This is a genomic window from Nocardia sp. NPDC003963, from assembly GCF_053605105.1.
Map to the genome: position 1 here is coordinate 1 of NZ_JBSGIP010000021.1, position 56,498 is coordinate 56,498.

Annotated in this window: 54 protein-coding genes and 1 tRNA gene (1 of these 55 running past the window's edge); 26 read left to right on the forward strand and 29 right to left on the reverse strand. The window is 67.8% G+C overall.

Annotated features, from left to right (window positions below; translation table 11 throughout):
- Positions 1–98: 98 nt before the first annotated feature.
- Both ACWEWT_RS25460 and ACWEWT_RS25465 read right to left on the reverse strand, forming a co-directional pair.
- Complete coding sequence (locus ACWEWT_RS25460; RefSeq protein ID WP_452562576.1) at positions 99–746, reverse strand: TetR family transcriptional regulator; 648 nt, start codon at positions 744–746, stop codon at positions 99–101.
- Positions 747–908: 162 nt separating this feature from the next.
- Entirely contained in the window at positions 909–1,571 is a 663-nt protein-coding gene (locus ACWEWT_RS25465) for a TetR/AcrR family transcriptional regulator (protein ID WP_452562708.1), read from the reverse strand.
- 357 nt (positions 1,572–1,928) lie between these two features.
- Between ACWEWT_RS25465 and ACWEWT_RS25470 the strand changes: the two genes are divergently transcribed.
- From ACWEWT_RS25470 to ACWEWT_RS25500, 7 genes are all read left to right on the forward strand, one after another.
- Positions 1,929–1,999 (forward strand) — tRNA-Gln (locus tag ACWEWT_RS25470).
- Positions 2,000–2,042: 43 nt separating this feature from the next.
- Positions 2,043–3,515 carry a bifunctional UDP-N-acetylglucosamine diphosphorylase/glucosamine-1-phosphate N-acetyltransferase GlmU gene (gene glmU, locus ACWEWT_RS25475; protein ID WP_452562578.1) on the forward strand — a complete coding sequence of 491 codons (1,473 nt, stop codon included), beginning with the start codon at positions 2,043–2,045 and terminating at the stop codon, positions 3,513–3,515.
- A gap of 15 nt (positions 3,516–3,530) precedes the next feature.
- Entirely contained in the window at positions 3,531–4,511 is a 981-nt protein-coding gene (locus tag ACWEWT_RS25480) for a ribose-phosphate diphosphokinase (RefSeq protein ID WP_452562580.1), read from the forward strand.
- A gap of 119 nt (positions 4,512–4,630) precedes the next feature.
- Positions 4,631–4,879 (forward strand): hypothetical protein, encoded by a 249-nt coding sequence (locus tag ACWEWT_RS25485; RefSeq protein ID WP_452562582.1) that lies wholly within the window; start codon positions 4,631–4,633, stop codon positions 4,877–4,879.
- Between the two features lie 61 nt (positions 4,880–4,940).
- Complete coding sequence (locus tag ACWEWT_RS25490) at positions 4,941–6,101, forward strand: hypothetical protein (protein ID WP_452562583.1); 1,161 nt, start codon at positions 4,941–4,943, stop codon at positions 6,099–6,101.
- Between the two features lie 106 nt (positions 6,102–6,207).
- Positions 6,208–7,131 carry a DAPG hydrolase family protein gene (locus ACWEWT_RS25495; RefSeq protein WP_452562584.1) on the forward strand — a complete coding sequence of 308 codons (924 nt, stop codon included), beginning with the start codon at positions 6,208–6,210 and terminating at the stop codon, positions 7,129–7,131.
- 146 nt (positions 7,132–7,277) lie between these two features.
- A complete protein-coding gene (locus ACWEWT_RS25500; RefSeq protein ID WP_452562585.1) occupies positions 7,278–8,195 on the forward strand; it encodes a ribonuclease Z in 918 nt (305 codons plus the stop codon).
- 22 nt (positions 8,196–8,217) lie between these two features.
- On the opposite strand, the gene ACWEWT_RS25505 is transcribed toward ACWEWT_RS25500, so the two are convergent.
- Positions 8,218–8,685 carry a winged helix-turn-helix transcriptional regulator gene (locus ACWEWT_RS25505; protein WP_452562586.1) on the reverse strand — a complete coding sequence of 156 codons (468 nt, stop codon included), beginning with the start codon at positions 8,683–8,685 and terminating at the stop codon, positions 8,218–8,220.
- A 114-nt stretch (positions 8,686–8,799) separates the two neighbouring features.
- Between ACWEWT_RS25505 and ACWEWT_RS25510 the strand changes: the two genes are divergently transcribed.
- A complete protein-coding gene (locus ACWEWT_RS25510) occupies positions 8,800–9,708 on the forward strand; it encodes an NADP-dependent oxidoreductase (protein ID WP_452562587.1) in 909 nt (302 codons plus the stop codon).
- A 511-nt stretch (positions 9,709–10,219) separates the two neighbouring features.
- Here the strand turns inward: ACWEWT_RS25510 and ACWEWT_RS25515 are convergent.
- From ACWEWT_RS25515 to ACWEWT_RS25530, 4 genes are all read right to left on the reverse strand, one after another.
- The gene (locus ACWEWT_RS25515; protein ID WP_452562588.1) at positions 10,220–11,476 is read right to left on the reverse strand and encodes a CHAT domain-containing protein; all 1,257 of its coding nucleotides are present in this window, start codon (positions 11,474–11,476) and stop codon (positions 10,220–10,222) included.
- A gap of 100 nt (positions 11,477–11,576) precedes the next feature.
- Complete coding sequence (locus ACWEWT_RS25520) at positions 11,577–13,088, reverse strand: tetratricopeptide repeat protein (protein WP_452562589.1); 1,512 nt, start codon at positions 13,086–13,088, stop codon at positions 11,577–11,579.
- A 1-nt stretch (position 13,089) separates the two neighbouring features.
- Positions 13,090–14,199 carry a hypothetical protein gene (locus tag ACWEWT_RS25525; protein ID WP_452562590.1) on the reverse strand — a complete coding sequence of 370 codons (1,110 nt, stop codon included), beginning with the start codon at positions 14,197–14,199 and terminating at the stop codon, positions 13,090–13,092.
- Complete coding sequence (locus tag ACWEWT_RS25530) at positions 14,199–15,554, reverse strand: hypothetical protein (protein ID WP_452562710.1); 1,356 nt, start codon at positions 15,552–15,554, stop codon at positions 14,199–14,201. The genes ACWEWT_RS25525 and ACWEWT_RS25530 overlap by 1 nt, the downstream gene beginning before the upstream one ends.
- Positions 15,555–15,703: 149 nt before the next feature.
- Between ACWEWT_RS25530 and ACWEWT_RS25535 the strand changes: the two genes are divergently transcribed.
- Both ACWEWT_RS25535 and ACWEWT_RS25540 read left to right on the forward strand, forming a co-directional pair.
- Positions 15,704–16,240, forward strand: coding sequence for a lipoprotein LpqH (locus tag ACWEWT_RS25535; protein WP_452562591.1), 537 nt, complete (start codon positions 15,704–15,706; stop codon positions 16,238–16,240).
- A gap of 68 nt (positions 16,241–16,308) precedes the next feature.
- Positions 16,309–17,154, forward strand: coding sequence for a hypothetical protein (locus tag ACWEWT_RS25540; RefSeq protein WP_452562592.1), 846 nt, complete (start codon positions 16,309–16,311; stop codon positions 17,152–17,154).
- A 365-nt stretch (positions 17,155–17,519) separates the two neighbouring features.
- Here the strand turns inward: ACWEWT_RS25540 and ACWEWT_RS25545 are convergent, their stop codons facing one another.
- From ACWEWT_RS25545 to ACWEWT_RS25560, 4 genes are read right to left on the reverse strand one after another with little or no spacing between them, the layout of a single operon-like run.
- A complete protein-coding gene (locus tag ACWEWT_RS25545; protein WP_452562594.1) occupies positions 17,520–18,287 on the reverse strand; it encodes an ESX secretion-associated protein EspG in 768 nt (255 codons plus the stop codon).
- The gene (locus ACWEWT_RS25550) at positions 18,284–19,627 is read right to left on the reverse strand and encodes a hypothetical protein (protein WP_452562596.1); all 1,344 of its coding nucleotides are present in this window, start codon (positions 19,625–19,627) and stop codon (positions 18,284–18,286) included. The genes ACWEWT_RS25545 and ACWEWT_RS25550 overlap by 4 nt, the downstream gene beginning before the upstream one ends.
- On the reverse strand, positions 19,627–20,010 hold the full coding sequence (locus tag ACWEWT_RS25555; RefSeq protein ID WP_452562597.1) for a hypothetical protein: 384 nt from the start codon (positions 20,008–20,010) through the stop codon (positions 19,627–19,629). Before ACWEWT_RS25555 ends, ACWEWT_RS25550 begins: the two co-directional genes overlap by 1 nt.
- Before the next feature lie 37 nt (positions 20,011–20,047).
- Positions 20,048–20,599, reverse strand: a complete 552-nt coding sequence (locus ACWEWT_RS25560) for a DUF3558 domain-containing protein (RefSeq protein ID WP_452562599.1) — start codon at positions 20,597–20,599, stop codon at positions 20,048–20,050.
- A gap of 393 nt (positions 20,600–20,992) precedes the next feature.
- On the opposite strand from ACWEWT_RS25560, the gene ACWEWT_RS25565 reads away from it, so the two are divergent.
- Together ACWEWT_RS25565 and ACWEWT_RS25570 are read left to right on the forward strand one after the other, a co-directional pair.
- Entirely contained in the window at positions 20,993–21,313 is a 321-nt protein-coding gene (locus ACWEWT_RS25565) for a hypothetical protein (protein ID WP_452562600.1), read from the forward strand.
- A complete protein-coding gene (locus ACWEWT_RS25570) occupies positions 21,310–22,035 on the forward strand; it encodes a hypothetical protein (protein ID WP_452562602.1) in 726 nt (241 codons plus the stop codon). Before ACWEWT_RS25565 ends, ACWEWT_RS25570 begins: the two co-directional genes overlap by 4 nt.
- 261 nt (positions 22,036–22,296) lie before the next feature.
- Here ACWEWT_RS25570 and ACWEWT_RS25575 read toward each other — a convergent pair whose 3' ends face one another.
- Together ACWEWT_RS25575 and ACWEWT_RS25580 are read right to left on the reverse strand one after the other, a co-directional pair.
- Positions 22,297–22,503, reverse strand: coding sequence for a DUF397 domain-containing protein (locus ACWEWT_RS25575; protein ID WP_452562604.1), 207 nt, complete (start codon positions 22,501–22,503; stop codon positions 22,297–22,299).
- Entirely contained in the window at positions 22,503–23,387 is an 885-nt protein-coding gene (locus tag ACWEWT_RS25580) for a helix-turn-helix domain-containing protein (protein WP_452562605.1), read from the reverse strand. The genes ACWEWT_RS25575 and ACWEWT_RS25580 overlap by 1 nt, the downstream gene beginning before the upstream one ends.
- A gap of 305 nt (positions 23,388–23,692) precedes the next feature.
- Here ACWEWT_RS25580 and ACWEWT_RS25585 point away from each other — a divergent pair, with 305 nt between their 5' ends.
- A complete protein-coding gene (locus tag ACWEWT_RS25585) occupies positions 23,693–24,022 on the forward strand; it encodes a hypothetical protein (protein ID WP_452562607.1) in 330 nt (109 codons plus the stop codon).
- A complete protein-coding gene (locus ACWEWT_RS25590; RefSeq protein WP_452562608.1) occupies positions 24,019–24,474 on the forward strand; it encodes a hypothetical protein in 456 nt (151 codons plus the stop codon). The genes ACWEWT_RS25585 and ACWEWT_RS25590 overlap by 4 nt, the downstream gene beginning before the upstream one ends.
- On the opposite strand, the gene ACWEWT_RS25595 is transcribed toward ACWEWT_RS25590, so the two are convergent.
- On the reverse strand, positions 24,406–25,581 hold the full coding sequence (locus ACWEWT_RS25595; protein WP_452562610.1) for an aminotransferase class V-fold PLP-dependent enzyme: 1,176 nt from the start codon (positions 25,579–25,581) through the stop codon (positions 24,406–24,408). The genes ACWEWT_RS25590 and ACWEWT_RS25595 overlap by 69 nt on opposite strands.
- A gap of 151 nt (positions 25,582–25,732) precedes the next feature.
- Here ACWEWT_RS25595 and egtA point away from each other — a divergent pair, with 151 nt between their 5' ends.
- The 4 genes from egtA to egtD all read left to right on the forward strand — a co-directional run bounded on the left by egtA (position 25,733) and on the right by egtD (position 30,263).
- Positions 25,733–27,058, forward strand: a complete 1,326-nt coding sequence (egtA, locus tag ACWEWT_RS25600; RefSeq protein ID WP_452562611.1) for an ergothioneine biosynthesis glutamate--cysteine ligase EgtA — start codon at positions 25,733–25,735, stop codon at positions 27,056–27,058.
- A gap of 90 nt (positions 27,059–27,148) precedes the next feature.
- Positions 27,149–28,459, forward strand: coding sequence for an ergothioneine biosynthesis protein EgtB (gene egtB, locus ACWEWT_RS25605; protein WP_452562712.1), 1,311 nt, complete (start codon positions 27,149–27,151; stop codon positions 28,457–28,459).
- Positions 28,459–29,295 (forward strand): ergothioneine biosynthesis protein EgtC, encoded by an 837-nt coding sequence (gene egtC, locus ACWEWT_RS25610; protein ID WP_452562612.1) that lies wholly within the window; start codon positions 28,459–28,461, stop codon positions 29,293–29,295. The genes egtB and egtC overlap by 1 nt, the downstream gene beginning before the upstream one ends.
- A complete protein-coding gene (gene egtD / locus ACWEWT_RS25615) occupies positions 29,292–30,263 on the forward strand; it encodes an L-histidine N(alpha)-methyltransferase (protein ID WP_452562614.1) in 972 nt (323 codons plus the stop codon). The genes egtC and egtD overlap by 4 nt, the downstream gene beginning before the upstream one ends.
- 23 nt (positions 30,264–30,286) lie before the next feature.
- Here the strand turns inward: egtD and ACWEWT_RS25620 are convergent, their stop codons facing one another.
- From ACWEWT_RS25620 to ACWEWT_RS25630, 3 genes are read right to left on the reverse strand one after another with little or no spacing between them, the layout of a single operon-like run.
- A complete protein-coding gene (locus ACWEWT_RS25620) occupies positions 30,287–30,979 on the reverse strand; it encodes a TetR/AcrR family transcriptional regulator (RefSeq protein WP_452562615.1) in 693 nt (230 codons plus the stop codon).
- Between the two features lie 18 nt (positions 30,980–30,997).
- Positions 30,998–31,573, reverse strand: coding sequence for an aminoacyl-tRNA hydrolase (gene pth, locus ACWEWT_RS25625; protein ID WP_452562617.1), 576 nt, complete (start codon positions 31,571–31,573; stop codon positions 30,998–31,000).
- 20 nt (positions 31,574–31,593) lie between these two features.
- Positions 31,594–32,190 (reverse strand): 50S ribosomal protein L25/general stress protein Ctc, encoded by a 597-nt coding sequence (locus ACWEWT_RS25630; protein WP_452562619.1) that lies wholly within the window; start codon positions 32,188–32,190, stop codon positions 31,594–31,596.
- 848 nt (positions 32,191–33,038) lie between these two features.
- Here ACWEWT_RS25630 and ACWEWT_RS25635 point away from each other — a divergent pair.
- Positions 33,039–34,682, forward strand: a complete 1,644-nt coding sequence (locus ACWEWT_RS25635) for a peptide chain release factor 3 (RefSeq protein WP_452562621.1) — start codon at positions 33,039–33,041, stop codon at positions 34,680–34,682.
- Between the two features lie 6 nt (positions 34,683–34,688).
- On the opposite strand, the gene ACWEWT_RS25640 is transcribed toward ACWEWT_RS25635, so the two are convergent.
- Entirely contained in the window at positions 34,689–35,309 is a 621-nt protein-coding gene (locus ACWEWT_RS25640) for a nuclear transport factor 2 family protein (RefSeq protein ID WP_452562714.1), read from the reverse strand.
- A 349-nt stretch (positions 35,310–35,658) separates the two neighbouring features.
- Entirely contained in the window at positions 35,659–36,666 is a 1,008-nt protein-coding gene (locus ACWEWT_RS25645; RefSeq protein WP_452562622.1) for an Abi-alpha family protein, read from the reverse strand.
- A 283-nt stretch (positions 36,667–36,949) separates the two neighbouring features.
- On the opposite strand from ACWEWT_RS25645, the gene ACWEWT_RS25650 reads away from it, so the two are divergent.
- Together ACWEWT_RS25650 and ACWEWT_RS25655 are read left to right on the forward strand one after the other, a co-directional pair.
- Entirely contained in the window at positions 36,950–38,272 is a 1,323-nt protein-coding gene (locus ACWEWT_RS25650) for a hypothetical protein (protein ID WP_452562623.1), read from the forward strand.
- Positions 38,263–39,081 (forward strand): Abi-alpha family protein, encoded by an 819-nt coding sequence (locus ACWEWT_RS25655; protein ID WP_452562625.1) that lies wholly within the window; start codon positions 38,263–38,265, stop codon positions 39,079–39,081. Before ACWEWT_RS25650 ends, ACWEWT_RS25655 begins: the two co-directional genes overlap by 10 nt.
- A gap of 75 nt (positions 39,082–39,156) precedes the next feature.
- On the opposite strand, the gene ACWEWT_RS25660 is transcribed toward ACWEWT_RS25655, so the two are convergent.
- Positions 39,157–40,962, reverse strand: a complete 1,806-nt coding sequence (locus ACWEWT_RS25660) for an ABC-F family ATP-binding cassette domain-containing protein (protein WP_452562626.1) — start codon at positions 40,960–40,962, stop codon at positions 39,157–39,159.
- 249 nt (positions 40,963–41,211) lie between these two features.
- Positions 41,212–42,180 (reverse strand): 4-(cytidine 5'-diphospho)-2-C-methyl-D-erythritol kinase, encoded by a 969-nt coding sequence (locus tag ACWEWT_RS25665; protein WP_452562627.1) that lies wholly within the window; start codon positions 42,178–42,180, stop codon positions 41,212–41,214.
- Positions 42,181–42,421: 241 nt separating this feature from the next.
- On the opposite strand from ACWEWT_RS25665, the gene ACWEWT_RS25670 reads away from it, so the two are divergent.
- Entirely contained in the window at positions 42,422–42,631 is a 210-nt protein-coding gene (locus ACWEWT_RS25670; protein ID WP_452562629.1) for a heavy-metal-associated domain-containing protein, read from the forward strand.
- Positions 42,632–43,005: 374 nt separating this feature from the next.
- On the opposite strand, the gene rsmA is transcribed toward ACWEWT_RS25670, so the two are convergent.
- The 3 genes from rsmA to ACWEWT_RS25685 form a co-directional block, all read right to left on the reverse strand.
- Positions 43,006–43,872 carry a 16S rRNA (adenine(1518)-N(6)/adenine(1519)-N(6))-dimethyltransferase RsmA gene (rsmA, locus tag ACWEWT_RS25675; protein ID WP_452562716.1) on the reverse strand — a complete coding sequence of 289 codons (867 nt, stop codon included), beginning with the start codon at positions 43,870–43,872 and terminating at the stop codon, positions 43,006–43,008.
- Between the two features lie 50 nt (positions 43,873–43,922).
- Positions 43,923–44,105 carry a hypothetical protein gene (locus ACWEWT_RS25680; RefSeq protein WP_452562723.1) on the reverse strand — a complete coding sequence of 61 codons (183 nt, stop codon included), beginning with the start codon at positions 44,103–44,105 and terminating at the stop codon, positions 43,923–43,925.
- Between the two features lie 152 nt (positions 44,106–44,257).
- Entirely contained in the window at positions 44,258–45,094 is an 837-nt protein-coding gene (locus ACWEWT_RS25685; RefSeq protein WP_452562630.1) for a TatD family hydrolase, read from the reverse strand.
- Between the two features lie 278 nt (positions 45,095–45,372).
- Between ACWEWT_RS25685 and metG the strand changes: the two genes are divergently transcribed.
- Positions 45,373–46,938, forward strand: a complete 1,566-nt coding sequence (gene metG / locus ACWEWT_RS25690; RefSeq protein ID WP_452562631.1) for a methionine--tRNA ligase — start codon at positions 45,373–45,375, stop codon at positions 46,936–46,938.
- A 12-nt stretch (positions 46,939–46,950) separates the two neighbouring features.
- Here metG and rsmI read toward each other — a convergent pair whose 3' ends face one another.
- A complete protein-coding gene (rsmI, locus tag ACWEWT_RS25695) occupies positions 46,951–47,796 on the reverse strand; it encodes a 16S rRNA (cytidine(1402)-2'-O)-methyltransferase (RefSeq protein WP_452562633.1) in 846 nt (281 codons plus the stop codon).
- A 611-nt stretch (positions 47,797–48,407) separates the two neighbouring features.
- Between rsmI and ACWEWT_RS25700 the strand changes: the two genes are divergently transcribed.
- Positions 48,408–50,027 (forward strand): dolichyl-phosphate-mannose--protein mannosyltransferase, encoded by a 1,620-nt coding sequence (locus ACWEWT_RS25700; protein ID WP_452562635.1) that lies wholly within the window; start codon positions 48,408–48,410, stop codon positions 50,025–50,027.
- Positions 50,028–50,231: 204 nt separating this feature from the next.
- Here ACWEWT_RS25700 and ACWEWT_RS25705 read toward each other — a convergent pair whose 3' ends face one another.
- Both ACWEWT_RS25705 and ACWEWT_RS25710 read right to left on the reverse strand, forming a co-directional pair.
- Positions 50,232–50,591, reverse strand: coding sequence for a GntR family transcriptional regulator (locus ACWEWT_RS25705; RefSeq protein WP_452562636.1), 360 nt, complete (start codon positions 50,589–50,591; stop codon positions 50,232–50,234).
- 29 nt (positions 50,592–50,620) lie between these two features.
- Entirely contained in the window at positions 50,621–51,895 is a 1,275-nt protein-coding gene (locus ACWEWT_RS25710; RefSeq protein ID WP_452562638.1) for an arginine deiminase, read from the reverse strand.
- Positions 51,896–52,022: 127 nt separating this feature from the next.
- Here ACWEWT_RS25710 and soxR point away from each other — a divergent pair, with 127 nt between their 5' ends.
- Positions 52,023–52,598: a redox-sensitive transcriptional activator SoxR gene (gene soxR, locus ACWEWT_RS25715; RefSeq protein ID WP_452562640.1), complete on the forward strand. Its 576-nt coding sequence runs from the start codon at positions 52,023–52,025 to the stop codon at positions 52,596–52,598.
- Here the strand turns inward: soxR and ACWEWT_RS25720 are convergent.
- Positions 52,519–53,433: an SDR family oxidoreductase gene (locus ACWEWT_RS25720; RefSeq protein WP_452562641.1), complete on the reverse strand. Its 915-nt coding sequence runs from the start codon at positions 53,431–53,433 to the stop codon at positions 52,519–52,521. The two genes, soxR and ACWEWT_RS25720, sit on opposite strands and share 80 nt — an antisense overlap.
- Positions 53,434–53,669: 236 nt before the next feature.
- Between ACWEWT_RS25720 and ACWEWT_RS25725 the strand changes: the two genes are divergently transcribed.
- Entirely contained in the window at positions 53,670–54,485 is an 816-nt protein-coding gene (locus ACWEWT_RS25725; RefSeq protein WP_452562643.1) for an SGNH/GDSL hydrolase family protein, read from the forward strand.
- A gap of 60 nt (positions 54,486–54,545) precedes the next feature.
- Here the strand turns inward: ACWEWT_RS25725 and ACWEWT_RS25730 are convergent, their stop codons facing one another.
- On the reverse strand, positions 54,546–56,498 hold the 3' portion of the coding sequence (locus ACWEWT_RS25730; RefSeq protein ID WP_452562645.1) for a hypothetical protein. 240 nt of this gene lie beyond the right edge of the window; only the last 1,953 of its 2,193 coding nucleotides appear in the window; the start codon falls outside the window, past its right edge; its stop codon occupies positions 54,546–54,548.

Here is a 56,498-nt window from a genome sequence, read left to right on the forward strand (position 1 = left end):
GGAGCGACCAGAGGGAGGGAGCGCAGCGACCGACCGGCGGGAGTGAAGAACCGGGGTTAATAGGGCCCCACCCCGCGGCGCCGGAGGCGACGCCAAAACTACGGCACGTAGCGGCGGAGTCTGCGGGCCGCGAATTCGCGGAAGTACGACACCTTGTCGTCAGGGACCACCGAGGGCAGCAGGAAGTACCAGGCTCGTTCCATGCGCGATGCCATCTGGTCGATCGATTCCGTGCCCACCGCCACGATGTGGATTCCCGTGGTGAGGCCGTAGAGCAGCAGGCCGATGGTCTCCGGGTCGAGGTCGGGGAGGAGGTCGCCCTGGGTGATCGCCCGTTCGGCGAGGATGCGGTAGGTATCGCCCCAGTTCTTGGCGATATTGTCGCCGTTGGCGCCGCGGTAGTCGCCGATCTGGTGGGTGAGTTTGAGCATGGCGCCGACCATCGGATCGTTCATCGACAGGTCGGCGACCACGTAGGTGATCCCGATCGCCGCCTCGAGTGCCGGGACGCGGGAGTCGAAGAATCCTTTGCAGGATGCGACGAGACGCTCGTTGCCCTGGTCGACCACGGCGCGGGCCAGTTCCTCCTTGGACCCGAAGTGAAAGTACAAGGCGCCCTTGGTCACGTTGGACTGCGCGATGATCTCGCTGAGGCTCGCATTGGCGTAGCCCAAGCGCAGAAAGACGTCGGCAGCGCCCGCCAGCACGGAATCGCGAGTGATCTCCGCGCGCGCTTGCCTAGCCATCAGCTCCGCCTGTCATCCCAATAACCAGCCATCCTGAAGTAGACCGACATTGTCGAAGTAGACCGACTTACCGCCCGAACAGCACCCAAAGGATGGGTGAACCGTACCATCCGTGTTCGCTACGTCTCACGATTCACCGGCCGGTCCGAGTTCGCCGGTAGTTCAGTCCGGGTTACCCGAACTGCGCTGCCCGCCCGGGGAGTTCGCCGGATGCGGCCCGGTCGTCGCGGGCCATTCCGAGCTGAGCTGGGGGTCGACCTCGAGATGGCTCAATCCGTTCCAGCACAGGTTGACCAGGTGCGTCGCAACGACTTCCTTGGAGGGGCTGCGCACATCCAGCCACCAGGTGGCGGTGGTGGCGACCATGCCGACCAGGGCCTGCGCGTAGAGCGTCGCGAGGCTGGTGTCGAGGTCGCGCCGTTCGAAATCACCGGCGAGCAGATGCGCCACTTGATTGACCGCTTCGTTGAGCAGGCTCGAGTAGCGGCCGTCGGTGGAGGACACCGGCTGGTCGCGTACCAGGATGCGGAATCCGTCGGTGCGCTGCTCGATATAGGTGAGCAGCGCGAGCGCCACCTGTTCGAGCCGGACCCGGGACCTGTTGTTGGTGAGCGAGGAAGTGATCATATCGAGCAACATCGACATCTCACGGTCGACGACGACGGCGTATAGCCCCTCTTTACCACCGAAGTGCTCGTAGACGACGGGCTTGGATACCAGGGCGCGTTGCGCGATCTCCTCGATGGAGGTGGCGTCGTAGCCGCGTTCGGCGAACAGCGCGCGGCCGATCTCGATCAACTGCTGGCGGCGCTGGGTGCCGGTCATCCGCTGACGTGCCGCGCGGACGTGTTCGGTGGCCTCTTTGGAGTCACCGGTGATCGGCGACTCCTCGGATGTTCTCGGTTCTCCCGACGACACGTTCCCGCCTCCCTGGTTATCGGGGTCACGCGGCGCGGCCGGAGCCGGACCTGCGACCAGAACCATCGAGATCAACTGTCTCAGACCCGCGGCGGGTGGAATCACCCGGGCATTGCCCGGACCCGCCGGTCACAAAGGGGAACGTGTCGGGCTCCCCCTGGCGTGTCGCCACCACCACGGTTCGACGTATCCCGGGGTGGCATGCGAGTATCGTTCCCGTGCCGGGACACAGCGGCGGGTTTCGGGTACCTGCCGGTGTGACAGTCCGCCGTAGTGTAATGGCAGCACCTCTGATTTTGGTTCAGATAGTTCAGGTTCGAGTCCTGGCGGCGGAGCAGCTCGCGTGCACGATGACCATCGTCGGCCCGAGGGAGATTCATGCAGGAGCAGACCGCCGTCATCGTGCTAGCCGCAGGTGCCGGTACGAGAATGCGGTCGAAGACCCCCAAGGTGCTGCATCCCCTGGCCGGGCGCAGCATGCTGGCGCATGCGCTGTACGCGGCCCATTCCATCGATCCACACCATCTGGTGACGGTGGTGGGTCATGACCGTGAGCAGGTCGGGGCGGCCGCGGCCGCGGTGGCCGGCGAACTCGACCGGGAGATCGTGCCGGTCGTCCAGGAACAGCAGCTCGGGACCGGGCACGCCGTCCAGGTCGGGCTCACCGGACTGTCCGCGGATTTCGCCGGTGACGTCATCGTCACCTCGGGAGATGTCCCGCTGCTGGACGGGCACACCCTGTCCGCCCTGCTCGACGAGCACCGGAGTTATCCCGAACGGCCCGCCGTCACGGTCCTCACCTTCGTGCCCGACGATCCGAACGGTTACGGCCGGATCGTGCGTGACGCCGACGGCGAGGTGGCCGAGATCGTCGAGCATGCCGACGCGACTCCCGAACAGGCCGCCATACGCGAGGTCAACTCCGGTGTGTACGCCTTCGACGCCGCGGTGCTGCGCACCATGCTCGGCCGGCTGTCCACCGCCAACGCCCAGCACGAGCTCTATCTGACCGATGTCCTGAAGCTCGCCCGCGAGGCGGGGTACCCGGTGCAGGGCGCCCGGCTGGTCGATTCGGCCAAGGTCACCGGGGTGAACGACCGGGTCCAGCTGGCCGCGGCGGCCCACACCCTCAACCGCTACATCCTGGAACGGCATATGCGCGCCGGGGTGACCATCATGGATCCCGCCACCACCTGGATCGATACCGATGTCCGGATCGGCCGCGACACCGTAGTGCGCCCGGGAGTGCAGTTGCTGGGTACCACGGTGGTCGGCGAGGACGCCGAGATCGGCCCGGACTCGACCCTCACCAATATGGTGATCGGCGACGGCGCCCGGGTGATCCGCACGCACGGTGAGGCGGCGACGATCGCGGCGCAGGCGACGATCGGACCGTTCAGTTATCTGCGGCCGGGGACGGTATTGGGCGAGTCCGGCAAGATCGGCGCTTTCGTGGAGACCAAGAACGTCGAAATCGGCCGGCACACCAAGATCCCGCATCTGACCTATATCGGCGACGCCACTATCGGCGAGCACAGCAACATCGGAGCATCCAGTGTGTTCGTGAACTACGACGGGGTGCGCAAGCACCGCACTGTGGTGGGCTCCCACGTGCGCACCGGCAGCGATACGATGTTCATCGCCCCGGTGACCGTGGGTGACGGCGCCTATACCGGGGCAGGTACTGTACTGCGGGAAGACGTTCCGCCGGGCGCGTTGGCAGTGTCCGGAGGCGCGCAGCGCAATATCGAGAACTGGGTGCAGCGGAAACGTCCAGGAACCGCTGCAGCAGACGCGGCGGCGAAAGCGCTCGCGGCCGATGACAACACCGGATCGGGCAACAAAGCTTAAGGATGGCAACCAGCAGTGACCGCGTCATGGATCGACAACCAGAAGAACCTGATGCTCTTCGCCGGACGGTCGCACCCCGAACTAGCCGAGCAGGTGGCCAAGGAGCTCGACGTCCATGTCACCCCGCAGACCGCGCGTGAGTTCGCGAACGGGGAGATCTTCGTTCGCTTCGAGGAGTCGGTCCGTGGTTCCGACGCTTTCGTCCTGCAGAGTTTCCCGGCGCCGCTGAACCAGTGGTTGATGGAACAGCTGATCATGATCGACGCGCTCAAGCGCGGTTCGGCCAAGCGGATCACCGCCATCCTGCCGTTCTACCCCTACGCCCGCCAGGACAAGAAGCACCGCGGCCGCGAACCCATCTCCGCCCGGCTGGTGGCCGATCTGCTCAAGACCGCCGGTGCCGACCGTATCGTCACCGTCGATCTGCACACCGACCAGATCCAGGGCTTCTTCGACGGCCCGGTCGACCATATGCACGCCCAGTTGCAGCTCGCCGAGTACGTCCGCACCAACTACAGCCTGGACAACATCACTGTGGTCTCCCCCGATTCCGGCCGGGTCCGGGTCGCGGAGAAGTGGGCGGATTCGCTGGACGGCGCCCCGCTGGCCTTCATCCACAAGACTCGTGATCCGCTGGTCCCGAACCAGGTGAAGTCGAACCGGGTGGTCGGCAGCGTCGAGGGCCGCACCTGCATCCTCATCGACGATATGATCGATACCGGTGGCACCATCGCCGGCGCGGTGAACGTGCTGCGCGAGGCCGGTGCCGGCGATGTGGTGATCGCGGCGACCCACGGTGTGCTCAGCGCTCCCGCCGCCGAGCGGCTCGCGTCCTGCGGCGCCCGGGAGGTCGTGGTGACCAACACCCTGCCGATCACCGAGGAGAAGAAGTTCCCGCAGCTCACCGTGCTGTCCATCGCGCCGCTGCTGGCCCGCACCATTCGTGAGGTGTTCGAGAACGGTTCGGTGACCGGACTGTTCAACGGTAACGCCTGATTCCTGCTCCGAACGGCCCCGGACCGACTGGTCCGGGGCCGTTCTGCGTTCCGGCCGGAAGCCGACACCGCTGGTCACGGTCCCGCGGCACGCCCGCGGGGCAGCGCATACTGGTTGGTATGGATCGCGAACCACGAGAACCCGATATGGGTGACGACGAGCAGGAGGACGAGGTCCGCGCCTACGAACGCTATATCGAGGACCCGCCCGCCGATCTGCGCATTCGCAACCGCGAAGGCGATGACGACGGCCGGCTCGGCATAGCCGAGGAACTGCGGCAGGAACCGGACCGCCGCGACCACGCCGACGACGACGATCGCCCCGCCGAGGCGGCCGCCATCCATATAGAGGACGAACCCGACAGCTGACGCTGCGCCCGCACCGCGGTACCGGCCTACGAGCCCTCGACGATACGAACGAGGAGACGTGATGAGCACACCGCAGGACCCGCGCGACTCCGGCGAGACACCGGAGGACAAGAGCACAGACCGCCCGGAACCCGATTCCGGTGCGACCGGGGGACCGTCCGCCGACCGTCCGCGGGAATCTCCGGACGAACCGTTGCGTCCCCCTGGCGTGCCGCAACCACCCGACCGCACGCAGACCCCGGCCGGGGCGCCGGAGCCGCCCGGCGCCGGGGCTTCGTCCGGTACCGCGCAGCCGCCGGAGGCGACCGGGGCATCCGATACGGCCGGTTCACACGATCCCCCCACCGAGTACCTCCCGAAACTGCTCGGCCGCGAATCCCGTCCGACCCGGGGCGCCGCGGACCAGGACCAGCCCGGTCCCGCACCCGATGCGGGCGCCGCGGCGTACGAGTACGGCCGGCAGCCCGGGACGCAACCGGCCGGTGGCGAGGTGCCACCGCAGGCGTGGTCGGCCCGGCCCGAGGAGCAGTCACCGGGGCAGGCCTGGCAGCAGCAGTCACCGGGGCAGGCCTGGCAGCAGCAGTCACCCGGCGGGCAGCAGGGGCCGGGACAGCCCCCGGGCGGATATCCCCCGGAAGGCGGGCGGTACCCGCCGCAGGGCGGGTACGGCGCGCAGGGCGGGTACAGCGGACAGCACGAGGCCGGATACGGCGGCGGGCAGGGTTGGAACGCGCCGGAGCAGCAGGGCTCGGGCGGACCGGAGCAGCAGGGCTGGGGTGCGCCCGAACAGCAGGGCTGGAGTGGGTCACAACAGCAGGGGTGGGGCGGCGTGCCCGGCGGGCAGCAGGGGTGGCCGGGCACCGGCGCACCCGGCGGACAGCAGGCGCCGGGTGGATGGCCCGGTGCCATGCCGGGGCCCGGTGGTTATCCGGCCTATCCGGAACAGCAGCAGTACCAGCCCTACGGCGCCACTCAGCAACCGGAACGTTCCGGACCTCAGGTCCTGTCCATCATCGGCTTCGTCTGCGCCGCGGTATCCCTGCTGTTCTGCCCGATCGTATTCGGCGCCGCAGGGATAATACTGGGAGTGGTCGGGCATATTCGGGGTGAGCCGCTGGGTAAGTGGGCGGCCGTCGCGGCCGCGGTATGTCTCGTCGTCGGGGTGGTCATCGGGTTGCTCCTCACCGGGACCGAGATAGTGCCCAACGAATCGTTCGGCTGAATCGAGGATCCCGGAACGGCACCCGTACACCGGGTGCCGTTGTGGGGCGTCACAGCATCCGGTCGATCACCGGTGGCGGAGTCGGCACGCACCCTATTTTCTCCCTATGCCGAGCGATGGGCGGCTCGACCGCCGCAGCGTGTTCACCCTGGCCGCGGCCGCCACCGCGACGCTGGTCACGAGCCGTGCCGCGGCCGACTCCGGGAGCCCGGCGCCCGACTCCCGGTACCGCGGATACAGCGCCCAGGACCAGACGAAGCCGTTCGCGGGGTTCATGACCGAGCACACCGGCCCGCCCGCCGATTCGGTCGCCGCCGCCTGCGCGGGCCCACCCGTCCCGGCGGCGCGGATACCGGATTTCGCCGCGTTGACCGACGATCTCGGCCCCACCGGATATTCCGCCGTGGAAACCGGATACGGGCAGACCACCGCGGGCGTGTTGTGGGTCGCGGCGTGGACCGAGATGCCCGGGGTGAACTCGGCGATGTGGGATTGGTGGTTCGGCTGGCATTCGGTCGATTCGGCCCGCTACAAACTCTGGCATCCCGACGCGCATCTGTTCGCGAGCGCGGCCGCCGACCGCAGCGCCGAGGCGATCCCCGACCGGGCGAAGTACATCGGCAACATCTCCTATGTCGACGAATACGTGGGCCCGAAACTCCAGCAGCTCGCGATAGCGTTCCATGATCCGGTCGGGCACGGCTTCGAGATACCCGCCGAGCAGACGGTGATCTTCGCCCGGGTGGGGAGCGCGGTCGCCCCGGTGGATCTGGGCTGGCTCGCCCACCAGGTACGCCCGACCCGCACCGGGTGCGAGATGCGCAGCCGGTTCTATCTCAACCTGCACGGCCTGCACATCCCCGATCCGGCACAGGCGGCTCGCGCGGTCGAGCGGGGTGCCGCCGTGGACCCGGCCGACCTGATCCTGCGCCTGGACCCGGCGCGCGATCTGCTCTTCCACTGCGGCCAGGAAATGCGCCACCTGGCCGGTTTCCTACCCGATCTGTACCGCGAATTCCGGGGCCGATAAAGGCCCGCCGCGCGAGATCCGCACTTTTCGCCCATGCCCGGCGCGGCACCGCGACGGCGGATATCGTCTGGCCTATGCCCGACGAACGAAACGCCGGCGGATTCACTACGCCGGCAGGGGCGGCGCGGCCGCCGTGGTGCGAATAGATGTCACAGCGGGAACTGGTGGTCCTGGGCACCGCGAGCCAGGTGCCGACCGCCCGGCGCAACCACAACGGTTATGTGCTGCGCTGGGGTGGCGAAGCTGTACTGTTCGACCCCGGCGAGGGTACCCAGCGGCAGATGATCCGCGCCGGTATCTCCGCCACCGATCTCACCCGGATCGCGATAACCCATTTCCACGGAGACCACAGCCTGGGCCTGGCGGGGGTGGTCCAGCGGATCAATCTGGACCGGGTCCCGCATCCGATCGATACCTACTATCCGGCCTCGGGTCAGCGGTTCTTCGACAACCTGTGCGATGCCACCGCCTATCACCGTGCGGTGGAACTCCGGCAGCGACCGATCACCGCACCGGGTGTACTCCCGGCTCCCGGCGCCCCGTTCGAAGTGACCACCGCCCGCCTCGACCATCCGGTGGAGGCGTTCGGTTACCGGCTCACCGAACCGGACTATCGCACCATCCGGCCGGAGCGGCTCGACGAGCTCGGCCTGCACGGCCCGATCGTGGGCCGGTTGCAGCGGGAGGGCGAAATCGACTGGCGGGGCCGGACCGTGACCCTGGACGAAGTGAGCACGCTCCGGCGCGGACAGAGCTTCGCGTTCGTCATGGACACCCGGATCTGCCCGGGCGCGCGGGAACTCGCGTCCGGCGTGGACATGCTGGTGATCGAAGCGACCTTCCTCGATGCCGACGCGCATCTGGCGGCCGAGCACGGCCACCTCACCGCCGGGCAGGCGGCCCGGATCGCCGCCGAGGCCGGAGCCCGGACACTGGTCCTGACCCATTTCTCCCAGCGCTATCCCGACCTGGACCAGCATCTCGCGGAGGCGCGGGGGATTTTCGGCGGGGATATCGTGATCGCGGCGGATCTGGATCACGTTCCGTTCCCGTCGCGCCGATGAACCGGGCCGGCCGGGCGTCATCTCAGGCGGTGCCGCCGCCCGCTTCGCGCGCGGGTACCGCCCGATCGAACTCCACGCGGCGGGACTGCACCTCGTCCATATGCGCTTCCGCCCACGTCTTGATCCCGCGCATGATCTCGTGCAGCGATAAGCCGAGTTCGGTCAGCTCGTAGGTGACGGTGACCGGCACGGTCGGCGTCACCGTCCGGACGACCAGACCGTCCCGCTCCAGGGTGCGCAGGGTCTGGGTGAGCATCTTCTGGCTGACCCCGGCCAGCCGCCGGGCCAGCTCGGAATAGCGCAGCCGCTGGGGACCACCGCCGCATTCCGCGCCGGGATTCGGTCCGTCGCTTCCCAGGGCGGCCAGGACCAGCGCCACCCATTTCCCGGAGATCCGCTCCAGCAGTTGACGACTGGGGCATTCCGCGAAGAACGCGTCGTAGTCGGTCTTCTCCCGAGCCCGTTTCTGGGCCGCTGTCATCGTCGCCACGACCGCTCCTTCCTACCGCGCGGTGGGATACGCACCTAGAGGTGCCTACTTCCCAATAGAGAGTTACCACTCCATTGTGGAGCTACAGCACGAAAATCTCTACAGGAGGCGTCCATGTCCAGCACATTCCGCAGCGCAGTCGTCCGGACCCCGGCCGGCCCCGATTCCATCGAGATCATCGAGGTACCCGTCGCCGAGCCCGGACCGGGCCAGGTGCGGGTCGAGATCGCCGGTGCGGCCGTCAACCCGGTCGATCTGGCGCTCACCGCCGGTGTCTTCCACCAGCTCGGACTGATCACCCGGTCCGCCTACACCGGTATCGGTACCGATTTCGCCGGTACCGTCACCGCGAGCGGCCCGGGTGTCGATCTTCCGGTCGGCAGCCGGGTCGCGGGTCTGGTCGGTGGATTCGACCGCGATTTCGGCACCTACGCCGAACAGCTGATCGTCCCGGTCACCGATATCGCCCGCGTACCGGACGAACTCGATCTGGCCACCGCGGCCACCGTCCCGCTCAACAGTCTCACCGCTGCCCAGCTGGTGGATCTGCTCGGCGCCGGCGACGGCCGGGAGCTCCTGGTGACGGGTGCCGCGGGCGCGGTCGGCGGCTATGTGATCCGGTTCGCCCGGGAGCGCGGCTGGCGAGTCACGGGGCTGGCCCGGAGTACCGACGAGGAGTTCGTCCGCGGACTCGGCGCCGATTTCACCACCACGGCCGAACCCGGCTGGGATGCGGTGGCCGATGCCGCGACACTGCAGGAACAGGGTCTGGCGCTGGTCCGCGACGGCGGTCTGTTCGTCGGCGTCCGGCCGGGTGCCGAACCACCCGCCGAGCGCGATATCACCGTCCGCGCCGTATCCGTGGTGGCCGACGGTGCGCGCCTGGCCGGATTCCTCGCCGATACCGCGAGCGGTCGTCTTCCGGCCCGGGTACACGCCGTACTACCGCTCGACCGGGCCGCCGACGCCCACCGGGAACTGGCCCGGGGCGGGGTGCGGGGCAAGTATGTCCTCCGGCCCTGAAACCGTACGCGGCCAGGGCTGTTGGATGGCCCGGTCGCGGTACCTCGGGTCGGGCCCCGTATGGATTCGCCCGGTGACCGGTCATATCGACCCGGTGCCGGTCGGCAGCCTGATCCAGCACTGAGGAACGAGCCGGGGGTACACCACAGGTACCGTCCGATCACCCGCCCGGCGCAGGGAGGCCCCCGGACCCTTCGGGGACACCGGTGGAACCGCCGAAACCGCGCCACCGGTGGTCCGATCACGGCCGCCACAGCACATCGGACCCTGCGTCGGGCTTCCATCCCCCGCTCCCGGAGAAGCGGTGGATCTCCACCCGCTGTGATCGTATACCGGAACAGAAACCTCTGCGGCGCAACGTGAGAGCGTCCGCCGTAGGCGGGCGGACCGGCCGGTCTACTGCCGAAGCCTCGTCACCGCTCGCGAAGTGGCGGAATCCGGGCCGGATGTACCACCGCGGACATCGCACTGCATCGCGGCGACTCGAGTGCGTCACCGACCCCGATAGCCGTCAGGTCGTGAAGGTCGCGAAGGCCGACCACAGCAGCGGCGAATTCTCGACGGCTCCCGTCGCGCGCCAGGCACGCAGCCGGTCACGTTGCCATTCCGACAGCGCCGCCACCGGATCGGTCGTCTCGTGCGCCGCGTCGACCGCGCAGACGACCTCCTGCAACGGAGTAGTGCCGGCCACACCGCCGAAACGCTGGAAAGCGAGATCGGTGGGTAACGTCCAGCGGGTGGCGGTGACCAGTTCGGCGCCCCCGGTGATCATGGCGGCGATCAGGCCCAACGCCTCGGTGAACCGCAGATCACCACCGCTTTCACAGGCGATGAGAGCGACCCGGCTGGGGACGGGCCACAGATCACGGCCCGCGACCGGTTCGGAGTCGAGCGTATGAGTGCCGAGGAGCAGATCCTTGGCCGACAGTGGACGGTGGGTGCGCTGCGGTTCGGCGAACCCGACCGTATCGGTGGTGCAGGCCAGATGGAGTTCGGTGTTCTCGCTCTGTCCGGATTCCGGCCGCGCGGCGGTGACATGGCCGACGTACAGCAGCCGGGCGGCCCCGGCACCCAAGGTGCGCGACAACCATTCCCGGTCGAGGTCGGTGCGGCGGAAGATCTCGGTGGGCTCGGTGACCTCCGGCCGGATCCGGCCCGCGGCGATATGCTCCGCGATACGTTCGGTCAGCGGCGCCGGACCGGTCATCCGCCCGAGTACCGAACCGAGTTCGGAGTCGGCCCGGAATCCGGGCACCCGGGGGTCGATGACGGCCACCACCGGCAACTCGCGGGTATCGGCCCACGAACGGGCAATACGCGTGGGCGCGTGCACGATACCGGCCGGTGCCAGCAGTCCGATATCGGCGATATCGATCATCCGCACGTCCGGTGCGGGGGCCAGGATCTCCCACGGCACCTGGGCGACCCGGGGCGAGGGCTGGAGCCGGATCAGCGGGCGGATCCCCCGCTGGTGGAGCGTATGCAGCTGACCGGCCAGATCATAGGGCAGCAGGGCGCGGGAGAGGTCGCGCGCCAGCAGATATTCGGTATCGGGCGCAGCGAAGGCGGCGCCGGTCAGCGTATGTTCCAGACCGCCGGGCATATTCGGATCCGGCAGGGCGGCGGTCAACTCCCGCACCACCGCGTCGATATCGGCCCCGGGTAGTGCCGTCACGCCGGATGCCGCGTCGTATCCGAGCCAACGCCAGGACACGTACACATCGCCCGCGTCGGCCATCCGCACCAGCACGGTCGGCCGGTCGTTCATCGCGACTCCCCCGCACCCCGGCCGTTCATGCTGTATCCACAGGGCATGAGCGAGGGCCCTCCATGGTCACGCTCCGCTACCGCCTCCGGGCCTGACTCACTCATGCCGGAATCACCCGGTCCTCGCGGACACGCTGCCCGTAGCGCTGCTCGGCGGCCGCGATGTACTCGCCGAGTGCGATACGCGCCCCGGGGCCCAGGGCAAGCCGCGGCGGCGGTGACACCGGTAGCCCGGCGGACGCGGCGACCCGTGCCAGTGCGGCGCCGAGATGCAGTGGACCCGAACGCGGTTCGCCGTCGGCGGGCCGGGTGGGCCCGTCCAGTGGGAACTGGGGGCGGTCCACTCGCTCGCCGGGATCCATATCCAGTGTCGTGCCCGCGCATTGCGTCTCGATCAGATCGGCCAGCAGCAGACCGTCGCGGCACAGATAGGCGAACCGGAAGGCCAGCTGGACAGCGGGGTCGGCCACCTCCCGGTTCCACTGATCGCGCTGATGGCCACCCGGCAGCGTGTAGCGCACCGCGTCGATGGCGATCGCGGCGGGCACCGCGAGCGCGCGGCCCAGCGCCAGCAGTTCGTCGGGTGGGGAATCCATATCGTCGACCACCATCTGCACCAGCACCGCGTGCCAGTAGTCGAGCTGGGCGCACTGCAGGCCGAGCCCGCGTTCCGCATACACCGTGAACGCCGCGTCCAGCAGTTCCTGTCCCTCCCCGACCAGCCCCCGGGCGTAGGCCACGGTGGCGAGCCGGCACTGCACCGCGGCCGAGTCCAGGACCGCACCGGAATCCCGGAAACAGTCGAGACTGCGCCGGTACCAATCGTCGGCCAGGTCGACCTCCCCACGGCATTCGGCGAGGTAGCCGCGCAGTTTCCAGCCGATCCCCGCCCGGTACCCGAGTCCGGCCCGCTCGTAGTAGTCCTGGCTGGCCACGACCAGCTGTTCGGCCTCGTCGAGCCGGTCGAGCCGGCTGTAGAGCTGGGCCAGATTCTGCTGGGTGTCGGCGACGGCGTTACGGTCTCCGGCCGCGGTGAACGCCGCCAGCGCCTGCTGCGCGAAATCCACGCCGAGTTCCCGCCGACCGGTCTCGAAATACGCACCGGCCAGAGTCATCAGCGGATGTCCGGCCAGCTGCGGGGCGAAACGCAGTGCCGCGTCCAGGGATTCGGTCGCGATCTCGACGACCCGGCTCCACTGGCTACGATGTGACGCCACGGCGCTCAACGAGAGCAGACACGACACCCGCAGCACACCGAGATCCTCGGCGTCGGCGAGTAGATCCCGCGCCTGTTCCAGGGCCGATTGCGCGTCGTCGAGGGCGCCGAGATGCTGGAGAGCCTGCGAATAGTTGATCAGTGTGGAAGCCAGTTTCTCGGTGGCGTCCGCCGGGATCTGCCCGAGCGCCGACCGGTAGCGGGCCGCCGCGCCTTCGTGGTCGCCGAGTTCGTCGTACATACTCGCCGCGTTGATCAACGCGCTGGTGCGGACACCGTCGGTGGTCGTCGCCACCGCGTGCTCGAAGATCCGCAGCGCCTCGGCGATGTCACCGCGCTGGTAGGCCGCCGCACCCTCGTACAGCAGTTCCAGCCCGGGTGGTTCCTGTTCACTCATCTCAGAAGTCCGAATCCGTGACGGCGGCCGCGATCTCGGCACGCAGAGGTTCGATATCCGGGAGCCCCGCGACAGGCTTCCCGGGGACATCCGCGAGGGTCGGCGCGGTCTGTCCGGCGCGACGCAACCGGGCGTGCGCGAGTTCCCTGATCCGGTCACGCTCCCGGGCGCCGGTCGCGGGGTCGGCCGGGGACGGTTGTTCCGGACCGCCGGAATCGGACAACGCTGCCGGCGCCGATCGTCCGACCCCCGGCACATAGATCTCGACACCCGATACGGTCTCGCCGGGATCGGCCATGGTGGCGGTCCAGGTGTCCCCGTTCAGCACCAGCGCCGCGACGCGGGTCCCGGCCGGGGTGCGGACCAGCGCGCGGGGTCGCAGATGTTCGGGCGGTTCCCCGTGGAGATCCGGCGCGGCCACCGCCCGCACCCGGAGGGTGTTACCACCCGCGAGCCGTTCGAGTTCCCAGGAGACCGCGCGTTCGGAAGCGTCGACGATACCGGCCGGACAATACCGCCAATCCCATCCGGCGCTGCCCCTTTCGAGGATCAGTGCCGCCCCGGAGCCGCGCGGCTGCCCACCCGCGGCCAGCGCGTAATCGGAGGCGCGGCCGGGCGCCGGGACAGTGTCGGATCCGATAGCCGGAGCAGCGGGTGCGTCGGCGCCCGCGACGAGGCTGTCGCAGAACTCGCTCAATTCCGCGATCTCGCGGTCGAGTTCGACCGGGTCCAGGCCGGGAATTCCGTCCACCGTCGAAGCGGGCCACCAGCGGGCCGCCCACTGCGCGTAGCCGAGGCGGCGTACCGCGGCCGCCAGCTCGGGCCGCTCCGGGCGGGTGGGCAGATCCACCGGTTCGGTGTATTCATCGGCCGCCACCGCGATCTCGGCGCCGTAGAGGGCCCACAACCACTCCTGGGCGGTATCGAGATCGTCCAGGGTCGCGGCCGGAACCCGCTGGTCTGCGAGCAGACTCCAGCTCAGATGCCCGCCCCCGACCTCCAGCACGGCGGTGTCCAGGCCCGGATCCGCGTCCGCCGGTGTGGGTGAACCCGGTGGCGCGATACCCCACAGGCCCGGACGGATCAGCCGGATACGCACGATATCGACCATCAGACCGCCCTCGGTTCGGCCGTATCCGGCTCCCGCACCGTATGCGCGCTCAACGCTTTGCGGACCCGGGTTCGGTGATCGAGTACCACCGAACGCGCCACCCCGTCCAGCAGATCCCACAGCTCATCGAGTTCGGTGACCGGCATCTCCCGGACATCGCGGCCGTGCAACCGCACCCACAGCCGGCGCAGGTAGGGGCGCCACGGCGTCTGCAGTTCGGCGGCGATCACGGCGAGCGGGCTCTGTTCCCCCGGCACCGGATGGATCGCCAACCGGCGTGCCTGCAGCACATAGGCCTCGCGCTGCCATCGGCTGTTCACCAGCTGATGCGCGGCCGATTCCACGGCTGTCCCGGCCGCGGGCCGCGGGTTCGGCGGGGTGATCGGGGCGAGCCCGAGCGCCAGCTCCACCCCGGCCGCCGCGGTGACCCGTAGCGATTCGCCGAGCAGTGCCCACGGCGCGCAACTGCGGGCGATCTCGGTGGTGACCAGATCCGGGATCGGGGGCAGTTCGGCACGTTCGGTGGAGACCTGCAGCACCGTGAAGACTCGTTCGTGGACGGTACGGTCGAACGGCAGTCCGAGGGTGGCGGTCGACGCCGATACCCCCACCTCCGGACGGCACGGCACCACGTGGACCGTCAGTCCCAGACCGTGCGCGTTGTGCCGTACGAGATCTGTAGCCGCAATACCGGTTCCGAACCGCCACAGCTCGATTCCCGTATGTGTACCCACCGTCCGGGCGACCAGCTCCGTGAGCAGCCGCCGTCCGGGGCGGGTATCGGCCTCGGTGCGGGTCGCGACCGCGTATTCCAGCAGTTGCCCCAATGCGGCGGTGTGCTCGGCCCGTACCGCGGGCGGCGCCGGGCGGCGGCCCCAGGCCGTGCTCAGCAGATCGTCGAGCAGCGCGGCCCGCGCGGGGTCGGTGAGATGGTCCTTCAGTGCCTGGGTGGTGCGCCCGGCCGCGAAGCCGTGGATCTCGCGCAGTACCGCCTCGGCGCGGACACGGTCCCGGTCCGGATCGGGATGGCCCCGGGTGGCGGCCAATTCGAAACAACGCTGGAAGTAGAGATCCTGCGCGGTGCCCTCGGTGATCCGCAGCCGGCGGCGGACCTGTTTGAGGAGCGTGAACCAGGCCGCGGTCGCGCGCAACGCGTCGGCGTGGGCGTACACCCGGGCGGCCAGCAGCGTCGCGCCGTCGGCGGTCAGTACCGCGCCTCCGCAGCTCGGATACTGCACCGGCCGGATGACCAGCGGATCGAGGATCAGTTTCACCGTGCGGCGCAACGGCCCGCCCGCGGAGCCGCTGAGCGCCTCGACACCTTCGAGACCGCGCCACACCTCATCGAGCACCATGGCCCGCGGTCGTCGCATGAGCCCAGGTTATCGGAGTTCCGGCCGCGTGGCGGTGCCGAAAGTTGGGATCGGTAGGCGGGCGCCGATTCCTACTTTTCTCGTAACGGCCCCGGACACCGGGCCGGACCACCGAGAGAACAGGAACCACCATGAACACCACACTCTTCCGCCTCGGCGCCGTCGCCCTCGCCGCCTCCGCCACCCTGCTGCTGTCCGCCTGCGGCGACGACGCGAGCACCACCGCCGCCCCGGCGGACCCGAGCTCGCCGGCCGCGGCGCCCGCCGGTGCCGCCGGAGGCGAATCGGCCGCCCTGGTCGACGGCAAGGCGCTGGCGGGGAATTTCGAGACCACCTGCGCGAAACAGGGCAACACCTTGGCCCTGGCCCTGACCGATACCGCCAACGAGCGGTACGGCCAGCTGAGTGTCAGCGCCAGCATCGTCGACGACAAGACCGTGCAGGCGGTGGCCATCGCCGGCAGCCAGGGCGGGGCCGACGGGATGCCGTACGCGGTCGGCTACGGCAACGGCCAGCCCGGCGGTTCGGCACAGCTGGCCAAGGACGGCGACACCTTCACCGTGACCGGCGAGGGTATCAGCGCGCCCGATATGACCAACCCGCTCGCCGGGCCCGCCACCGCGGCCTTCGAGATCACCTTCGCCTGCTCGACCATCGTCGGCGGCTGAGAGGTCCGGACATCCGGCTCCTCGTCGCCCCGCGCGAACGGCTTTCGCCGGACGCCCGGAGCGACGAGGTGGCCAGGTATCCGGACCACAACGACCCTCAGGAGAACACCATGATCCGCACCCTGCGTACCGTCGCCCTCGCCGGCGCCGCCCTCGCCGTCGGTTTCTACCTCTGGCACGGCCTCACCTACGAACCCGGCAGCGTCTACGAGCCCGCCGCCCTGGCCTGGCTGAACGGCTTCCTGGCCCTGCCGATCATCGCGCTCAGCCTGGTGGTCACGGTTTTCGCCTTCACCGGCACGGGTATCGTCACCGCCCTCACCGGTCGCAACACCGGCGATTTCCGGCACGCTCCACTGGGTTTGGGGACCATCCGGTCGTTCGCGCACACCGGGGTCACCCTGAACGACCAGCCGCAGATCCGGATCGAGTTCAGCGTCGAGGGCGCGCAGGGCGAACGATTCGACGCCACCGCGAAATCGGTGGTACCGCTCACCGAACTCGCACTGCTGGCACCCGGGGTGGTGCTGCCGGTGCGCTACCGACCGGACCGTCCCGGCATCGTCGAACTGGATCTGTCCGGGGACAGCGCGGCGGCACAGCGGATGATGAACGAATCGATGATCCGCAAGGGGTTCACCACGAAGGCGAAGGTGGATATCGCCGCCCGCGGTATCGCGGCCCAGGCCGTGGTCCAGTCGCTCACCGTCCCGGGCGAGATCCGCGACGGATACTCGAAGGTCGCGGTGGGACTGGCGGTCACCCGGCCCGACGGCAGCACTTTCACCACCGTCTCGGAGAAGTTCCTGCCGCCGACCGCGATCGGGAATGTGCAGGTGGGCCGGATCGTGACGGCACACTATCTGCCCGGGAACGAACAGGAGATCGTGCTGTCGATCCCGGTCAACGCGTGAGCCACGGCCCGGCTGTGCCCGTCCCGATGGGACGGGCACACCGGCGTTCACGGACCGGAACGGCGTACAGGCATGGGTGGCCGGATAGTTCGCCATCACACCGACCGGCCGCGCTCACGGAAACAGCGGTCGTCCTCGCCCGGTTCGCCGGGGACGACGGACCTCTTCTCGAGAGGTCCTGCGATGTACTGCCGGCGGAGATACCGGAGGTCGTGGATCAGCGACGACCCGCTCGGAGACCGCCGGGGTGGCGGGAGTCGCCGGCACGTTCTCTCCTGACTCGGTCATTTCCGACCCGCCGTTCGACCACGTACTCCTGGCACCCTCGGCAGCCCGTATCAACGCCGCTCCGGCAGCCCTGTACTTCACTGCCGAGCGCGGGAGCGGACTCGGTGGGCGGCTTCCAGGCGGCTGCGGAGTTGGTGCAGGATTTCATCGGGTGGGCCGGGGGTGAGAGTGAAATCGTCGGTGTTGTGGTTGTGCAGCAGATAGCGGCCGTCGTCCGGGTAGTCGAGCCAGAGGAAGGCGTACCCGTCGCCGGTGGGGCGCGTGTCGACGGTGTAGCCCGGGTAGACGGTGATCTCGCCGGTGCCGGTGCGGCGGCGGCGGAAGAATCGCTGCAGTTCCTCCACCGGGGACAGCCGCGTCGGGTGCCGGGAGTAGACGGGCGCGTTCAGGTCGCTGCGCCGGGCGCGGATGGGTTGGTGGCGGCCGGTTGTGACCTGTGGCAGGCCCGCCACCAGCTGAGCAGCCAGCTGGTCGGTACGGAGCTGGGTGAGGACGATATCGCCGCCGGATTTCCGTGCCCGTCCGGGTAACTGCGTGGCCAGCACAGCGACTCGCCCGACGACGCCGGCGTGGATCCGCACCGCCGTGTTCTGCTCGGGACCGTGGACGCCGTGGACCTCGACGCGGATCTCCGGTTCCAGGAGCACGGTGAGCGCCCGGTAGAGCCGCTCGTCGAACACTGTCTGCAATCGGCGTGCGACCCGCTGCCGGTAATGCCGGAAATCGTCGTCGTGCGCCATCCGATGCGGCTGGTATTCCAGCGGATACGGTAACCGGTCGCGTCCCATGGCCTCGAGTGCCAGCGTGAAACCGTAACCGTCCAGCTGCCAGCGAGATCCGTTCATGCGCCGATGACCCCGCCCGGCGGAAGCACCCGCGGCTGTTCGCCGAGCAGTTCGCTGGCGCGGTCCTGGACGAGATAGTCGGGTGTCTTGTGTTCGTCGTCGTCCTCCCCGCGACCGCGTTGGCCACCGGCACCCATCGCGCCTGGCATCCCGGACATGCCACGGGTAGCGGCCGGGCTACCGGAACGGGTCGCGGGCCCGGGGGTCTGATTCGGGCTGCCGGGCGCTCCGCTGACGGTGCGGCCCGGGGTGCCCGCGGGCTGTTGTCCACCCGGAGTGGTGACCATCGGTGCCCCACTCGGCGATCCGGGTGTGGTGGTGTTCGGCCGGCCCACCGGTTCCTCGAGCGGGACGGTGTTCGCCGGTGTCGTTGTTGTCGCCGGGGTGGTCGACGCCGGAGTTTCGGTGCCGGCGGGGGTGGTCGCCGAATCCTGCGGTGTCTCCTGGCCGGGAGTGGCCGTGTCCTGCGGGGTTGTGCCGGCCGGGTTCGTCCCGGTCGGGTCGGTGCTACTCGGGTCGGTACCGACGGGGTTCCGAGTCCCGCCGGGTCCTACCGGCGGCTGTGTTCCGGGGCCCTCCTGGACCGGACTTTTCGTGACGGGCAGCACCGGGGTTTTGGTATCGACGGCCGTGACTCCGGGCTGGTAGAACTCGATCATCAGATCCTGCGCCTGCGCCTGCGCTTCGTTGGCGCGATGCTTGGCGGCCTTGACGACACCGTTACCGGGTATATGGCCGACGAAGTCGTCGAACCCGGACACCTCGACCGGCGGCACGATAGACATTTTCGCCTGGGCCAGGTAGCCCTGCATGAGATCGATACCGTTGGCGACCATTTCGAAGCTCTTGACCAGCTTCCGGGCCTCGGTGGTGAAGGTGCGGGTGCCCTCGACCGCCGCGTTCGCGGACTGACCGCCCCATTTCTCGTTGATCACCGTATCGACGTTCTTGCCGAAGGTGTCGAGCGCGGCGGAGAGATCCCCGGTGAGCCGCCGCCAGCCGTCCGCACCGGCATTAATATCGGCGGACGCCACGGCCGGATGCTCGGAATTACCGTTGAGTGCTTCCCAGATCTGCTGGTGCGTCCAGGTTTTGAACGCTTCCTTGGTCGCGGTGGCGGGGGCGTACTCGCCGTCGAAATCCTCGCTGACCCGGGCCAGTTCGCTGTTGATATGACTCCGGTCGCCACTCCACTCCTGCTCGGCGGTGCCGGCGGCATCGGAGGCACGATTCCGGTTGTCGTCGGATTCGTCGTAGTTGCCGGTGACTTCGTCGACCGCGGCATCGACGGTGGCGACGGCGGCGACGATCGCGGCGGCGACCAGCAAAGGTGCGGGCATCAGCGGAGTCCTTCCCCGGCAGTGGTGGTCTGGGAGGAGTTCTGCTGATCGGTCTCCTGGAGTTCGCCGATCATCGCAGCGTAGGTGTCGCGCATGAGCTTGACGATCTCGATCAATCCATCGATGCGATCCACGGCCGAATCGCCGCTCTCGCCTCCTGTCGCCTTCAGCTCGAACTTCCTCTTTATATCCTGCGCGGAGGGCAGACCTCCATATCCCGCGAGACGGCCGAGGATCCCCGCCTGGTTGCGGCGTTTGCGAAGGTCGCCCAGGAGATTCTCGCACTCTTGGCGGAGGAGAGTGCCCACCTCGTGCTCGACGTGCAGTTCACCATCGATGGCTTGCTGTTTGAGAGTCTGCCAGTGCTTCAGCTGGTCAGTCATATCTTCGCGCCTGTCCGGAGCCGATGTGCGGTGATCATTACTTCGGAAGATGCGGTTCAAGAGCGGTGGCGAACTCACCAGTGATCTCGCAGATATCGCGAGTCCAACCCTCTTCTTCGAACCACGCAGCCTTGATCTCGAACATTCCCTGATTGGCCGCGAAGGACATGTAGCAGGATTTGCCGTCTGTTTCGGCCTTGTCGTAGGACCGGAGCGCGGGCCGTGAACCGACGGTAGTTTCGACCGGCTGGGCGAGGTTCTCATTCGTACGCGCTTCGTCCAGAGTGTGTGATGTCGACAAGATGCTTACAAGGACCAGGTCATCAGGTGTCAGCCAGGCACACACCCGCCAGGAGGATTCTCCCTCTGGCGCATCGGTCACGACGTCTTTACTGGCCGGGTTCAGCCCGACCTCCGTCAAGACGTTGTCCGGAAGTTCTGTACAGGGATTGAAAACCTCGACGGACCCAGTAGTCGTCGGTGCCGCTGTCCCGGTCGCGGATCCCCCGGTATTCGATGTGCACCCGGTAACCAGGGCTGCTGCGGCCGCCGTGGCGAGCGTGGCGCGGACGAAGTCGGCGGTTCGCATGGATCTCCCCTGTGTCGGTGCGGCGGATTACCCCGCTATCACTATAGGGCGCTCCCTCCGGGCCCCATGGCTCCATCGGATCCCGGCGACCGGACTCTGTCCGTGCCAGACCTCCGCTGTGGGACGAGCTTCGCGCCGGAGTGAACGCCGATAGCTTCCCGGACAGCAGTACAGCCCAGGCCGCCCACGTCCCGGTTGGGAAAAGCGAAGTGGGCATATAAATTATCGTGGAGAACCAGATGCGCCTCGGCTGCGCTTCCGAACCCACGAAACACTTCCACCTTGACCAATTACGTTGCGGCAGTGGTACAGTCACCTCCAGCCGGAAGCTGGGGGTTGTGGGGCGGAGATAGCGGCGTCACGTCCGCCGAATTGTGCACGGCAGGATTTGGGATGACATACGAATTCAAGGTAACACCAACCGATCTCGGCACCGCGGCGGGCAAGCTACACGAACTCGCCGATACCGGTATGAAAGCAGTCGAGTACACAAAGAACAACTTCGATCTCGACGCGAATGCCGACCTGGCGCCGAAACCGCTACTGGACCAGGTGACCGAAATGTGCAGTAGGTTCTACGATAATTACTCGCAGATGAGTCCGATCACCACTGATACGGCGACAGAGTTGCCGAAAGCTACAAGACTTTATTATTCGGAGAACGAGGACGACCGATATTTCCGTGAGCGGAATCAGAGCGGCTGGCTCCAATGAGAAGAATTACCCCGGCGCCCGAGTTCTATCGTCCGAACAGTGATCCCGAAATAGTCAGCGATACGTCCACGCCGGCCCCGATGACCCACCAGCGTCGGTGGACACATGAGAACGATGTGAATGTTCGCTTACGCCGGCCGCTGAAGCCACTTGCCAATACAGGCCCGCTCTGGCGGAATTCGAACCGGCCACTGCGAGTGGCACCTCTCGAACTGGAAGTCGCACAGCCACTGCCGAAGGTCTGTGCCGCGCACGGCAGACCGGCGACGGGAACGGAAACGGTGCGAACCTTGTTCTACGAGACCGACGTCCACCCACGTTTCCACAACGGACGCAGCCTACAAGAGATATCGAAACATCTGGTGAGTACCAGGAGATCTTTCGCACCTATTTCGACGATTGTCGACGGCGAGTGGCCGATATGTCACCGGTGCATCAGGAAGGTTCGGATCCACCGCAACACGGCAAAGGGAATCCTCGCCATGATGGCCGCGAACTTCGTGGCTTTTCTGGTGGCGAGTTTCGCGCATATCGAATGGCTGAAGCCCTGGCTGGGTTCCGCTTTCTGTCCTGGTTCGATAATCGGTATCATTGTTGTCGTGCAATTGTTCGACAAGTCCGGCAGCCACGTGAAACTCCGTCCTCTCTACGACGAACGTTTCGCCTTCGTCCAAGCCCACCCCGAATTCCGTCGAGCGTTACAGGACAATTCACGTCAGTGAGCTATTCCATCATCGGCGCGGCTAGGTGAAACATGCTCTGGTGCAACACATTCGGATGAGGCATGCTTCTACCGCCACGGGTAGGTCCCTGGTGGATCAGCTGTCGACGAAACCGCCGCAAACGAGGCCTCGGCGATACGACTGCGACCGCGCCTCGGTTGGATCGATCATCACCCTGATGTTCCCGCGCAAACCCGAGATTCGCGGAAGCATCGCACGATCGTGGTCCCGGCCGCCGAACCCCGGCCGGGATCACGCATGTCATGACCGAATGGTCGCACCTCGCTGCGCGGCGTTCAAGAACGCGTCCCAAACCTCTGAACCGAACGCAAGGACAGAACGGGATCGATTCTTACTGTCACGAACCCCTACCGAACCTCCCCCAAGGTGAGCAACCTCGACACATTCTCGATCCGGACCTCCATGCGAGCTCTTGAACCGTAGAGCGCCTGGGGGATTGCCGGTCATCAGCGGTACTCCTTCGCGATACGCGCGACCAGATCCCTGGTCTCCTGCTCGCCCGCCGCGACACGGGCGATACGCCGTATGGCTTCCGTGTACTGAGAGATCTCTCCTGCGCGCTCGAGATGGAGGTCTCCGGTGTAGCCCTCGACATAAGCGATGGGTGGCTCCGCGATCCTTGTGTTCGACGGCACAGGAAACTCGAGGAACACGAAGGAACGGACAACCAGCCCGATCGCGCTTCGCGCGTCGAACGGCACGACACGCAGGGATACATTCGGCCAGGCACTCGCTTCGATCAGATGCAGCAGTTGGTCCGCCATCACACCTGGACCGCCGACATGATGCCGTAGCGCGGCTTCGGAAAGCAGGACATCCAGCCGGAATGTACTGTCATCGAATTTCTCCCGGCGACGAGCCGCAAGCTCTAACCGCTGCTCCACATCCGCGGTCGGCCAGTCGGGATAGGCAGCCCAGATGATCGCCCGTCGATATTCCGGTGTTTGCAGCAGACCGGGTATGAGCGTTACCTGCCAGCTGGTCATACGGCAGGCCGCCGCCTCCAGCCCGAGATAGTGGTTGAACTCCCTGGGGACTTCGTCGGCGTAAGCCCGCCACCACCCACCCCCGCTCTGTTTCGCCGTCCGCGCGTCCAGTAGCAGGTCCAGCAGGAATCGGCGTTCCTCGTCCGAGGCGCCGTACCGGTCGCAGAGACCGTTGATCTGCAATGTCGTGGGCCGCGACGCGTGCCCGTCTTCCATTCGGCCGATCGTCTGGGGACTCACTTCGATGGCGCGGGCCGCCGCAGCCTGGCTGGTGCCGCTGCGTTCCCGCAGCCGGCGCAGTTCGCGGCCGAGTGCTCGTTTCGGGAGTGTGGATCCACCCGCCATTTTATTACCTTCCCTAATTATCGAATGCTTTTATGGAACACTCCGGCCCGGAACACAATGCCGGAAGTGGCCCGGCACGGTTACCGGGCCGATCGGGCAAGAATCTCCACCGAGGCGGTTCCACACAGCGCACTGTTCCGGTCTACTGATTTCGCGCCCGGCGCGGGAAATTTCCCGAAATCCATTGGGAAACAACGCTTCCACCACCTGGAGCATGGTGGATCCGTTGGTCCGATCGCGGCCGCTACTCCTATCGGACCCCGCGCCGGGCTGCACCCCATCGCCTCTCGAGGAAGGGCGGAGCCTTGCCCACCGCGATCGTATACCTGAACAAAAGTCTTTGTGGCACAAGACAAGAGCATCTCGAAACCGAATGCCGCGACTTCACCCGCGCACACGGATTCGCCGTCGCCCGGGTGGTGGTGGAATCCGGCGTGGATGCGCTGCCGTGGACATTACAGAAATCGGAATTACTCGGTGGCGACGCAATTGTGACACCGACAGTGGAACATATCGGTTTCCGCGCACCGGTGATACTCGAACGCTGCGGGCTGATGGTCGTCCACCCTTACGGGTGGTACCGCCATGGCGATACGGACCCGTGGATACCGGCGACACCGGAGGTCTATCGGTGACCGACCGCCGACCCGGTGGGGACACGAACGCTTCGTCTTCCCCACCGGGCACGCAGCCGACAGCCATCGGCTACCTGCGCACCGATTTGTGCGGGCATCGCGGATTCGTCACCGCGCGACTGCGGTTGGCCGCCATCGCCCACGGCTACCGGTTCCGCCGGCTGGTCGAACTCCCGGCCGACCCCGATCCGGACCATCTCACGACACTCCGCGCGGCGCTGGACCGGACCGGAGCCGATGCGGTGATCATCGCGGCGGCGACGCACCTGCCCGGCGGACAGCTGCACGCCTTGCGCACCATCACCCCGGTGATCGTGGATGCCGCCGGGCCACCCGAGCCCCTCGGGCTCCGCGCTCGGCTGCGCGCACTTCTCGGCCCGGATCTACGGCAACGCCGAGACGGCACCGACGAACCGATCGAGTTCGGCGAAGGTCACGAAGCAGTGTGGTGACGCGCGCACCACCGAATCCAGTCCGCGGGCGGACATATCGAGCAGCGTGGATCCGCGATGGCTGACCGTCACCGTGATGTCCTTGCCGAGCAGGCGATCCCGGACCTCCACCGGCGCGGTACCGGCCACCGTGAACGACACGATGCCGCTGTGTTCCACCCCGAGATCGCGGACGGTCACTCCGGGTACCTCACCGAGCGCGCCCCGCAGATATTCGGCGCGCTCGGCGACAGCCGCGTACACCTCCTCCGGACCGAGTTCGAGCAGGTAGCGCACCGCCGCACCGAGCCCGAGCCGGGCCGCGACATCGTGTTCCCAGAACTCGAACCGGGTCGCGTCCGGAGCCATCCGGTACTCGTGCGGACCGGTCCACTGGGCGCTGTGCAGATCGAGCCGGCCCGGTTCCAGCGCGGCGGCGAGCTCGGGGCGCAGATAGAGGAACCCGGTGCCCCGCGGTCCGCGCAACCATTTCCGCCCGGTGGCCGACAGCGCGTCCACTCCCAGTTCGGCGACATCCAGCGGCAGCTGACCGGCGGACTGGCAGGCGTCGAGCAGAACGAACGCGCCCGCCTCCCGCGCGATCCGCGCCGCGGCACCCACCGGGTTCACCAGCCCGCCGTTGGTGGGTACGTGCAGCAGCGAGACCAGCCGGACCCGTTCGTCCATCATGGCGGCCAGTGCGTCGAGATCGATCCGGCCCACCTCGTCGCTGGGAATCTGTTCCACCCGGGCACCGGTGGCCCGGGCCCGTTGCAGGGCGGCGATGGCATTGCTGGCGTAGTCGGCCCCGGACAGGAGGATGCGGTCGCCGGGATTCAGCGGAACGGCGTAGAAGAAGTCCGACCAGCCGCGCGTGGCGCTGTCGCTCAGCGCGATGGTGTCGGATGTGGTGTTCAGCAGGGTCGCTATCGCCTCCTTCACCCCGGCCAGATCGTCGAGACGTTCGTTCGCGGCCCGGTACCCGCCGATCTCGGCCTCCCGCCGCAGGTGCGCGATCACCGTCTCGGTGACCACCCGCGGCGGAAGCGAGGACCCCGCACTGTCCAGAAAAACGGCCCCGGCCCCGACACCGGGCGTATCGTCACGTACTCGCTGCTCATCGACCATGCTTCCGAGACTATGACGGATCCGTGACCTGTTCGCGCTGCGAACGTTTCTGTCCGTCCCCGTCGCTACTCTGGATTCCACGCGGGCTCGGGCAGCGTCCCGGACCGAACAGATGAGTTACGAACCAGCGAGAAGCCGCACGGAGGTTGGTATGGCGGTCACGCTCGAACATCCGGAATCGACCAGCGACCTACCACCGCATCCGGCCCTGTCCAGTCGAGCGGCGGCCGAAGCGTATATCGGAGGTGTCTGTTTCAAGGTGGGTCCGCCCCGCCTCATCGGCGCCGAACTCGAATGGTTCACCGTCTGCCGTACCGGTCGTACGACACGAAGGAGCGCACGAAGACCGGCCGCGGGCCCACCTCATCTGTTCGCCGGGCCCCGGCCGACGACCGAACTGCTGGCCCAGGCACTGGGCCCCTACGCACCCCGCGCCATCGCGCCCGATTCTCCCGCCCACGCGCTGCCCGGCGGCAGCCGCGTCACCGTCGAACCAGGCGGGCAGATCGAACTCTCCAGCATCGCCGTCACCGACGCCGCCGACCTGTGTGCCCGGCTACGCGCCGACGAACAACGGCTACGCGAACTCCTGAGCACCCGATCCATCCGGATGATCGCCGCCGCGGCCGATCCGGCCCGCACGCCCCGATGTCAGCTCGGCCTTCCGCGCTACCAGGCGATGGAGCACTACTTCACCCGGATCGGTCCCTACGGCCGGCTCATGATGAGCAATACCGCGGCAGCTCAGGTCAGTCTCGATATCGGCGCCGATCGCGCCGAACTGAACGCCCGCTGGCACGCCCTGCACACCGTCGGTCCCGCCCTGATCGCCGCCTTCGCGTGTTCACCGGTACTGCGTGGCGCGCCCACCGGCGAATGGGCCTCCCAGCGGATGCGCACCTGGCTGCACCTGGACCCGGAGCGGGCCTGCCCGCCCGTCGCTGACTGGACCGATCCGGTGCGCGAGTACGCCTCGTGGGCGCTGGACGCGCCCCTGCTCTGCGTCCGGCGACCCGAACCGGCCGAACGGGTCGCCTGGGCGGCTCCCCCCGCGGCCACATTCGGCGACTGGCTGTCCGGCGATCTGGACGAGGCGATCGGCCGCCGCCCCGATATCGGTGATCTCGACTACCACCTGACCACGCTGTTCCCGCCGGTCCGACCGGCCGGATACTTCGAGGTCCGCTATCTCGACGCCCAACCCGGCGCCGGCTGGACGGTCCCGATCACCGTCCTGGACGCGCTGCTGTCCACCCCGGCCGCGGTCGCCGACGCGACGGCCGCGGCGAGCGCGACGGGTGGGCGCTGGTACGACGCCGCCCGCCACGGTCTCGCCGATCCGGAGCTGCGGGCCGCCGCCGTCGCGGTATTGGAGGCGGCCGCCGCTCACAGTGCGGGGACCACGGCGCAGATACGCGCCGCGGTCCGGCGTTGCGCGGCCGGCCGGGCGCCGCAGGAGGAGGCGCACTGTGTCTGATCACGCCGGCCCGGCCCGCGCCACCATCCACCGATCACCCGTCGACGAGCGGAGAGCATCGTGACCGTCACCCAGCCGAACGCCGACCTCATCGAAACCGAACGACTCCGCGAGCACATCGCGGCCGCCCTCATCCGGGCCAGGCGCCGCACCGCCACCCTCACCGACTGCGTGGACGAGGCCGAACTGCGCGCGCAACATTCGCCGCTGATGAGCCCGCTGGTATGGGATCTGGCCCATATCGGCAGTCAGGAGGAGTTGTGGCTCGTCCGTGATGTCGGCGGCCGGACTCCGGTCCGGCCCGATATCGACGAACTCTACGACGCGTTCAAACACGCGCGCTCGAATCGGCCGCAGCTGCCGCTGCTCGGTCCCGGCGAAGCCCGCGACTATGTCGGCACGGTCCGCGACAAGGTGTGGGACGTCCTGGACCGCAGCCCGCTGCGGGGCAACGAGCTCGTCGCGGGCGGTTTCGCCTTCGGCATGATCGCCCAGCACGAACAGCAGCACGACGAGACCATGCTCGCCACCCACCAGTTGCGCGCGGGGGCACCGGTACTGACCGCGCCCACGCCGCCGGCCGCGACAGCGGTGGTGCGCGGGGAGGTCGTGATCCCCGCGGGGGAGTTCGTAATGGGTACCTCCACCGATCCCTGGGCGCTGGACAACGAACGGCCGGCCCATCCGGTGCGCGTCCCGGCGTTCGCGATCGATGCCGCTCCCGTGAGCAATGCGCAGTACCTGGCTTTCGTCGCCGACGGCGGCTACGAGCGGCGGGAGCTGTGGTCCGAGCGCGGCTGGTCGCATCGGCGGGAGGCCGGGCTCACGGCACCGCAGTTCTGGGAACGCGATGCGGACGGACAGTGGTGGCGGCGGGTGTTCGGGGCGCTGCGGCCGCTGCGGCCCGAACAACCGGTGGTGCACGTCTGCTGGTTCGAGGCCGAGGCCTACGCGAACTGGGCCGGTAAGCGGCTGCCCACCGAGGCCGAATGGGAGAAAGCGGCCCGCTACGACCCGGTGACCGGCCGCGCCCGCGCCTATCCGTGGGGTGACAGCGATCCCGGTCCCGGCCTGGCCAATCTCGGCCAGCACCACCTCGAACCCGCGGATATCGGTGCCTACCCCGCGGGCGCCTCACCGGCCGGTGTGCACCAGCTCATCGGCGATGTCTGGGAATGGACCTCTTCCGGATTCCACCCCTACCCGGGATTCCGTGCCTTCCCGTACCGCGAGTACTCGGAGGTGTTCTTCGGCGGCGATTACCGGGTGCTGCGCGGCGGTTCCTTCGGTACCGACCCGGTCGCCTGCCGGGGCACCTTCCGCAACTGGGATCATCCGATCCGCCGGCAGATCTTCGCCGGATTCCGGCTGGCCCGCACCGTGGGCCCGGAAGAGTCCTGATGTGCCGGCATATCGGCTATGTGGGTCCCCCCGTCCCGGTGGGTGAGGTACTGACCCGCGGTCAGCATTCCCTGCGCACCCAGGCGTGGGCACCCCGCGAGATGCGCGGCGGCGGGACGATCAATGCCGACGGGTTCGGGGTCGCGTGGTGGGGTCCGGGCGCGACACCGGTCACCCGCTACCGCAATGCCGAACCGATCTGGACCGATCCGGCGGTGGACGAGGTACTGCCACAGCTGACCTCGCACGCGGTACTGGGGTCGGTCCGCTCGGCCACGGTCGGGATGCCGGTGGAGCGTTCGGCGTGCGCGCCGTTCCTGTGGGACCGGTGGGCGTTCAGCCACAACGGTGTCGTACCGCAGTGGCGTTCCGTGCTGACCGCTGTCCTGTCCGATCTGGATGTCGCCGCGACCCGCGCCGGTATGACCCGCCGCTACGAGACCAGCCATCTGCTCGAGGCCGAGGCACTCACCGATTCGGCCGCCCTGTGGGTACTGCTGAGCCGGTTGCTCGACCCCGAACCGCCGGCGGGACTGGCCGAAACCCCGGGCACCGCGTTGCGTCTGCTCGTCACCGGGGTACTGCACCACGCACCCGATGCCCGGGTGAACCTGCTGCTCGGCGACGGTGCGGAGCTGTGGGCCACCACCTGCTATCACTCGCTGTACGCCCTGATCGGCGACGATTTCGCCGTACTGGCCTCCGAACCCTACGACGACGACATCCGGTGGCGGCAACTACCGGATCGGAGTCTCGTCCACGCCGAACCCGGCGGGCTGAGTGTCGAATCCCTCGAGCTCGGCCGATCCACCGAGACCGAAAGCCTGCCGCTATGACCCAGCCGATCGTGGAAATCCATCTCACCGACGCCGATCTCACCGAGGCGTTGCGCACCGACGCGCGCCGGGGGCTCACCGCGAGCCCGAAATGGCTGCCCCCGAAATGGTTCTACGATGCCCGCGGCAGTGAATTGTTCGAAAAGATCACCGCACTGCCCGAGTACTATCCGACCCGTACCGAACGGGCCCTGCTGGAATCGGTCGCCGGGGCGATAGCCCGCACCGCGAAGGCCGAGGTCCTGGTCGAGCTGGGCTCCGGTTCGGCGGCGAAGACCCGGATCCTGCTGAATGCCCTCACCGCGGAGGGTCCGCTCAAAATCTATGTACCACAGGATGTTTCGGCAACAGCGCTGCGCGAATCAGCGGCCGGGGTGGCCGCGGAGTTCCCCGGTCTGGCGGTGCACGGTGTGGTCAGCGATTTCACCGACACTCTCGGCACCCTGCCCCGCGGTGGACGCCGGATGATTGCGTTCCTGGGCGGCACGATCGGCAATATGGTCCCCGGCGAACGCGCCGAATTCCTCACCGGTATCCACGATGTGCTGGAGCCGGGTGAACAACTGCTGCTGGGTGCCGGACTCGTCGTGGACCCCGAAATCCTGATCCCCGCCTACGACGATCCCGCCGGGGTCACCGCGGAATTCAACCGCAATGTACTGCGGGTCATCAATTCCCGGCTGCGGGCCGATTTCGATCCGGAGTCCTTCCGTCATATCGCGCACTGGGATCCGGACAACGAATGGATCGAGATGCGCCTGGAAGCGACCCGCGATATGAACGTCACGGTCGCCGATCTCGGATTCACCGCACGCTTCGCCCGGGGCGAGCAGATACGCACCGAGATCTCGGCGAAGTTCCGGCTCCCGGGACTGGACGGCGAACTCCGCAGCGCGGGATTCGTGCTGGAACATGCGTGGACCGATCCCGAGGACCGGTTCGCCCTCGTCCTGGCGGCCCGGATCTGAGCGCGACCGAGCGGAGCGTGGCGTTACGAAGAACCGGGAAGCGGCGCAGTCGAGCCGGACCGGGGATCGGTCGCCGGGGTCGCGCAGTGGCGGGCGAAGCCTTCGAGCAGGGCCGTCACCGCGACCTCGAGGTGATCGCCGCCCGCTGTCGCGTCGTCGGCGGCGGCGAGCAGGTTGTATCCGGGAGCATCCGGAGCGGGCTTACGACTGCGCTCGCCGCTGCTACCGGCTCTGGCCAGCATATGGCCGAGGACGTACTCCTGCAGGCACCGGGTCAGCTGTAGCGCGGTCCCCGGCGGGAAGCCCGACGTCCGCAGGGCGGCGATCATCCGGTTCCCGATATCGATGGCCGCGTCGTTGCGGACCGGCCGGCCGGCGAGGACCTGCACGGCTCGGGGATGCCGATCGAGCATCGAGCGCAGGCGCCGCGCGTACGAGCCCATCAAAGCACGCCAGTCGGCATGCCAGGGCAGATCATCCAGGTCCAGCTCGGCGAACATCGCGGCGGCGACCGCGTCGAGCAACTCCTGCTGATCCGAGAAATGCCGATAGGCGGCCATGGGGTCCACACCCAGCGCCGCGGCGAGCTTCCGCATCGAGAAACCGTCCACCCCGGTCGCGTCGATCACCGATAACGCGACCGCCGCGATGTGAGCGCGATCGAGGGCGGGCCGGGTCGGCGTATCCCGGCGCGATGCGGTGGGTTTCCCGGTCACGACCCGGCCCGGCGCAGATCAGTGCAGCCGGTTCTGCGCCATCTCCAACCCCACCCGTAACAGCAGCTCCACGGCGTCGGCCGCCTGCTCGACCACCGTGGGTACTTCCTTGCGCTCGGCCGACGAGAACGGTTTGAGCACGAAATCGGCCGGATCCTGTCGGCCGGGCGGGCGCCCGATCCCGATACGGGTGCGCACATAGTCCTTGGTGGTGAGCGCTCCGGACACCGACCGCAGGCCGTTGTGCCCGCCCTCGCCACCACCGCGTTTGAGCCTGATCTCACCGAACGGGAGATCCAATTCGTCGTGTACGACCACGACCTCGGCCGGCGGGACCGAGAAGAACCGGGCCAGTGCGGCAACCGGCCGGCCGGACAGGTTCATGAACGACCGCGGTTTCGCGATCAGCACCTGACGTCCGTCCAACCGGGCCTGCAACAGATCGGCGCCCGATTTCTTATGGGCGGTGAACCGGCCGCCGACCCGCTCCGCGAGCGAGTCGGCGACCAGAAAGCCCACATTGTGCCGGGTCCGCTCATAGGCAGGACCCGGATTACCCAGGCCGACGATGAGCGCCGGCGCGGTATCGGCCATCGAAAAAGGTGGCCGGATCCCTATTCGGCGCTCTCGCCCTCGGCGGCCTCGGCCTCGGCCTCCGGCTCGGCGGTGCGCGGCTCGACGATGTTCACGATGAGCGTCTCGGGGTCACCGGCCAGGCTGACGCCCTTGGGCAGCGTGATCGCGCCCGCGGTGATCTGGGTACCGACCTCGGCACCGGCGATGGAGACCTCGATGGACTCCGGAATATTGAGAGCCTCGGCCGAAACGGAGATGGTGGTGGCCTCCTGGGTGACCAGGGTCCCGGGGCCGGCCTCACCGGTGAGAGTCACCGGAACATCGGCGGTGACCGCCTCGCCCCGCTGCACGATCAGCAGGTCGGCGTGCTCGATGTAGCGGTGGATCGGGTGGACGACGACCGACTTGGTCAGGGCGAGCTGCTTCTTGCCCTCGATGCTCAGGTTCAGCACCGCGTTGGTGCCGTGCTGACGCAGGATGGCAGCGAACGACAGGGCGTCCAGCGACAGATGCTGGGGGTCCGACTGGTGCCCGTACAGCACGGCCGGCACGTTGCCCGCCCGGCGGGTACGGCGCGCTGCGCCCTTGCCGAACTCGGTGCGGATCTGCGCTTCGAGAAGGTTGACGTCGGACATGACTGGATAACTCCTACGGCTCTACCGGGCTGGTGGGCGGTGCCAGGGTAATCGCGCCCCTGGTCGGTTGGTCTGCTCGTCAGGCGAAGACCGATCGGAGGCGGCCGGAAGCCGCGCCGCGTCGATCACGGTGCCGCAGAAATGCGAACCCTCGCCGAGACAACCCGAATACTGTAACTCAGTCGCCGCATAACTCCTGAATCGGGTGGCTGTGTCTATTTGCGGCGCCTTCGGCGCCGCTGGGCGGGGCCCTATCAACCCCGGTTGCGGATGTGGACCATCCGGGGTAGATGGGAGGTGATACGGCGGAATGCCTCGATGACCTGGTGGGCCCGGATACTGGGGGTCGCCGCCTGCTGAGTCGACGTCTGCCGGGGTCCCGATTGCTGGGGTCACCGGTTGCTGGGGTCACCGGTTGCTGGGGTCACCGGTTGCTGGGGTCACCGTCGTTGTGCCGGGGTTCTCGATGCGGTACGGGTCGGCCGGAAATGGTCCGTCGTCGATACAGGTCGACGACTCTGTGGGTACGACGGGCAGCCGGATACGGTCACGGTGCGTGCGATAGTGCCGGTGCTCCCGGTGGCCGAGGTATCGGGCCGGGGTCGAAGTCGAGGGCGCGCGGGCCGGCGGGCGGTCGGCTGCTCCCACACGCCGCGATCGACAGCAGTGATCTTTCTCCCTGTCGGCCGGCAGGAGAAGGGGCGGGACCACCCGAAGTCGAGGCGGCCGGGGAATCGGGCGAAGGTGTGGTGAGTGCCCGATCGACCGGGTAGGTGCGGGATCGGCGCTACGCGGTCGTCACGTAACCTGGACGGTTGTCCCGCACTTCCGCCGAAAGGTTGATTCCGTTGACCGCCTCCACCGAGGGCTTCGTCGCGCCCGCCGCGCGCGGATTGGCCGCCGAGGTGTCGCGGCGCCGCACCTTCGCCGTGATCTCGCATCCCGACGCGGGTAAATCGACGCTCACCGAAGCTCTCGCGCTGCACGCCCGCAAGATCTCCGAGGCGGGCGCCATCCACGGCAAAGCGGGACGTAAGTCGACGGTGTCGGACTGGATGGAGATGGAGAAGGCGCGCGGTATCTCGGTGAGTTCCACCGCGCTGCAGTTCAACTACCGGGCGGCCGGCTCCGAGGTCGACAATGTGATCAATCTGGTCGACACCCCCGGGCACTCCGATTTCTCCGAGGACACCTATCGCGTCCTCACCGCGGTGGATGCCGCGGTGATGCTGATCGACGCGGCCAAGGGCCTGGAACCGCAGACACTGAAACTGTTCCAGGTGTGCCGTCACCGGGGTATCCCGGTGATCACGGTCATCAACAAATGGGATCGGCCGGGACGCGCTCCGCTGGAACTGCTCGACGAGATCGAAGAGCGGATCGGGCTCACCCCGACCCCGCTGTTCCTGCCGGTCGGGATCGCCGGAGACTTCCGGGGCCTGCTGCGCCGTGGGCGCGACGGCACGGCCGCCGAATACATCCACTTCACCCGCACCGCCGGTGGCGCGACCATCGCGCCCGAGGAGTCGCTGACCCCCGAGGCCGCCGAAGCACGCGAGGGCGAGCCGTGGAGCACGGCCGCGGAGGAGAGCGAACTGCTCTCGGCCACCGGTCAGGACCATGATCAGGAACTCTTTCTCGCCGGGCAGACCTCGCCGGTGATCTACGCCTCGGCGATGCTGAACTTCGGGGTCCGGCAACTACTGGAGAGCCTGGTGGCGCTGGCCCCCGCACCCCGCTCCCGGGCCGCGGTCGACGGCACCGCGCGCGAACCCGATGCCCCGTTCAGCGCGGTGGTGTTCAAGGTGCAGGCCGGTATGGATACCGCCCATCGTGACCGGCTGGCGTTCATGCGGATCGTCTCCGGTGAATTCGAACGCGGCATGGTGGTCACCCACGCGCAGACCGGCCGCCCGTTCGCCACCAAATACGCGCTGACCGTATTCGGCCGCGAGCGCGCGACCGTGGACACCGCCTACCCCGGCGATGTGGTGGGGCTCGTCAACGCGACCGCACTGGCCCCCGGCCACACCCTTTTCGTGGACAAGAAGGTCGAGTTCCCGCCGATCCCCTCGTTCGCGCCGGAGCATTTCGCCGCATTGCGGGCGCAGAGCGCGGGTAAGTACAAACAGTTCCGCAAGGCGATCGATCAGCTCGATTCCGAAGGTGTGGTGCAGGTACTGCGCAACGATTCGCGCGGTGACGCCGCACCGGTACTCGCCGCTGTCGGTCCCATGCAGTTCGAAGTGGTGACCGCCCGTATGCAGGGTGAGTTCGGTGTCGAGACCCAGCTCGACCATCTCGCCTATACGATCGCCCGGCGTACCGACGCCGAATCGGCACCCGAACTGGATCGCCAGCGCGGGGTGGAGGTGTTCACCCGGAGCGACGGCGCCGTCCTGGCCGTGTTCAGCGATAAATGGCGGTTGCAGTACATCCAGAAGGAGATGCCCGACCTCACGCTGGAACCGCTGGTCGCCGCCGCCGACTGAGCGGGCTCAACCGGCCGCCCGCTCCTCGGGGCCCGGATACTCGCGCTCGGTATCGTATCCACCGGTTTCGGGCCGGGCGCCGGGCGCGGGATAGTCACGCGGGGTCCGTTCGACCTCTTCGATTCCCGAGGGCTGCTGGATCAGCCCCCACCGGTTGGCGGTGAGCCGCAGGCTGGGCAGATCGCTGAGCGAGAGCACCACTTCGTAGGTGCGTTCGTAGCCGGTGCGCGCGATCCGCCAATTGCCGTCGTCGCAGCGTACGTATTCGTCGTTGTAGAAGGCCGAGCCGCGCAGCAGCATATTGTTCTCGGGGATCAGCGCGGTATCGGACAGGTACCAGATTCCGGTGGCCCGATCACCGTCCACATCGATCTCGGGATGATCGCATCGATGTTCGGTGATGACATGCGGCCCGAGAGTATTGCGCAGAAATGTGAGAAATGCTTCCCGGGATTCGAACTGCAGGTATTCGCTGTAGGTGGCCGTGGCCTCCGGAATCAGCGTCTCCGCGAGTTCGTCCCAGTGTTTGGTATCCAGCGCACGCAGATACCGGAATTTGAGGCGATGTATCGCGAGCACGTCGTCGGTCGCCACGGTGGTCACCCCGGATCGTTCGCCGGGACGCATCGGCCCCATCGTCAACGGCACCTCCGGCTCGGGCTCGAGCCGCGGTGGCAGCGAGACGTCGAGTCCGGCTCCCAATGCGGCCGCCAGCGCGGCACCGGAGAAGGCCATCGTTTCGCTGCTCTGGCCCGGCCGCCGCGGAAATCCACCCGGGCGCGGCCCGGGATCGTTGCGCTCCTCGCCCTGGTCCATATCTCCACCATCCCACCTGAAATGGACAAATAGGGAGGTAATTCAGATCTGTATCGGATTGCTATCCTGCGTCGGCGGTATCACGGGCTCGGGCGACCCGGCCGGTCGGTACGGAATAGGGCCGGGTAGATACCTTCGGCACCGTTTCCGCTGGGCGATATCAGGGCCGTTCGCCGTTGCCGATCGTGAAGCAGGTCCGGCAGAAATCCTCTCCGAACTCGGTCAGGCGCAAACTTTTGCGGACAATTTTCGGCGCCCGGCCCGCTTTTTTCAGCGCCTCCTCCACGATCGGCTGGACCTCCAGCACCATATAGCGGCTCAGCACGACCGGGTCGTCGGAATTATCGGTCAGCCCCAGCCGGTTCAGGTTGATGAGGTACGAGCGCGCGCGGTCCATATAGCGCACCCCGGCCTGCTCGGGGACCGAGGTCAGGCCCCCGGCGATGAGTTCCGATCCGATACCCAGGGGGCGGTTGGTGCGCACATCGACTGTCGGCTGCGGACCGTTGAGCGCCATATAGCGCAGAATGCGGGCCTCGTCGGGGGCGAGTTCGTCCAGGATCCGGTCGTAGGCCGGATGCACCTCTTCGGTGAAGTAGACATCGGCCGAACGGGCCAGCAACGCGTCCCCGCGTTTGCGCAGTTCGGCGACACTGGCCGAGCGCAGGTAGGAACCGACGGCGACGGTCTGCTGGGCGGAGGTCTGCCCGGTCGGCACATAGCTGACGATCTCGCGCACCGATCCCTCGGTCACGCCGAGCGCACTGCGCGCGATGGAACGCAGCGCGTTACCGGTCCGTTCGGCGATCTCGGCCGACGATTCCCCGTCCAGCGCCGCCTGGGTGATCTCCCGGGTCACCTCGTAGGAGGTTTCCACCGCCCACTGGCCCCCGCGCACCACACTGCCGGCCGCCAGGCCCGCCGCCCGGAAGACCCCGCGGATCAGCCGGGCCTCGTTGCTGATCTGCCGCTGCTCGACATCGGAGCTGCGTTCCACACTCGACGGCGGACGACGTTCGATACCCGAGGTGGAAGCACGGACCCCGTTGGGCGAAGAACCCCGCGCGGTTCCCGGGTTCGACGCCCGCACCGCACCCGGTGACGCGCTGCGCTGCACGGCTCGGGAACCGGTCCGGGGGATCTCCTGTCCGGTCCTGTCGTCTGCCACGTCTACTCCGATATCGCCAGATGAACGAATCCGCTCACCGATTATTGCCCATTCGCCGCGATCATCCGCCGCCGGACCATGAATCCGGCTCTCGTCTGAGACACTAGTGGGCGCAGCTGGGCGAAGCCCACCGACCGCCCGCGCACGGCCGGAGCGAATGCGGAGGTACGCCTGATGAACGCGCTCCTCGCCCGGCGGCCGCCGCGGCGCGGTCGCCGGGCGGCGGTGGTGCTAATTTGAGGGTCCCGGTGAGGCGGCGATCACCGGAGCAGGAGGGTGTGTCGTGTTGGAGAGTGTGTTCGGGGTGCACCCGACGATCCTCCTGGAATTGCTGACCATTCCGCTGTTCACCGGCGTCATCGGCTACATCACGAACTGGACCGGTGTGCTGATGCTGTTCCGGCCGATCGCATTTCACGGTGTGCGGGTACCCGGTCTGCAGTACCTGTATCCGTATCTGCCCAAACGGATCCAGATCCTGCCGCTGCTCAGCCACGACGGCCGATTCGGCTGGCAGGGCATCGTCCCCTCGCGTGCCGACAAGATGGCCAGTATCGCGGTGGACAAAGGACTTTCGAAACTGGGCAGTGTCTCCGATTTCTACCGTGAACTGGAACCGGACGCGCTCGCCGAACACCTCGCGGTGACCGCGGAGACACAGATCCGCGATATCGTCGAGACGATACTGCGTCGTGAACATCCGCAGCTCTGGTACAACTTGCCGGCGCAGGTCCGCGAGTTGGTCCATGAACGGGTTCGCCAGCAGCTACCCGATATCCTGCGTGAACTCACCACCGAACTCGGCGCGAACATCGACCAGCTACTCGATGTCAAACAGATGGTTATCCGTTATTTCCAATCCCGCCCCCAGTTGCTCAATCAATTGTTCCAGGTGCTGGGTGCCAAGGAATTGCGGTTCATGCAGAACTTCGGCCTCTACTTCGGCGCACCGATGGGTGTGGTGCTGGTGGCGATTCTCCAGCTGACCGGATGGCCGACGCTGGCGGTCCTGCCGATCGGCGGGGTGATCATCGGCTGGGTGGTCAACTGGGTGGGCCTGAACATGATCTTCGCGCCCGCCGAACCGAAGTGGTGGTGCCCGTGGCGGCAGGGCCTGCTGATCAAACGACAGGGTGAGATCACCACCGGGTACGCCGAGCTGGTCTCCACCCAGGTGATGACGCTCGCCAATATCGGTGACGAACTGCTGAACGGACCGAAATCCGACCGCACCCTCCAGATGCTGGAGGACACCCTGCGCCCGGCCGCCGACCGGGCACTGGGCCCGGCGCGCGGCGCGGTGAAACTGGTGCTCGGCAGCCGCGAGTACCAGTCGCTGACGCGGACCCTGACCTCCGAGGCGATGGCGATCGCCCCGCTGGCCTTCTCCGACGCTGATTTCAACGTGCGGCAGGGTAAGCAGATCAGCGCCTATATCGCCAAACAGATGTCCGAACTGTCACCGAACGATTTCGTCGATATGCTGCGGGCGGCGATCAAACAGGACGAATGGCTGCTGTTCGTGCACGGTGGCGTCCTGGGCCTGTTCGCCGGATACGCGCATATCCTGGTCTTCGGAACGGGGGTGGCGACCACATGGCTGTGAAACGAGAAACGCGGGACAGCGACGAGCCGGGGCGGCCCGGTGGCCCCGCCGCGACCATTCGCGCGGTGAGCGGTGTCGCACGAGTCGCGGCGTCGGCGGTATCGGGAACGGCGCGCTGGGGCGTGCACACCGCGCTGGATATCACCGAAACGGTGGTGCGCGGCAGTATGGCCGGTCTGCCTCCGGCGGAGATCCGTACCGAGGCGGTCCAGCAGGTACAGGAGGCGGTACGGCGCGCACTGGGCGTCCCGGCGGCCGAACCACCCGCCGAATCCCCCACCGAACGGTCACTGCGCGAACAGGGCGCGGCACTGCTGCGCTTGGCCGCCAGCCCGCGCGCCGCGGACGAGGGCCATCCGGCATTCGCTCGGATCCTGGCCGAGCTCACCTCCGACGAGGCCCGCATCCTGCGGTTGCTGCGGCTCGAAGGCCCGCAGCCGGCGGTGACCGTACGCGACGGCCGCCGGGTGCGGCGCGGCAGCCGCAAAACGGAACAGGGGTCCGGTACGGCCGAGATCGGGGTGAGCATGATCGGCGAACACGCCGGACTCCGGCATCCCGAACGGGTCCAGCGCTACCTGACCAATCTGCGCCGCATCGGCCTGATCGAACTGCTGCGCGAGCCGGTGGGCACACCGGAGCGCTATCAACTGCTGGAGGCCCAGGCACCGGCGACCGAACTGTCGAAACAGGCCGGTCGCGGCAAACTCCAGCACCGCGGTATCGCACTCACCACCTTCGGCGGAGAATTCGTCCAGGCCAGTCTGCCGATCACCGGCGAAGACGGGCCGGCGGCCGAGAACCACTGACCGCCGGCGGGGCGGTTCCATGATCCGGGCGACCGAACAGGCCGGTGGCCGAGCTCCCGGCCACCGGCGGTTGTCTCACACCTCGTCGGCGAGTTCCATCCAGCGTTCCTCGGCCGTTTCCTTCTGGGCCTGCACATCCTTGAGTTCGGCACCGAGGGTCATCAGTTTGTCCGGTTCGGTCGCCGCATCGGCCAATGCCGCGTGCAGAGCCTTCTCTCGCTCACCCAATTTGTCGATGGCGCGTTCCAGACGGGTGAGCTCCTTGCGGGCGGCGCGGTAGGCCGCGGAATCGGTCTGCGGACCGGCCGTCTGCGGACCGGACTGCGCTGCCGCCGGCGCGGCGGCCGACAGTTCGGCCCGGCGGCGCAGATATTGAGCGATCCCCCCGGGCAGATTGGTGAGAGCGCCGTCGCCGAACAACGCCCAGGTGGTATCGCAGATCCGTTCGACCAGATAGCGGTCGTGACTGATCACCACCAGGGTCCCGGCCCAGTTGTCCAGCAGATCCTCCAACTGCTGGAGGGTGTCGATATCGAGATCGTTGGTGGGCTCGTCGAGCAGCAGCACATTGGGCTCGGCCATGAGGATGCGGGTCAGCTGCAACCGGCGCCGTTCGCCGCCCGAGAGGTCGCGTACCGGTGTGCGCTGGCGCGCCGGGCTGAAGCCGAGCCGTTCGGCGAGCTGCCCGGCCGAGAGTTCCAGCGCTTTGCCGCCCTCTCCCAGGGTGATTCGCATGGCGATCTGCTGGACCGCCTCGAGCACCCGCATATCGGTGGGGAGATCGTCGAGTTCCTGCCGGAGCCAGCCGATCCGCACGGTCTGCCCCTGTACCCGTTTACCGGATTCCGGGTCGATGTCACCGGCGAGCGCACGCAACAGCGTGGTCTTACCCGATCCGTTCACCCCGACCAGACCGACGCGTTCCCCGGGAGCCAGCTGCCAGGTGAGATCGCGCACGAGTTCACGGCCGTCCGGTGTGGCGAGGGTGACGTCTTCGAGCTCGATCACCACCCGACCCAGGCGCTTCTTGGCGAACGCGGCCAGCGAGACCGAATCACGCGGCGGCGGTACATCGGCGATCAATGCCTCGGCGGCCTCGACGCGATAGCGCGGCTTGGAGGTCCGGGCCTGCGGACCGCGCCGCAGCCACGCCAGTTCTTTGCGCGCGAGGTTGCGGCGCCGGGCCTCGGTGGCATCGGCCTGGCGGGCGCGTTCGGCGCGCGCGAAGATCCAGTCTCCGTAGCCGCCCTCATAGGTCTCCACCCGGCCCCCCACGACCTCCCAGGTGCGGGTGGCGACCGTATCCAGGAACCAGCGGTCGTGGGTCACGACGACCAGCGCGCTGCGCCGGGCCAGCAGATGCCCGGCCAGCCATTCCACACCTTCGACATCGAGATGGTTGGTCGGCTCGTCGAGCACCAGCAGATCCAGTTCCCGCACCAGCGCCGCGGCCAGCGCGACCCGGCGACGTTCGCCACCGGACAGGTTGGTGACCGAGGTGTCCAGGCCCAGATCGGCGATACCGATACCGTCGAGCACCGACCGGATCCGCGGGTCGGCGGCCCATTCGTGTTCGGCGATATCGCCGGTGGGCGCGTCATCGGCCAGCCCGGCCAGCACCACCTCACCGATGGTGGCACCCGTGGGCAGCACCCCGCGCTGGGTCACCACGGCCATCCGCAAGCCGCCGACCCGGCTCACCCGGCCGCTGTCGGGATTCTCGAGGCCGGTCAGCACCTCCAGCAACGTGGTCTTACCGCCCCCATTGAGGCCCACGACCCCGATCCGGTCGCCGGAATGCACGCCGAGGGATACCCCGTCGAGCAGCGGTGTGATCCCGAAACTCTTGCTGACCTGCTCGAGGTTGATCAGGTTGGACATGGATCCTTCCGCCTCCGGCTGCCGGCCCCGCCAGTACGGGGCCACGGCCAGCCTAATAGGCGCAGCTGGGCGGAGCCCATCCACAGCCCGCGCACGGCCGGAGCGAATGCGGAGGTACGCCTGATGAACACTGCTGGGCACAGCCCATCCACAGCCCGCGCACGGCCGCAGCGAAGGCGGAGGTACGCCTGATATACCCCCGAACTCGACCGAGGAGCCGCAGAGCGTCCGGACAGGAGGTAGCGCCGATCAGGCGCGGCGGGGCCCGGGGCCGGGTTCGGGCGCGGGCGGATGTGGTTCGTCGTGACCGGTCACTCGAGCGCCGGGAACAGGCCCGGTGGCCGTGCGCACGCTGCGAGCCACCCCCGCGCCCGAGAGTTCCGCCGCGACCGCGACCGCCGATTCCGCCGATTCGCAGAGGAACGCACAGGTCGGGCCGGAACCCGAGACCAGTCCGGCCAGCGCGCCGACCTCCACGCCCGCGCGCAGGGTGCGGCGCAGATCAGGTCGCAGCGATACCGCTGCGGCCTGTAGATCGTTACCGAGCAGAGGCGCGAGCTGTCGCGCATCACCCGAGGCCAGCGCCTGCATGATCTCCTGGGGCGCGCCGAGCCGGGGCGGTGCCCCCTGGACCCGCAAACGGTCGAGTTCGGTGAAGACCTCCGGGGTGGACAGCCCGCCTTTGGCCAGCGCCAGCACCCAATGGAAAGCGTTACGCGACAGCACCGGTAGCAGGCGTTCGCCACGTCCGGTCCCCAGGGCGGTTCCGCCGTGCAGGGCGAACGGCACATCACTGCCCAGTTCGGCACCCACGGCGGCGAGTTCGTCGCGGTTCATCCCGAGCCCCCACAGTTCGTTCAGCCCGACCAGGGCGGCGGCCGCGTCGGCACTGCCGCCGGCCATCCCCCCGGCCACCGGGATGCCCTTGTCGATGGCGATCTCGACCAGTGGCGCGCGCCCGGCCAGCTGTGCGAGCCGGACCGCGGCTTTCCACACCAGATTGGTCCGGTCGGTGGGTACTTCGGCGGCGCCTTCCCCCGTCACTCGCAGGGTGAGCGAGTTGGCGGGGGTGATCTCCAGGTCGTCGGCGAGCGAGAGTGCCTGGAAAACGGTGGTGAGCTCGTGGTAGCCGTCGGCGCGCAGGTCACCTACTCCCAGATGGAGGTTCACCTTCGATGGAGCCCGTACGGTGACGGGACTGGGCACAACGGACAGCACGGTGACCCAGCCTAATAGGCACAGCTGGGCGCAGCCCATCTATAGCCCGCGCACGGCCGGAGCGAAGGCGGAGGTACGCCTAATAGGCACAGCTGGGCGCAGCCCATCTATAGCCCGCGCACGGCCGGAGCGAAGGCGGAGGTACCCACCTCGCATCCGTGACCCCGTTGCCCCAAGTTACCCCCCGGGGGTATAGTGAACGAACCTTCCCGGAACGGGATATGAGCACGAAGGAGACGCCATGGCCACGACCAGCACCTACACCGTCACCGGTATGACCTGTGGACACTGCGTCCAGTCGGTACAGACCGAGATCGGGAAGATCGACGGTGTCACCAGCGTCGATGTGGACCTCGCGTCCGGCCGGGTCGTCGTCGCGGGCAGCGCCCCCATCTCCGATGCCGATATCGCGGCAGCGGTGGACGAGGCGGGCTACGAAATCGCCGGCTGAGAAGGCGCTCGAATATCTGAGCGCCCAGCGAAACCGGGGCCGTCCGCCGACCAGCGGGCGGCCCCGGTTTCGCTGGAACAGCGGGGTTCGGCGAGGCAGCGGCCACGAGTCCGGCCGTCACGACCTGGATCACCGCCTCAGCGTGAGCGGCTCCGCCTTCACAACGGCCGGGATTCTCGACGATGAACCGCGCGAACACTTCGGCGAGCAGTCACCCGGCGGCGGAATCGGATACCGCGACAGCAGTGGTCCGATGCCACCCACCGGCCACGGGCCGGCCGCGAACCGACCGGGACCACGCACCGGAAGGCCAACCGACACCACCGCCGAATGCTTTGCGCGACAATCTATTACAGCACCATGCCGGCGCCTGTTCAGGACTCCGCGGCGAGACGGACGAACGCCGCGGTATCCAGAGTCTCCCCGCGGGCGGTCGGCGCGATACCCGCGGCGAGCAGCCGCCGTTCGGCCTCCGCGGGACTACCCGCCCAGCCGGCCAGGGCGGCCCGCAGCGTTTTCCGGCGTTGCGCGAACGCCAGGTCCACCACTTCGAAAACTCGCCGCCGATGCGCCACATCCACCGGCCACGGCGGTTCGGTGAACCGATCGATACGGACGAGCCCCGATTCCACCTGCGGAACCGGCCAGAACACCTGACGTCCCACCGCGCCCGCCTTGCGCACGGATCCGTAGAAGCCCGCTTTCACACTCGGCACCCCGTACACCCGGCTTCCCGGTTTCGCCGCGAGCCGGTCGGCCACCTCGGCCTGCACCATCACCAGCGCGGTCGCGATACTCGGGAACTCGGCGAGCAGATGCAGCAGGACCGGTACCGCCACGTTGTAGGGCAGATTCGCGACCAACGCGGTGGGTGCCACCGATACCGCGTCCGACCCGATCCGCAGTGCGTCGCCCGGGATGACCGTCAGCCGTGACGCCAGCTCCGCGGCCCGCTCCCGCACCGTCGCGGGCAACTGTCCCGCCAGCACCGGGTCGATCTCCACCGCCAGGACGGCATCCACCACATCCAGCAGGGCCAGCGTCAGCGAGCCGAGCCCGGGCCCCACCTCGAGCACAGTATCCGCCCGTCCGACTCCGGCCGCGGTCACGATCCGCCGGACAGTATTGGCGTCGTGCACGAAATTCTGCCCGAGCTGCTTGGTCGGGCGCACCCCCAAGCGCTCGGCCAGCTCGCGCACCTGCGCGGGGCCCAGCAGAGCGGCCTGGCCACGCACCATCATCTCGGCATCGGACACCGGGAGAACCTACCAACCCGGCGCGGAGCGCGATCTCAGGCGGCGTCGATATCCAGCGAGTACGAATGACCCGCCGGAGCGGAGTTCGCGCGTTCGCTACCGGAGTCGTGCGTGGCGATCGCCGCACCGGCACCGGCGATCAGGGTCAGCAGCACAGCGGCGATGACCAGGTACAGCAGCGGTGAGCGTGAGGAGTTGATCCTCGCAAAGGGTGACACGGTCACGAGACGATAACGAAGCCTATGGCCGCCCACAACCGCTACGAACCCGCCCACCGATATTTCACATCACGCAGCGGCGACCGCGCTCCAGGTAGACGACACATCAACCCGAGCAATTGTGATTCAGATCACTCAAGATCAAGAGGGTTTCAGCCGCGATCGAACCGATACACACGGCGCGCGTTGGCCGTACTGATCTCGGCCAGCTCGACCGGGTCCTGACCACGGATCCCGGCCACCGCCCGCACGGTGTAGGGCAGGCAATAGGGCTCGTTGGGCGCACCCCGATACGGGTGCGGCGTCAGATAGGGCGCGTCGGTCTCGAACAGCAGTTGCTCATCCGGCACCACCCGCACCGCCTCCCGCAATTCGTGGGCGTTCTTGAAACTCGACGTCCCGGAGAAGCTCAGGACATAACCTTCGGCGACACAGGAGACCGCCATATTCGCATCGGACGAGAAACAGTGGAAGATCACCGTCTCCGGGGCACCCTCGTCCAGCAGAACGGTCAGCAGGTCGTGATCGGCCTCCCGGTTGTGGATCATGAGCGGTTTACCGATTCGCTTGGCCAGGTCGATATGCCAGCGGAAACCCTCGATCTGGGTCTCGATATCGGCGCACCCCTCCAGCTTCCCCGGCCAGTAGTAGTCCAGGCCGGTCTCCCCGACCGCGACCACCCGCGGATCGGCAGCCAGTTTCTCCAGCTCGGTCCGCGCGGCCTCGTCGAGCGCGTTCGCCCGGGTCGGATGCAGCGCTACCGCCGCGTACACCCGGTCGTCCCAGTTCGCCGCCCGCACCGCCCAGCGCGCGGCGTCCAGATCATCGGCCACAGTGACCACCCGGCCGACCCCGGCCGCGGCCGCGCGGTCCACCATCTCCGCCACCGATACCGCGTCGGTGGCGCCGCAGGCGTCGAGATGGGTATGCGCGTCGACCAGCGGCGACAGCGGTTCGGGCAACGGCGGCGCGGGGCGTTTCGCGTTCATCGGTTCGCCGCCCGGCACTCGAGCGGACCGCCGAGCAGGACCGGGCCCGCTACACCGGCGGGACGGGACTCACGCATACGATCGAGAAGAGGCACGCGCACCACAGTAGAGACCCGGTGGCGACCCGACGGCGTGGCCGCCGCGCCCGGTCCGCTGCCCGCACGGGATACCCCGCCGAATACGATCCCGGCCCGCGAACCCCTGGCAGTAACCTCTGATGACATGAACACGCAGTCGAGTCGGGTTCACTGCGGTCCTCATGATGGAATCGACACACCATGAGCGCAGTCGATCGCCCCGCCTTCTACCTCACCACGGCCATCGCGTACCCCAACGGTGCGCCGCATATCGGGCACGCCTACGAGTACATCTCCTCGGACGCACTCGCCCGGTTCAAGCGGCTCGACGGGTACGACGTCTTCTTCATGACCGGAACCGACGAGCACGGTCAGAAGATGCAGCAGACCGCCGCCGCCGAGAACATCCCGGTGGAGGAACTGGCCGCCCGCAACTCCGATGTGTTCGAGCGGATGGACAAAACCCTCGACGTCTCCTTCGACCGTTTCATCCGTACCACCGACGCCGACCACCAACTCGCCAGCGCCGCTATCTGGCAGCGGATGCTGGACAACGGCGATATCTACCTCGACAACTATTCCGGCTGGTACTCGGTGCGCGACGAGGCGTTCTACACCGAGGAGGAGACCACGCTGCTCGACGACGGCAGCCGTATCTCCACCGACACCAGAACCCCGGTCACCTGGACCGAGGAATCCAACTTCTTCTTCCGGCTCTCGGCCTATCAGGACAAACTGCTCGCGCTCTACGACGAACACCCGGAGTTCATCGCTCCCGCCACCCGGCGCAACGAGATCGTGAGCTATGTGAAGGCCGGTCTCAAGGACCTGTCGATCTCGCGGACCACCTTCGACTGGGGTGTGCCCGTCCCCGATCATCCCGACCACGTGATGTACGTATGGGTGGACGCGCTCACCAACTACCTCACCGGCGTCGGTTTCCCGGACACCGATTCCGCGACGTTCCAGAAGTTCTGGCCCGCCGATGTGCACATCATCGGTAAGGACATCACCCGCTTCCATACGGTGTACTGGCCGGCCTTCCTGATGTCGGCCGGGATCGAACTGCCGCGCCGGGTCTTCGTGCACGGGTTCCTGTACAACAAGGGCGAGAAGATGTCGAAATCGGTCGGCAATGTGGTCGACCCGGTCGACCTCGTCGACGCCTACGGACTCGACGCGGTGCGCTTCTTCCTGCTGCGCGAGATCTCCTACGGGCAGGACGGCAGCTACAGCCACGAGGCGATCGTCTCCCGGATCAATGCCGATCTGGCCAACGAATTCGGCAACCTGGTCCAGCGCAGTCTGACCATGGTCGCCAAGAACTGCGGCGCGGCCGTGCCGACGCCGGGCGAGTTCACCGCGGAGGACCGGGCGCTGCTCGACCGGGCGAACGGTCTGCTGGAGCGCTGCCGGGCCGAATTCGACGTCCAGCAGATGCATCTGGCGCTCGAACAGATCTGGCTGACCCTGGGCGAGACCAACCGGTACTTCAGCGCCCAGGCGCCGTGGGCGCTGCGCAAATCGGGCACCGAGGAAGATCTGGCCCGGATGGCGACGGTCCTCTACGTCACTCTCGAGGTGGTCCGGATCGTGGCGATCCTCGTCCAGCCGGTACTACCGGGCTCCGCCGCGCGGATCCTGGACCTGCTCGCCCAGCAGGACCGCGAATTCGCCGCGATCGCCACCCCGCTGGTCCCCGGCGTCGCGCTCCCCGCGCCGGAACCGGTGTTCCCGCGCTACGTGGAGCCGAAGACCGACGACTGATCCGGCCCGGATTCAGTCCACCGCGGCGCGGCGGGCGGCCAGCACGGCATCGTAGAGTTCCCGGCGGGAAACCCCGGCTACCTCGGCGATCTCCGCGCTCGCGTCCTTGAGACGCAGGCCCGCCGCGGCGCGCTCCTCCACCTGCGCCACCAGATCCTCCGGATCGACCACGGTGGCCGAGGCGCCCGCCAGCACCACGGTGATCTCGCCGCGCGCTCCGTCCACCGCCCATGCGGCCAACTCGGCGAGGGTGCCGCGAACGACCTCCTCGTAGGTCTTGGTGAGTTCCCGGCACACCGCGGCCCGGCGCTCACCACCCAGCACCTCGACGGCATCGGCCAGGCAGTCCGCCAGCCGGTGCGGCGCCTCGAAGAAGACACACGCCCGCTTCTCCCCCACCAGAGTCCCCAGCCATTCCTTGCGGCGACCCGATTTCCGCGGTGCGAAACCGTCGAAACAGAACCGGTCCACCGGCAACGCAGAAAGCGCCAGCGCCGTGGTCACCGCCGAGGGCCCGGGCAGGCAGGTCACCGGCAGCCCGCGCTCGGCACAGGCCGCGACCAGCCGGTACCCGGGGTCGCTCACCGAAGGCATACCGGCATCGGTGACCAGCAGAACGGTGCGCCCGTCCGCGATCTCGGTCAGCAACGCCGGAATCCGCGCCTCCTCGACATGGTCGTAGAAACTGACCACCCGCCCCCGGATCTCCACCCCCAGCGCGTCGGCCAGCGACCGGGTACGCCGGGTGTCCTCCGCCGCGACGATATCGGCGCTGCCCAGCGCATCCCGCAACCGGAGCGAGGCATCACCGATCGCCCCCAGCGGAGTCGCCGCCAATATCAGCCCGCCGTCGGTCACCACGCTCCTACCCGGCCCGGCCGGTCCGAGCCTGTCGATCCCGGCAGCCTATCCGGGCCTGCGGCACAAAGCCCCGACACCCTGGCATCCCACCTCTCCGGCCCGGCACGCGCGCATCCATGGTCGGGCCCGCCCCGGTCCCGGAGCCGACAGAGCAAAGCGCGACAACCCGAGCACCGGAACAGAGAAAGGGGACCTCAACCGCTCACCCGCCGCCGAAGACAGCGCCCACGACAAGGCGGAACCCACCCCGGATCCGAAACGACAGAGCGAAGGAGCCCAACAGCCGAACACGGACGAAACCCGGCAACCACAAACCACCCACCCACCACCGACAGCGGAACCGACCACAAAAGCAGGACCCACCCCGGCACCGAAGCGACAGACCAAAGAAACCCAGCCACCCAACACAGACGAGAACCCCCATCCACAAACCATCCACCTACCGCCGAAGGCGGGACCGACAGCAAAGGCGGGGCCCGCCCCGGTTCTGGAGCGACAGAGCGAAGGAGCGCAGCGACTGAGCGGCGGAGTGAAGAACCGGGGTTGATAGGGCCCCGCCCCGCGACGCCGAAGGCGGCGCCGATAAACACAGCACATAAGCTCGGGGCGTGACTCAGCTGACCGAATCGCGCCGCGGCGTGGCCTGGCGGCCGCCGCGCACCTGGTCGAGCCCGGCTCCGCTACGGCCCGCACCCGACTTCGGTCCCACCGATACCGCGCGCGGCTGGGTGGTCACCCTGTTCCTCACCGCTATCGCGGCCGTCACCCGTTTCACCATGCTCAACTATCCGACCGACGCCGGAACGCCGGTCTTCGACGAGAAGCACTACGCACCGCAGGGCTGGCAGTTCCTCACCGGCGGTATCGAGGACAATCCCGGCTACGGGCTGGTGGTGCATCCTCCGGTGGGCAAGCAGATGATCGCGGTCGGGGAGGCGCTGTTCGGGTACAACGGCTGGGGTTGGCGGTTCTCCGCCGCGCTGGCCGGGACGATATTGGTTCTGCTCGTCATCCGGATCGTGCGGCGGATGACCCGCTCGACGATGTTGGGTGCGCTCGCCGGGATCCTCTTGATCGCGGATGGAACGACCTTCGTCTCGTCGCGGATCGGGATGCTCGACATCTTCATCACCGTGTTGGTCACCGCCGCGTTCGGCTGCCTGATCGTCGACCGCGACCAGATGCGCGCCCGGCTCGCGAAGGCAGACGCCGAGGGCCGGATCGGCGAGACTCCGTGGGGTCCCCGGCTGGGCGTGCGCTGGTGGCGCTTCGGCGCCGGGGTCCTGTTGGGGCTGGCCTGCGGAACCAAATGGTCCGGGCTGTATTTCATCGCCGCGTTCGGAGTGATGAGCATCCTGTTCGACCTCTTCGCCCGCCGCACCTACGGTGTCCGCAAACCGGTGTACGGCACCGCAGTCCGCGATCTCGGCCCCGCACTGTACGCACTGGTCCTGATCCCGCTGGGGGTGTACTTGGCGAGCTACGCCGCCTGGTTCCGCAGCGAAACCGCGGTGTACCGGTACATGACCGGTAACCCGTCGGCTCCCGAGGACGGGATCGGCACCGGCGGGTTCTGGTCCCATGTGGCGCCCGACGCCCTGCGTTCACTGTGGTACTTCCACTCCCGCACCCTCACATTCCATTCCGAGCTCACCAATTCCGCCGGCAACCATCACCCGTGGGAATCCAAACCGTGGACCTGGCCGATGGGGTTGCGGCCGATGCTGTACTACTACGCCGACGACGGCGTAACCGGTTGCGGGCAGACCGAATGCGTGAAAGCCGTCATGCTGGTGGGCACCCCCGCCCTGTGGTGGATTTCGTTACCCGTGCTGGCGTGGGGCATCTGGCGCTGGATCGTGCGCCGCGACTGGCGGTACGCCGCCGTGCTCACCGCGTACGGCGCGGCCCTGCTGCCCTGGTTCCTGACCCTGGACCGGCAGATGTACTACTTCTACGCGGTCACCCTGGCCCCGTTCCTGGTGATGGCCGTCGCGCTCGTGCTGGGCGACGTACTCGGCACCGCCAGACGTCCGGTCGCCCGCGGACCGGGCGGCATGTTCCTACCCACCGAACCGAGCGAACGCCACAGCCTCGGCCTCTTGGCGGTCTGCCTCTACCTCGGCCTCGTGATAGCCAACTTCATCTGGCTCTGGCCCATCCTCACCGGCCTCCCCATCACCACCGGCAACTGGCAGGACCACCTGTGGCTCCCCAGCTGGGGCTGAGCTGTGCTTGATTGCGCCGCCTTCGGCGTCGCGGGGTGGGGCCCTATCAACCCCGGTTCTTCACTCCGCCGCTCAGTCGCTGCGCTCCTTCGCTCTGTCGCTCCAGAACCGGGGCGGGCCCCACCCACTGAGGTGGACCATCCGGAGAACGCGGGAGGTGTGGGGTGGTGACCGTCAGGGAGAGGGTGGCCCTGTCCGGCCGGGTTATGTGCCCAGGGCGACTCGGACGTAGTGGATCGCCGCCTCGGCGTCGAGGCCCAGCCGCCGGATGGTTCCGATGTATTCCGATGCCGCCCGGCCCGCCGCGTCGGCCGTGGGGTCACCCGAGGAGGCGATGAAAGAGCCCAGCCGGCCGCGGGTTTCCAGGACCCCGTCCTGTTCCAGTTCACGGTAGGCTCGGGCCACCGTATTGGGGGCCAGGCCCAGTTGCGCCGCCAGGGCCCGCACCGTGGGGATCTTGGTGCCCGCGGCCAGTTCGCCCGCTCGGACCCGGGCGATGACGGCGAGCCGCAGTTGTTCGTACGGCGGGACGCCCGAATCGTGGGACACTGTGATCTCGAGCATGGCTCGTTCTTACCGTATCCGGCCGGATTTCATACCGGATCCCGAGCAAGCGGGCAGGAGAGGCAGCGCGGCCCACCGCGACCCGAGCCCAGTTCCGAACCGGGGATACGCAGTACTTCGATGCCGGAGTCCTCGAGCCGGGCATTGGTCATCTCGTTGCGTTCGTAGGCCACGACGACACCGGGTCGCAGGGCGAGGGTGTTGTTGCCGTCGTCCCACTGTTCGCGTTCGGCGGTCACTCCGTCGAGTCCGGTGTCGATCACACGGAGTTTGCCGATACCCATGGCCGCCGCCGCGGCGGGCAGGAACGGCTCGGGTCCGGTGACCACACAGCCGTCGGAGTTCTCGTCCGGGCGGATCGTGTACGCGGTGAGGCTTTCGCGCACACCCGGATACATCACGACCGCGTCGGTATCGACCATCGTGCACACCGTGTCCAGATGCATCGTGGCACGGTTCTGCGCGATCGGTACCACCAGCACCGTATCCGCCAGCCGGTCGTCGAACAGGCTGCGGGCCAGCGCTTCCGCACCCGCGGGGGAGGTCCGCTCACCCACCCCGACCGCGACCACCCCGGGTGCCAGCAGCAGCACATCGCCGCCTTCGATCGGCGCGGTATGCGATTCGTAGGCTCGCCGGACCCCGAGGAACCGCGGGTGGAAGGCATAGACGAGATCGGTGAGCGAGGTTTCCCGGGCACGGGCCGGAAGTGCCAGCGCGGTGATGGCGACCTTGGGCCCGACCCAGAACGAGGAGTCGCGGGTGAACAGCAGGTTCGGCAGCGGATCGATGACGAAATCGCCACCCTGGTGCATCCGGCGGACCAGCGAGGTGTTGTCGCCGGCGAAGGGCAGTTCGTCGAAGGTCATCCCCGCCATGAGGATTCGTGCCAGATCCGGGGCCGGCACCCCGCGCAGGTAACCGGCCAGATCGTCGGCGAGGGTGTGCCCGAGCCGGCGGGCGTGGACGGCGGCGGAAATGCCCTGGATGCGGGCGGCGCCGCTCACCTCGAGTGTTTCGGTGAGCACATCGGCCACCAGTAGGACCTCGACTCCGCGGTCGCGCAGAACCTGCGCGAACAGGTCGTGTTCCTGCTGGGCGCGTTCGACCCAGGGAATTCCGTCGAACAGCAACTGGTCGTTGTTGCGCGGGGTGAGCCGGCGTAGCTCGTCACCGGGGCGGTGCAGTAGTACGGCGCGCAGGTCACCGACTTCACTGGTCACCCCGTAGGTGACGGGGAAGGTCCGGTTCTCGTCCCGGGCCCGGCCGGCCGGGGCCGGATCGGGTACGGCTTCTGGTCCCATGTCCCGACACTAGTGCTCGAACGGATCGCGGGCACGGCGACGCCCGTTCGGTTCGCGGGGCAGTTGCCCCGAATCCGCCCCGGCCTCCAGCAACCTGAAGTATTGTTCAGATAAAGGAGGAGTATCGATGCCGACAGCGGATTGGAAGATCAAAGAGCTGACCCCCGGCCAGCTTTCCGAGCGTAGCGGAGTAGCTGTGTCCGCGTTGCATTTCTACGAACGCGAAGGTCTCATCTCCAGCCGCCGGACCAGCGGAAACCAGCGGCGTTACACCCGTGAGACACTGCGCCGGGTGGCGTTCATCCGGATCTCGCAACGGGTCGGCATCCCACTGAGTGATATCCGGGCCGCCCTGGACCGTTTGCCGGAAGGTCGCACACCCACCCGCCGAGATTGGGAGACGCTGTCCACCGCCTGGCGCGAGGACCTGGACGAGCGGATCACGCAGCTGGTCCGGTTACGCGACAATCTCACCGGATGTATCGGTTGCGGTTGCCTGTCGCTGGGTAGCTGCAAACTGGTGAACGAGTACGACCGCCTCGGTGCCGAGGGCCCCGGCGCACGGGTGCTCGATGTTCACCTCAACTGCCCGGAGCCCGGCCACGACGATTGCGACGACCTGCTCAGCGCGCTGCCGGAGCCTCCGGATTCGCTGTGCTCTCCGTTGGCAGATCCCGATTCACCGACTGCTTCAGCGTGCTGAACTGCGTATTGGCCTGCCGCATGAGCAATTCGTAGGGAAAGGCGAATTTCCGCTTCCACCAGTACCCGAAGCGGATATCGAAGGAGCTGTACACCAGGAACCGGTTGCGCTCGATCCCCTTCAGGATCACCGCGGCGACCTTTTCCGGCGCCACCGCGTGCCGGGTGAACAGCGAGGTGACCTTCTGTACCCGTGGATGTTCCTTGTCCACGCCGACCAGATCGAACGACCGCACCAGCGGGGTGGCGACCGCGCCCGGCGTCACCACGTGCACCGAGATCCCGTGCTGGGCCAGCTCGAAACGCAGTACCTCGGACAACCCGCGCAGCCCGTACTTGCTGGCGCTGTAGGCGGCGTGCCACGGCAACGCCAGCAGACCGGCGGCCGAGGACACATTCACCAGCGCCCCGCCCTGACCGGCCCGCACCATCGGCGGAACGAACCGCTCGATGATATTGATGGGGCCCAGGAGGTTGATATCGATCATCCGCCGCCAGTGCCGGATCTCCAGGCTGTCCACCGTGCCCCAGACCGAGGTCCCGGCGATATTCATCACCACGTCCACGGTGCCGAACTGCTCGTGCACCCGGGCGGCGAATTCGGCCACGGCGTCGTAATCGGTGATATCGAACGCCTCGGCGATGAGTACGGTGCCACCGCCACGTTCGATCTCGCCGACCGTATCCGCCAGCCCCTCGGCATCGATATCGGTGAGTACGAGCCGCGCGCCGCGCGCCGCGCAGGCCAGTGCGCTCGCCCGGCCGATACCGCTGGCCGCGCCGGTGATCAGCGTTTTCGCGTTGTGTACCGATTTCCTGCGGTCGACCCGCCCCATGCTGATACTCCCGATCGTCCGACTCCGCTGTCGGCAGCAGCCTACCGATCCGGAGGCCGCCCGGCGCGGTGGAACCGGCGGATGCGCCGTTCTACAGCAGGGCACACCCGAGTCCACCGACGAACTCCTCGGCCCTGTCCCGCGCGGCGACCGGCGCGCCGATGTAGTAGTCCGTGGAACACGCACCGACCGAGAATGATCATCGACCACAGGACCGCGCGCCGAGGAGCACCGAGATGCGACCGCTGATCACCCGGAAACGAGTGCTGCTCGTTCTCGCCGTCACCCTGACCGCCGTTCTCGGTGCCGCGGGCACCGTCGGCTACCTCACCTTCCTGCGATCGCCGGTGGATGCACCGGCACAGGCCTGCCGGGACGCGCCGCGGGACCGGCCCGTTGTCGTGGCCGCCGGAGCCAGCATGACCCGGGGAACTCTCGGGGCGGACTGGGTCGGCGAGCTCCGGAAAAGGGAGGAGTTCGGCGGTTACCGATTCGTCAACGCCGGAGTCAACGGCAATACCAGCGCGGACCTGCTCGATCGGCTCGATACCGATGTCCTGGACTGTCATCCGGACGCGGTCATCGTCCTGATCGGCACCAACGATGTCCGCGATGACGTCGCACTCGACGACTACCGCGACAACCTCACCGCGATCGTCGACCGCATCACCGCCGCGGGCACAGCGCACGTGGCGCTGATGTCGCTGCCCCCACTGGGCGAGGACCCCGATGACGAGATCAACCGGCGATCGACCGGATACAACCGGATCATCACCGAAACCGCCGCCCGCACCGGAGTCGACTACCTACCCCTGCACGAACGGATCGCCGGCCTCGTCCGGCAACACGGCGACCCGAGCGTGCGGTACGACTTCAGGTTCACCCTCGCCTTCACGGCCGCCGCGCAGCACTATCTGTTCGGCCGCAGCTGGGATCAGGTGGCGCAGAGCCGGGGTTCGGACCTGTTCGTCGACGGCATCCATCTCAGTGATCGCAGCGGCGCCGTGGTCACCGAACTCACCGCGCGCTGGCTCACGACAACGATGCGCTGACCCGGCGACCCGGCCCCGGTGCGGCATGCCCGGGTGAGGCGACGGAGCGAGCCCGTCACCTCACACATCCCAGGGGTCCAAGCCGAATTCGGGCACCGTGTGATCCAGATTGGCCAACCGTTTGACCGAGGCCATGAGAGCTTCTCTGTTCGGGTGCGTGGGGTTGTTGCTGAAGGCGCGCGCGATCGCGTAGTGATCCGTGGCCACGCGGTGGGCGATGGCGGTACGGGTGGCCCGGCCGACCGAGTTCCATTCTTCGGGGCTGATATTGGCCCGCAGTGCTCGGTCGGAATCCCAGTGCCGCTCGACTCGCGCGATGAAATCGTGGTTCAGTACCGCGCCCGGGTCCGGTGCCAGGGTGTGGCGGGACAGGCTGTCGGCATCGGCCACCGCCTGCGCGGCGAAGGCCGCCTGCGCGTCGGTCCCGGCATGGTTCATCACCGCGCTACCGGAGGCGACGGCCTTCTGGAGTGGTGCGAAACCGTACGGGTTGCGGGATCTGGTCTCGTCACGGACCGAACGTGCCCGCAGTGCCTGACTGACACTGTCGTGGCTCGCCCCGGCGTCGAGCAGTACGGCCGACATGAACCTGTAGGGCACCCGGTTGTTGTCGAGATACTTGATCGCGCGGGCGAGCCCGAGTTCGGTATGGATACCGCCCCATTCGTCGCCTTCGCGCCGCGCCAGCAATCGCCAGTTCTGCCGGGACATCGAGGCCCACTGATGCCCTTCCAGCCGACTGGCCGCTGTGGCCACATTGACCCGGTCGTTGCGCATCTTCCCGAGCGCCAGCGGGCTGAGCGGGTTGAGGGTCCGCCCGACCAGCCAGGCCGTCAGCGGCGAGGAGTTCACTGTGTTCAGGGCCGCGAGGCTCGCGATCGCACTCATCCCCGACCCACCGCCGGATCCCTTACCGCCACCGCCCATACCGAGTGCGGTACCGCCGGACCCGCCGCGCGCGCCCTGGATCGTGAGCGAGAACCGGTTGGCGATCCAACTCGAACCCCGATCCAGCCCTTTGGCCAGCCGCCCGAACTGCAGGACGGCCACGGCCTCCACCACCGCCGCGGTCACGATGACCGCGAGTACCTGACCACGCGCCTGCTGGAACAGATTCCCGAGAAACAGCAGATAGACCCCGATGAACACCGTGTACGCGCACAATCGGGCCGCGGCGACAGCCGAGTTCACCAGGTTGCGGATCAAAAAGGTCTGGGTGGGCCCGAAGACGAATCCGCCCGCGGCGAATCCGAAGATCGCCAGGAACCCCTGCAGGATCGCGTCCAGCGCGGCCCGCATCAGCCGGTAGGCCAGCACCACCGCGAACAGCAGCAACACGGCTGCCGAGACCAGCAGCAACAGACCGGTTCCGATCTGACCCGGGCCCGGGTGCACGGTGGCCGCCGCGACATCCCCGCACGCGCGCAGAGCGCGCTGCGCCCGGTCGGTATCACCGGTGGTCACCCCCGAAGACCACGCCGCGGCACAGGAGGATCGGTTGTCCAGGACATGACCGAAATTCCACACCTGCACCGGGCGGCGCGCGAAGTTGTCGGCCATATCACCCTGGAGTGTGCTCACCGCCATATCCGGATCCCGGTTCATCGAGCCGTTCAGGCCGGACGCGACGGCCAGCCCGACATCGCGACCCTGGGCCAGCAGCCCCTCGGAACCCAGCGCGGTCGCCAGTGGATCGGCCAGGAAGAGCGGCCCCAGTACTGCCACAGCCAGCATCGTCACCGTCTGGATCACCGCGCGGGCGTGGAAACCGCGCACGATGAACCAGGCGACGAAAAAGGCACCGATGGTCGCCGCGGTGATCAGGACGGAAGGAGTCGCGAGCTGAGCGGCGAAGGCGCCGGCGGTACCGCGTAACGCGTCGGCGAAAAGATCCAGCCAGGCGAAACTCAGGGCGAATCCGATGAACCAGATCGCGCTGGTCACGATGATCATGTAACCCACGAATTCCAGGCCGACGATCGTCCACACCACCGTCGCGCCCGGGTCGAGCAG

Bases quoted from the DNA above. Each gene is read 5' to 3' on its own strand.
- ACWEWT_RS25560 (WP_452562599.1), bottom strand. From the start codon at position 20,599: ATGCGAACCGCCGACTTCGTCCGCGCCACGCTCGCCACGGCGGCCGCA.
- ACWEWT_RS25720 (WP_452562641.1), bottom strand. From the start codon at position 53,433: ATGGGGCGGGTCGACCGCAGGAAATCGGTACACAACGCGAAAACGCTG.
- egtA (WP_452562611.1), top strand. From the start codon at position 25,733: ATGGCGGTCACGCTCGAACATCCGGAATCGACCAGCGACCTACCACCG.
- soxR (WP_452562640.1), top strand. From the start codon at position 52,023: ATGCCGACAGCGGATTGGAAGATCAAAGAGCTGACCCCCGGCCAGCTT.
- ACWEWT_RS25565 (WP_452562600.1), top strand. From the start codon at position 20,993: ATGACATACGAATTCAAGGTAACACCAACCGATCTCGGCACCGCGGCG.
- ACWEWT_RS25525 (WP_452562590.1), bottom strand. From the start codon at position 14,199: ATGGTCGATATCGTGCGTATCCGGCTGATCCGTCCGGGCCTGTGGGGT.
- rsmA (WP_452562716.1), bottom strand. From the start codon at position 43,872: ATGATGGTGCGTGGCCAGGCCGCTCTGCTGGGCCCCGCGCAGGTGCGC.
- ACWEWT_RS25725 (WP_452562643.1), top strand. From the start codon at position 53,670: ATGCGACCGCTGATCACCCGGAAACGAGTGCTGCTCGTTCTCGCCGTC.
- ACWEWT_RS25570 (WP_452562602.1), top strand. From the start codon at position 21,310: ATGAGAAGAATTACCCCGGCGCCCGAGTTCTATCGTCCGAACAGTGAT.
- ACWEWT_RS25595 (WP_452562610.1), bottom strand. From the start codon at position 25,581: ATGGTCGATGAGCAGCGAGTACGTGACGATACGCCCGGTGTCGGGGCC.
- ACWEWT_RS25555 (WP_452562597.1), bottom strand. From the start codon at position 20,010: ATGACTGACCAGCTGAAGCACTGGCAGACTCTCAAACAGCAAGCCATC.
- metG (WP_452562631.1), top strand. From the start codon at position 45,373: ATGAGCGCAGTCGATCGCCCCGCCTTCTACCTCACCACGGCCATCGCG.
- ACWEWT_RS25510 (WP_452562587.1), top strand. From the start codon at position 8,800: ATGTCCAGCACATTCCGCAGCGCAGTCGTCCGGACCCCGGCCGGCCCC.
- ACWEWT_RS25465 (WP_452562708.1), bottom strand. From the start codon at position 1,571: ATGACCGGCACCCAGCGCCGCCAGCAGTTGATCGAGATCGGCCGCGCG.
- ACWEWT_RS25545 (WP_452562594.1), bottom strand. From the start codon at position 18,287: ATGAACGGATCTCGCTGGCAGCTGGACGGTTACGGTTTCACGCTGGCA.
- ACWEWT_RS25490 (WP_452562583.1), top strand. From the start codon at position 4,941: ATGAGCACACCGCAGGACCCGCGCGACTCCGGCGAGACACCGGAGGAC.
- ACWEWT_RS25535 (WP_452562591.1), top strand. From the start codon at position 15,704: ATGAACACCACACTCTTCCGCCTCGGCGCCGTCGCCCTCGCCGCCTCC.
- egtD (WP_452562614.1), top strand. From the start codon at position 29,292: ATGACCCAGCCGATCGTGGAAATCCATCTCACCGACGCCGATCTCACC.
- ACWEWT_RS25515 (WP_452562588.1), bottom strand. From the start codon at position 11,476: ATGAACGACCGGCCGACCGTGCTGGTGCGGATGGCCGACGCGGGCGAT.
- ACWEWT_RS25495 (WP_452562584.1), top strand. From the start codon at position 6,208: ATGCCGAGCGATGGGCGGCTCGACCGCCGCAGCGTGTTCACCCTGGCC.
- egtC (WP_452562612.1), top strand. From the start codon at position 28,459: ATGTGCCGGCATATCGGCTATGTGGGTCCCCCCGTCCCGGTGGGTGAG.
- ACWEWT_RS25655 (WP_452562625.1), top strand. From the start codon at position 38,263: ATGGCTGTGAAACGAGAAACGCGGGACAGCGACGAGCCGGGGCGGCCC.
- ACWEWT_RS25460 (WP_452562576.1), bottom strand. From the start codon at position 746: ATGGCTAGGCAAGCGCGCGCGGAGATCACTCGCGATTCCGTGCTGGCG.
- ACWEWT_RS25705 (WP_452562636.1), bottom strand. From the start codon at position 50,591: ATGCTCGAGATCACAGTGTCCCACGATTCGGGCGTCCCGCCGTACGAA.
- ACWEWT_RS25520 (WP_452562589.1), bottom strand. From the start codon at position 13,088: ATGAGTGAACAGGAACCACCCGGGCTGGAACTGCTGTACGAGGGTGCG.
- ACWEWT_RS25710 (WP_452562638.1), bottom strand. From the start codon at position 51,895: ATGGGACCAGAAGCCGTACCCGATCCGGCCCCGGCCGGCCGGGCCCGG.
- ACWEWT_RS25660 (WP_452562626.1), bottom strand. From the start codon at position 40,962: ATGTCCAACCTGATCAACCTCGAGCAGGTCAGCAAGAGTTTCGGGATC.
- ACWEWT_RS25575 (WP_452562604.1), bottom strand. From the start codon at position 22,503: ATGACCGGCAATCCCCCAGGCGCTCTACGGTTCAAGAGCTCGCATGGA.
- ACWEWT_RS25500 (WP_452562585.1), top strand. From the start codon at position 7,278: ATGTCACAGCGGGAACTGGTGGTCCTGGGCACCGCGAGCCAGGTGCCG.
- glmU (WP_452562578.1), top strand. From the start codon at position 2,043: ATGCAGGAGCAGACCGCCGTCATCGTGCTAGCCGCAGGTGCCGGTACG.
- pth (WP_452562617.1), bottom strand. From the start codon at position 31,573: ATGGCCGATACCGCGCCGGCGCTCATCGTCGGCCTGGGTAATCCGGGT.
- ACWEWT_RS25670 (WP_452562629.1), top strand. From the start codon at position 42,422: ATGGCCACGACCAGCACCTACACCGTCACCGGTATGACCTGTGGACAC.
- ACWEWT_RS25685 (WP_452562630.1), bottom strand. From the start codon at position 45,094: ATGAACGCGAAACGCCCCGCGCCGCCGTTGCCCGAACCGCTGTCGCCG.
- ACWEWT_RS25530 (WP_452562710.1), bottom strand. From the start codon at position 15,554: ATGGTGCTCGATGAGGTGTGGCGCGGTCTCGAAGGTGTCGAGGCGCTC.
- ACWEWT_RS25640 (WP_452562714.1), bottom strand. From the start codon at position 35,309: ATGCGTCCCGGCGAACGATCCGGGGTGACCACCGTGGCGACCGACGAC.
- ACWEWT_RS25550 (WP_452562596.1), bottom strand. From the start codon at position 19,627: ATGCCCGCACCTTTGCTGGTCGCCGCCGCGATCGTCGCCGCCGTCGCC.
- ACWEWT_RS25580 (WP_452562605.1), bottom strand. From the start codon at position 23,387: ATGGCGGGTGGATCCACACTCCCGAAACGAGCACTCGGCCGCGAACTG.
- ACWEWT_RS25630 (WP_452562619.1), bottom strand. From the start codon at position 32,190: ATGTCCGACGTCAACCTTCTCGAAGCGCAGATCCGCACCGAGTTCGGC.
- ACWEWT_RS25485 (WP_452562582.1), top strand. From the start codon at position 4,631: ATGGATCGCGAACCACGAGAACCCGATATGGGTGACGACGAGCAGGAG.